The 52,820-nt window shown below is 61.0% G+C and carries 48 protein-coding genes and 1 pseudogene (1 of these 49 running past the window's edge); 16 read left to right on the forward strand and 33 right to left on the reverse strand.

Annotated elements, in window-relative coordinates; translation table 11 throughout:
- Nucleotides 1-390: the 3' portion of a glycosyltransferase family 1 protein gene (locus tag EJ576_RS25335; protein WP_028617905.1), read on the forward strand. 813 nt of this gene lie to the left of the window's left edge; only the last 390 of its 1,203 coding nucleotides appear in the window; its start codon lies beyond the left edge, outside the window; its stop codon occupies nt 388-390.
- Here the strand turns inward: EJ576_RS25335 and EJ576_RS25340 are convergent.
- From EJ576_RS25340 to rplU, 7 genes are all read right to left on the reverse strand, one after another.
- Nucleotides 359-1,462 (reverse strand): NADH:flavin oxidoreductase, encoded by a 1,104-nt coding sequence (locus EJ576_RS25340; RefSeq protein ID WP_123477922.1) that lies wholly within the window; start codon nt 1,460-1,462, stop codon nt 359-361. The genes EJ576_RS25335 and EJ576_RS25340 overlap by 32 nt on opposite strands.
- A gap of 271 nt (nt 1,463-1,733) precedes the next feature.
- Complete coding sequence (locus tag EJ576_RS25345; RefSeq protein ID WP_126571415.1) at nt 1,734-2,216, reverse strand: glutathione peroxidase; 483 nt, start codon at nt 2,214-2,216, stop codon at nt 1,734-1,736.
- Nucleotides 2,217-2,317: 101 nt separating this feature from the next.
- Entirely contained in the window at nt 2,318-2,782 is a 465-nt protein-coding gene (locus EJ576_RS25350; RefSeq protein WP_068932136.1) for a CreA family protein, read from the reverse strand.
- Nucleotides 2,783-2,797: 15 nt separating this feature from the next.
- Nucleotides 2,798-3,916 carry a glutamate 5-kinase gene (proB, locus tag EJ576_RS25355; protein WP_025999729.1) on the reverse strand — a complete coding sequence of 373 codons (1,119 nt, stop codon included), beginning with the start codon at nt 3,914-3,916 and terminating at the stop codon, nt 2,798-2,800.
- A 111-nt stretch (nt 3,917-4,027) separates the two neighbouring features.
- Nucleotides 4,028-5,251 carry an Obg family GTPase CgtA gene (gene cgtA, locus EJ576_RS25360; RefSeq protein WP_016976186.1) on the reverse strand — a complete coding sequence of 408 codons (1,224 nt, stop codon included), beginning with the start codon at nt 5,249-5,251 and terminating at the stop codon, nt 4,028-4,030.
- Nucleotides 5,252-5,443: 192 nt separating this feature from the next.
- Nucleotides 5,444-5,701 (reverse strand): 50S ribosomal protein L27, encoded by a 258-nt coding sequence (gene rpmA / locus EJ576_RS25365; protein WP_003176049.1) that lies wholly within the window; start codon nt 5,699-5,701, stop codon nt 5,444-5,446.
- A gap of 34 nt (nt 5,702-5,735) precedes the next feature.
- Nucleotides 5,736-6,050 (reverse strand): 50S ribosomal protein L21, encoded by a 315-nt coding sequence (rplU, locus tag EJ576_RS25370; protein WP_007950961.1) that lies wholly within the window; start codon nt 6,048-6,050, stop codon nt 5,736-5,738.
- A gap of 239 nt (nt 6,051-6,289) precedes the next feature.
- Here rplU and EJ576_RS25375 point away from each other — a divergent pair, with 239 nt between their 5' ends.
- From EJ576_RS25375 to EJ576_RS25385, 3 genes are all read left to right on the forward strand, one after another.
- Nucleotides 6,290-7,258, forward strand: coding sequence for a polyprenyl synthetase family protein (locus EJ576_RS25375; protein ID WP_123477920.1), 969 nt, complete (start codon nt 6,290-6,292; stop codon nt 7,256-7,258).
- A gap of 115 nt (nt 7,259-7,373) precedes the next feature.
- Nucleotides 7,374-7,715 carry a zinc ribbon domain-containing protein YjdM gene (locus tag EJ576_RS25380; RefSeq protein WP_027617845.1) on the forward strand — a complete coding sequence of 114 codons (342 nt, stop codon included), beginning with the start codon at nt 7,374-7,376 and terminating at the stop codon, nt 7,713-7,715.
- Between the two features lie 162 nt (nt 7,716-7,877).
- Nucleotides 7,878-8,135 (forward strand): hypothetical protein, encoded by a 258-nt coding sequence (locus tag EJ576_RS25385; protein WP_028617909.1) that lies wholly within the window; start codon nt 7,878-7,880, stop codon nt 8,133-8,135.
- 139 nt (nt 8,136-8,274) lie between these two features.
- Here EJ576_RS25385 and EJ576_RS25390 read toward each other — a convergent pair whose 3' ends face one another.
- A complete protein-coding gene (locus EJ576_RS25390; RefSeq protein ID WP_017477811.1) occupies nt 8,275-8,892 on the reverse strand; it encodes an FKBP-type peptidyl-prolyl cis-trans isomerase in 618 nt (205 codons plus the stop codon).
- A 384-nt stretch (nt 8,893-9,276) separates the two neighbouring features.
- On the opposite strand from EJ576_RS25390, the pseudogene EJ576_RS30335 reads away from it, so the two are divergent.
- Nucleotides 9,277-10,206 (forward strand): annotated as a pseudogene (locus EJ576_RS30335) (methyl-accepting chemotaxis protein); the annotation flags it as partial.
- Nucleotides 10,198-11,061: a methyl-accepting chemotaxis protein gene (locus tag EJ576_RS30340; protein ID WP_371923957.1), complete on the forward strand. Its 864-nt coding sequence runs from the start codon at nt 10,198-10,200 to the stop codon at nt 11,059-11,061. The pseudogene EJ576_RS30335 and the gene EJ576_RS30340, both read left to right, overlap by 9 nt.
- Before the next feature lie 196 nt (nt 11,062-11,257).
- Here the strand turns inward: EJ576_RS30340 and EJ576_RS25400 are convergent, their stop codons facing one another.
- From EJ576_RS25400 to EJ576_RS25415, 4 genes are read right to left on the reverse strand one after another with little or no spacing between them, the layout of a single operon-like run.
- A complete protein-coding gene (locus tag EJ576_RS25400) occupies nt 11,258-11,626 on the reverse strand; it encodes a glyoxalase superfamily protein (protein ID WP_126571416.1) in 369 nt (122 codons plus the stop codon).
- Nucleotides 11,627-11,655: 29 nt separating this feature from the next.
- Nucleotides 11,656-13,119 carry an amidohydrolase family protein gene (locus EJ576_RS25405; RefSeq protein ID WP_068937257.1) on the reverse strand — a complete coding sequence of 488 codons (1,464 nt, stop codon included), beginning with the start codon at nt 13,117-13,119 and terminating at the stop codon, nt 11,656-11,658.
- Between the two features lies 1 nt (nt 13,120).
- Complete coding sequence (locus EJ576_RS25410; RefSeq protein ID WP_126571417.1) at nt 13,121-13,981, reverse strand: MurR/RpiR family transcriptional regulator; 861 nt, start codon at nt 13,979-13,981, stop codon at nt 13,121-13,123.
- A 26-nt stretch (nt 13,982-14,007) separates the two neighbouring features.
- Nucleotides 14,008-15,357, reverse strand: a complete 1,350-nt coding sequence (locus EJ576_RS25415) for a gluconate:H+ symporter (RefSeq protein ID WP_178083568.1) — start codon at nt 15,355-15,357, stop codon at nt 14,008-14,010.
- 248 nt (nt 15,358-15,605) lie between these two features.
- Between EJ576_RS25415 and EJ576_RS25420 the strand changes: the two genes are divergently transcribed.
- Nucleotides 15,606-15,986 carry a lysozyme inhibitor LprI family protein gene (locus tag EJ576_RS25420; RefSeq protein WP_126571419.1) on the forward strand — a complete coding sequence of 127 codons (381 nt, stop codon included), beginning with the start codon at nt 15,606-15,608 and terminating at the stop codon, nt 15,984-15,986.
- 4 nt (nt 15,987-15,990) lie between these two features.
- On the opposite strand, the gene EJ576_RS25425 is transcribed toward EJ576_RS25420, so the two are convergent.
- From EJ576_RS25425 to EJ576_RS25445, 5 genes are all read right to left on the reverse strand, one after another.
- Nucleotides 15,991-17,436, reverse strand: coding sequence for a SulP family inorganic anion transporter (locus tag EJ576_RS25425; protein WP_126571420.1), 1,446 nt, complete (start codon nt 17,434-17,436; stop codon nt 15,991-15,993).
- A gap of 209 nt (nt 17,437-17,645) precedes the next feature.
- Nucleotides 17,646-18,539, reverse strand: coding sequence for an NAD-dependent epimerase/dehydratase family protein (locus EJ576_RS25430; RefSeq protein WP_126571421.1), 894 nt, complete (start codon nt 18,537-18,539; stop codon nt 17,646-17,648).
- 103 nt (nt 18,540-18,642) lie between these two features.
- Nucleotides 18,643-19,539, reverse strand: coding sequence for a LysR family transcriptional regulator (locus EJ576_RS25435; protein WP_123477907.1), 897 nt, complete (start codon nt 19,537-19,539; stop codon nt 18,643-18,645).
- 30 nt (nt 19,540-19,569) lie between these two features.
- Nucleotides 19,570-20,160 carry an NAD(P)H-dependent oxidoreductase gene (locus EJ576_RS25440; RefSeq protein ID WP_028617920.1) on the reverse strand — a complete coding sequence of 197 codons (591 nt, stop codon included), beginning with the start codon at nt 20,158-20,160 and terminating at the stop codon, nt 19,570-19,572.
- A gap of 120 nt (nt 20,161-20,280) precedes the next feature.
- On the reverse strand, nt 20,281-21,045 hold the full coding sequence (locus tag EJ576_RS25445) for a sulfite exporter TauE/SafE family protein (protein WP_126571422.1): 765 nt from the start codon (nt 21,043-21,045) through the stop codon (nt 20,281-20,283).
- 182 nt (nt 21,046-21,227) lie between these two features.
- Here EJ576_RS25445 and EJ576_RS25450 point away from each other — a divergent pair, with 182 nt between their 5' ends.
- Nucleotides 21,228-22,118, forward strand: a complete 891-nt coding sequence (locus tag EJ576_RS25450; protein ID WP_126571423.1) for a LysR family transcriptional regulator — start codon at nt 21,228-21,230, stop codon at nt 22,116-22,118.
- Here EJ576_RS25450 and EJ576_RS25455 read toward each other — a convergent pair.
- Nucleotides 22,064-23,470, reverse strand: coding sequence for an amino acid permease (locus EJ576_RS25455; RefSeq protein ID WP_028617923.1), 1,407 nt, complete (start codon nt 23,468-23,470; stop codon nt 22,064-22,066). The two genes, EJ576_RS25450 and EJ576_RS25455, sit on opposite strands and share 55 nt — an antisense overlap.
- A gap of 137 nt (nt 23,471-23,607) precedes the next feature.
- On the reverse strand, nt 23,608-24,858 hold the full coding sequence (gene kynU / locus EJ576_RS25460) for a kynureninase (RefSeq protein ID WP_126571424.1): 1,251 nt from the start codon (nt 24,856-24,858) through the stop codon (nt 23,608-23,610).
- A gap of 144 nt (nt 24,859-25,002) precedes the next feature.
- Here kynU and EJ576_RS25465 point away from each other — a divergent pair, with 144 nt between their 5' ends.
- The gene (locus tag EJ576_RS25465) at nt 25,003-25,476 is read left to right on the forward strand and encodes an Lrp/AsnC family transcriptional regulator (protein ID WP_016974903.1); all 474 of its coding nucleotides are present in this window, start codon (nt 25,003-25,005) and stop codon (nt 25,474-25,476) included.
- A gap of 56 nt (nt 25,477-25,532) precedes the next feature.
- On the opposite strand, the gene catA is transcribed toward EJ576_RS25465, so the two are convergent.
- Genes catA through EJ576_RS25480 form a run of 3 tightly spaced genes read right to left on the reverse strand, consistent with a single transcriptional unit; the run spans nt 25,533 to nt 27,934 of the window.
- Nucleotides 25,533-26,462, reverse strand: coding sequence for a catechol 1,2-dioxygenase (catA, locus tag EJ576_RS25470; RefSeq protein ID WP_028617925.1), 930 nt, complete (start codon nt 26,460-26,462; stop codon nt 25,533-25,535).
- A 41-nt stretch (nt 26,463-26,503) separates the two neighbouring features.
- Complete coding sequence (gene catC / locus EJ576_RS25475) at nt 26,504-26,794, reverse strand: muconolactone Delta-isomerase (RefSeq protein ID WP_016974901.1); 291 nt, start codon at nt 26,792-26,794, stop codon at nt 26,504-26,506.
- 12 nt (nt 26,795-26,806) lie between these two features.
- On the reverse strand, nt 26,807-27,934 hold the full coding sequence (locus EJ576_RS25480; RefSeq protein WP_028617926.1) for a muconate cycloisomerase family protein: 1,128 nt from the start codon (nt 27,932-27,934) through the stop codon (nt 26,807-26,809).
- 114 nt (nt 27,935-28,048) lie between these two features.
- Between EJ576_RS25480 and EJ576_RS25485 the strand changes: the two genes are divergently transcribed.
- Nucleotides 28,049-28,924: a LysR family transcriptional regulator gene (locus tag EJ576_RS25485; protein WP_092249426.1), complete on the forward strand. Its 876-nt coding sequence runs from the start codon at nt 28,049-28,051 to the stop codon at nt 28,922-28,924.
- Nucleotides 28,925-29,057: 133 nt separating this feature from the next.
- Here EJ576_RS25485 and EJ576_RS25490 read toward each other — a convergent pair whose 3' ends face one another.
- Nucleotides 29,058-30,038, reverse strand: a complete 981-nt coding sequence (locus EJ576_RS25490) for a helix-turn-helix domain-containing protein (protein ID WP_122725625.1) — start codon at nt 30,036-30,038, stop codon at nt 29,058-29,060.
- A gap of 310 nt (nt 30,039-30,348) precedes the next feature.
- Here EJ576_RS25490 and antA point away from each other — a divergent pair, with 310 nt between their 5' ends.
- From antA to EJ576_RS25510, 4 genes are all read left to right on the forward strand, one after another.
- On the forward strand, nt 30,349-31,740 hold the full coding sequence (gene antA / locus EJ576_RS25495) for an anthranilate 1,2-dioxygenase large subunit (RefSeq protein ID WP_126571425.1): 1,392 nt from the start codon (nt 30,349-30,351) through the stop codon (nt 31,738-31,740).
- Nucleotides 31,740-32,231: an anthranilate 1,2-dioxygenase small subunit gene (antB, locus tag EJ576_RS25500; protein WP_126571426.1), complete on the forward strand. Its 492-nt coding sequence runs from the start codon at nt 31,740-31,742 to the stop codon at nt 32,229-32,231. The genes antA and antB overlap by 1 nt, the downstream gene beginning before the upstream one ends.
- Before the next feature lie 137 nt (nt 32,232-32,368).
- Nucleotides 32,369-33,376 carry an anthranilate 1,2-dioxygenase electron transfer component AntC gene (gene antC, locus EJ576_RS25505; protein WP_126571427.1) on the forward strand — a complete coding sequence of 336 codons (1,008 nt, stop codon included), beginning with the start codon at nt 32,369-32,371 and terminating at the stop codon, nt 33,374-33,376.
- Between the two features lie 72 nt (nt 33,377-33,448).
- Nucleotides 33,449-34,852 (forward strand): amino acid permease, encoded by a 1,404-nt coding sequence (locus EJ576_RS25510; RefSeq protein WP_122725632.1) that lies wholly within the window; start codon nt 33,449-33,451, stop codon nt 34,850-34,852.
- A 141-nt stretch (nt 34,853-34,993) separates the two neighbouring features.
- On the opposite strand, the gene kynA is transcribed toward EJ576_RS25510, so the two are convergent.
- Nucleotides 34,994-35,851: a tryptophan 2,3-dioxygenase gene (gene kynA, locus EJ576_RS25515; protein WP_122725634.1), complete on the reverse strand. Its 858-nt coding sequence runs from the start codon at nt 35,849-35,851 to the stop codon at nt 34,994-34,996.
- Nucleotides 35,848-36,498, reverse strand: coding sequence for an arylformamidase (gene kynB / locus EJ576_RS25520; RefSeq protein WP_126571428.1), 651 nt, complete (start codon nt 36,496-36,498; stop codon nt 35,848-35,850). Before kynB ends, kynA begins: the two co-directional genes overlap by 4 nt.
- Nucleotides 36,499-36,873: 375 nt before the next feature.
- Between kynB and EJ576_RS25525 the strand changes: the two genes are divergently transcribed.
- Complete coding sequence (locus EJ576_RS25525; RefSeq protein ID WP_025858010.1) at nt 36,874-37,218, forward strand: cupin domain-containing protein; 345 nt, start codon at nt 36,874-36,876, stop codon at nt 37,216-37,218.
- 48 nt (nt 37,219-37,266) lie between these two features.
- On the opposite strand, the gene mmsB is transcribed toward EJ576_RS25525, so the two are convergent.
- Both mmsB and EJ576_RS25535 read right to left on the reverse strand, forming a co-directional pair.
- A complete protein-coding gene (gene mmsB / locus EJ576_RS25530; protein ID WP_126571429.1) occupies nt 37,267-38,154 on the reverse strand; it encodes a 3-hydroxyisobutyrate dehydrogenase in 888 nt (295 codons plus the stop codon).
- 15 nt (nt 38,155-38,169) lie between these two features.
- Nucleotides 38,170-39,687 carry a CoA-acylating methylmalonate-semialdehyde dehydrogenase gene (locus EJ576_RS25535; protein ID WP_016974890.1) on the reverse strand — a complete coding sequence of 506 codons (1,518 nt, stop codon included), beginning with the start codon at nt 39,685-39,687 and terminating at the stop codon, nt 38,170-38,172.
- Nucleotides 39,688-39,816: 129 nt separating this feature from the next.
- Between EJ576_RS25535 and EJ576_RS25540 the strand changes: the two genes are divergently transcribed.
- Nucleotides 39,817-40,764, forward strand: coding sequence for a LysR family transcriptional regulator (locus tag EJ576_RS25540; RefSeq protein ID WP_122725642.1), 948 nt, complete (start codon nt 39,817-39,819; stop codon nt 40,762-40,764).
- 180 nt (nt 40,765-40,944) lie between these two features.
- Here the strand turns inward: EJ576_RS25540 and EJ576_RS25545 are convergent, their stop codons facing one another.
- The 6 genes from EJ576_RS25545 to recC form a co-directional block, all read right to left on the reverse strand.
- On the reverse strand, nt 40,945-41,436 hold the full coding sequence (locus EJ576_RS25545) for an OmpA family protein (protein WP_177075105.1): 492 nt from the start codon (nt 41,434-41,436) through the stop codon (nt 40,945-40,947).
- Nucleotides 41,437-41,440: 4 nt separating this feature from the next.
- Nucleotides 41,441-42,703 (reverse strand): diguanylate cyclase domain-containing protein, encoded by a 1,263-nt coding sequence (locus tag EJ576_RS25550; RefSeq protein WP_122725644.1) that lies wholly within the window; start codon nt 42,701-42,703, stop codon nt 41,441-41,443.
- Complete coding sequence (locus tag EJ576_RS25555; RefSeq protein ID WP_126571430.1) at nt 42,700-43,275, reverse strand: YfiR family protein; 576 nt, start codon at nt 43,273-43,275, stop codon at nt 42,700-42,702. The genes EJ576_RS25550 and EJ576_RS25555 overlap by 4 nt, the downstream gene beginning before the upstream one ends.
- Before the next feature lie 146 nt (nt 43,276-43,421).
- A complete protein-coding gene (recD, locus tag EJ576_RS25560; RefSeq protein WP_126571431.1) occupies nt 43,422-45,488 on the reverse strand; it encodes an exodeoxyribonuclease V subunit alpha in 2,067 nt (688 codons plus the stop codon).
- Nucleotides 45,485-49,159: an exodeoxyribonuclease V subunit beta gene (recB, locus tag EJ576_RS25565; RefSeq protein ID WP_126571432.1), complete on the reverse strand. Its 3,675-nt coding sequence runs from the start codon at nt 49,157-49,159 to the stop codon at nt 45,485-45,487. Before recB ends, recD begins: the two co-directional genes overlap by 4 nt.
- Nucleotides 49,156-52,608: an exodeoxyribonuclease V subunit gamma gene (gene recC / locus EJ576_RS25570; protein ID WP_126571433.1), complete on the reverse strand. Its 3,453-nt coding sequence runs from the start codon at nt 52,606-52,608 to the stop codon at nt 49,156-49,158. The genes recB and recC overlap by 4 nt, the downstream gene beginning before the upstream one ends.
- Nucleotides 52,609-52,820: the final 212 nt, after the last annotated feature.

Below are 52,820 nucleotides of genomic sequence, written 5' to 3' on the forward strand. Positions count from 1 at the left end.
CTGGCACGGCATTACGCGTCAGGCGATGTGTTCCTGTTTCCCAGCCTGACTGAAACCTTCGGCAACGTGGTGCTGGAAGCAATGGCGTCGGGGTTGGGCGTGGTGGCCTACGACCAAGCCGCTGCGACCCAGCATATTCGCCATGGCTACAACGGTGTGTTGGCGATGCCTGGGGATGAGAATGCGTTTTGCGAGGCGGCCAACTGGCTGCTGGAGGACGCTGAAAGCCTGCGCCGTATGCGCCTGAACGCGCGCCAGCATGCGAGTCGCCAGGGTTGGCCGGCGATAATCGAGCAGTTCGAGCGCCAGCTGCGCGGGGTATGCAAGGACGGGCACCCGGTGCCCGCCCTGTTGCCACTTACACCAGGGTCGTCAACGCCTCACGACTGAATGGCAGGATGTCGCTCTCGCGGCCTTCGCGCACCTTCACCGCCCAGTCCGGGTCCACCAGCAGGGCACGGCCCACGGCTACTAGGTCGAACTCGTCGTTGTTCAGGCGCTCCAGCAACTTCTCCAGGCTCGCCGGTTGCGCGACCTTGTCGGTGTTGACCATGAACTGCAGGAACTCGCCATCCAGGCCGACGCTGCCTACAGTAATGGTCGGCTTGCCGGTGAGCTGCCGGGTCCAGCCTGCCAGGTTGAGGTCGGAACCTTCGAACTCCGGCTCCCAGAAACGACGGGTGGAGCAGTGGAAAATATCCACACCCGCTTCAGACAATGGCTTGAGAAACTCGCCCAGCGCCTCGGGGGTTTGCACCAGGCGCGCAGTGTAATCCTGCTGCTTCCACTGGGAGAACCGGAAGATGATCGGGAAGTCCGGACCGACGGCGGCGCGGGTGGCCTGAATCAGCTCAATGGCGAAACGCGAGCGGTTGGCCAGGCTGCCACCGTACTCGTCGGTACGCTGGTTGCTGCCTTCCCAGAAGAACTGGTCGACCAGATAGCCATGGGCGCCGTGGATCTCAACGCCGTCCATACCGATGCTCTGCGCATCCTTGGCGGCTTGGGCGAAGGCGTTGATCACCTCCTTGATGTCTTGATGCGTCATGCCGTGCACGACCACGTTGCCATCCTTGAGTTTTTCCATCGGGCCATAGGCCGGCACGCTGGCATCCGGCTCGGTGCCGATGCGGCGCACGCTGCCCACGTGCCACAACTGCGGGACGATTTTGCCGCCTTCGGCGTGTACCGCGTCGACCACTTTTTTCCAGCCAGCCAGCGCGGCTTCACCGTAGAAGTGCGGCACATTGGGGTAGCCATTCGAGGCTTGATGACCGACCACGGTGCCTTCGGTGATGATCAGGCCTACGCCGGCAGCGGCGCGGCGACGGTAGTACTCGATGACTTTGGAGTTGGGAACGCCACCCGGCGAGAACGAGCGGGTCATCGGTGCCATGACGACGCGGGTCGACAGTTGCAACGCACCGAGCTGGAAGGGTTTGAACAAGGCTTGGACGGGCATGGGGCACTCCACGAAAGACGGGGTTTATGACGTGGATAATATGGGGAGCGCAAGGTGCTGGGTAGCACTATTGATCTGGGTGATTAAGGGGTAAAAGTGGCACAACCGGTTGCCGCTGACCTGTAGTGAGCGGGCTTGCCCCGCGCTGGGTGGCGAAGCCGCCCCAGTAAAAACGCCGCGTTCTGTCTAGACATGCGGCGTCTGATTTTAGGGCGGCTTCGCCACCCAGCGCGGGACAAGCCCGCTCACCACAAAAGCCTTCTGGACGTCTTCAGGCCAGGGCTTTTTCGATGGCCTGGACGATCGTCGGATCATCCGGCGCAGTACGCGGGGAAAAGCGTGCGAGCACCCGCCCATCCTTGCCCAGCAGGAACTTCTCGAAATTCCAGGTGATGTCCCCAGGAAACTCGGCGCCCTCGCCCGCCAGCAGGCGGTACAGCTGATGACGATCAGGCCCATTGACCTCAAGCTTGCTGCCCAACGGGAAGGTCACCCCGTAATTCAGGCTACAGAACGCCTGGATTTCTTCCTCGTTGCCCGGTTCCTGACCGGCAAACTGATTGCACGGCAGGCCAAGTACGGTAAACCCCTGGTCCTTGTACTGCTGGTAGAGCTTCTCCAGCGCGGCGTATTGCGGGGTCAAACCACATTTGGAGGCCACGTTGACCACCAGCACCACTTGCCCCTTGAAGGGCGCCAGCGGTAGCTCTTGTCCGTCCAAAGCTTTGAGTTTCAGGTCGTGGAAAGCACTCATGACGAACTCCAGATATCCCATGTTCTTCGCATTGCGGCACGTCGAGATTACAACCCGCAAGCCAGCAATCATAGACGCCGATTGCAAAACCCGCCCGCGAGTTACTGAGCGGTCGGCCAGGGCAAAATCGGAATGGCGGTCACGGCGTTTTGCGGGCTGCCTTCGATCAGGCGGTCGCTGTACACCAGGTAAACCAGGGTGTTGCGCTTCTTATCGAGGAAGCGCACCACCTGCATGGTCTTGAACACCAGGGAGGTGCGTTCCTTGAACACTTCGTCGCCGTCCTTGAGCTCGCCCTTGAAGCGGATCGGCCCGACCTGACGGCAGGCAATCGAGGCTTCGGCGCGATCTTCGGCCAGGCCCAGGCCGCCTTTCACGCCGCCGGTCTTGGCACGCGACAGGTAGCAGGTCACGCCGTCGACCTTGGGGTCATCGAAGGCTTCAACCACGATCCGGTCGTTGGGGCCGACAAACTTGAACACTGTCGACACCTGACCGATTTCTTCAGCCGAGGCCAACAGCGGCATGACCAGCAGCAGGCCGAGCAATCCCTTCATTACGCGCATCGTGTATTCCTTTGGTTAGACCAGGATCAGGTTATCGCGGTGAACCAGCTCTGGTTCGGCCATGTAACCTAGTAGTCCGACAATCGCATCAGAGGATTGTCCAATGATTTTCTGGGCTTCAAGGGCGCTGTAGTTGGCCAGGCCACGGGCGATCTCACGACCGTCCGGCGCCACGCACACCACCATCTCGCCCCGGCGGAAGCTGCCCTGCACCAGCTTGACGCCGACCGGCAGCAGGCTCTTGTTGCCTTGGGACAACGCCGATACGGCGCCATCGTCCAACACCAGGGTGCCACGGGTTTGCAGATGACCGGCCAGCCATTGTTTGCGCGCCGCCAGCATGCCGCGTTCCGGCGACAACAGCGTACCGATGCGCTCGCCCGCCTTGAGCCGGTCCAGCACGCGCTCGATGCGCCCGCCGATGATGATGGTGTGGGCGCCGGAACGCGCCGCCAGGCGCGCCGCACGCAGCTTGGTCTGCATGCCGCCGCGGCCCAGGGCGCCGCCGACACTGCCGGCCACGGCGTCCAACGCCGGGTCATCGGCGCGAGCCTCATAAATAAGCTGGGCTTCGGGGTTGTTGCGCGGGTCGGCGTCGAACATACCGTCGCGGTCGGTGAGGATCACCAGCAGGTCAGCTTCCACCAGGTTGGCCACCAGGGCGGCCAAGGTGTCGTTGTCGCCAAAGCGGATTTCGTCAGTGACCACGGTGTCGTTTTCGTTGATCACCGGGATAACCTTGAGTTCCACCAGCGCGCGCAGGGTGCTGCGGGCGTTGAGGTAACGCTTGCGGTCGGACAGGTCGTCGTGGGTCAGCAGGATCTGCGCCGTGTGCCGGCCGTGCTCGGCAAAGCTGGATTCCCAGGCTTGCACCAGGCCCATCTGACCGATGGCGGCGGCGGCTTGCAGTTCGTGCATCGCGCTGGGTCGCGCAGTCCAGCCGAGGCGGCTCATCCCGGCGGCAACCGCTCCGGACGACACCAGCACCAACTCCACACCGGCCTCATGCAAGGCCACCATCTGCTCGACCCAGACGCTCATGGCTGCACGATCAAGCCCCTTGCCATCCGCCGTCAGCAACGCACTGCCGATCTTTACGACCCAGCGCTGCGCACCTGTCACTTTGCTCCGCATCATCTTCAACCTTAGATTGAGGGCTGCGCGACCCAGCGCGGCCCATAACGTTAAACCCGGATACTAAAACGCCGCTCTAACAGGAGCGGCGTTCAAGTTTATCGCAACGACTCAGTCGCGCACGTAAATGATTTCAGGACCGTCTTCATCATCCACGTCTTCTTCGTCCCAATCGTCGTCACCGATGTCATGGACCGACTTCACACCGCTGCGGCGCAGGGCACGCTGGTCGTCCAGCGCTTGCAACTGGGCGCGGGCTTCGTCTTCGATCTGTTGATCGAGTTCAGCCAGTTCGGCCTTGAACACCGGATCGGCCGCCAGGCGGTCGGCGCGGTCTTCGAGGTAGCGCATGATGTCGCGGGTCAGGCGCTCGGTGCCTTCTTTGGCGATGGCCGAGATCACGTAGACCGGACCTTCCCACTCCAGGCGGTCAACGATTTCCTTGACGCGCTCTTCGTGCTCTTCTTCCAGGATCTGGTCGCACTTGTTCAGCACCAACCAGCGATCACGCTCAGCCAGGGCCGGGCTGAACTTGGTCAGCTCGCTGACGATCACTTCGGCGGCGTCCGGTGCGCTGGTGTCATCCAGCGGCGCCATGTCGACGAGGTGCAACAGCAAACGGGTACGCGACAAGTGCTTGAGGAAGCGAATCCCCAAGCCAGCGCCATCGGAGGCACCTTCGATCAAGCCGGGAATGTCGGCGATCACAAAGCTTTTCCAACGGTCGACGCTGACCACACCGAGGTTTGGCACCAGGGTGGTGAACGGGTAGTCGGCGACTTTCGGCTTGGCGGCCGAAACCGAGCGAATGAAGGTACTTTTACCAGCGTTCGGCAGGCCCAGCAGGCCCACGTCAGCGAGTACTTTCATTTCCAGCTTGAGGTCACGCTGCTCGCCCGGCTTGCCTGGCGTGGTCTGGCGTGGCGCACGGTTGGTACTGGACTTGAATCGGGTGTTACCCAGACCGTGCCAGCCGCCCTGTACAACCATCAGCTTCTGGCCAGCCTTGGTCAGGTCGCCGATCACTTCTTGGGTCGCAGAATCGATAATCGTGGTACCGACCGGTACGCGCAGTACCAGGTCTTCGCCTTTTTTACCGGTGCAGTCGGTGCTGCCGCCGTTGGAGCCACGCTCGGCATCGAAGTGCCGGGTGTAACGGTAGTCGACCAGGGTGTTGAGGTTTTCGTCGGCCATCATGTAGATGGAGCCGCCGTCACCGCCGTCACCGCCGTTGGGGCCACCGTTTTCGATGAATTTTTCGCGACGGAAACTCATGCAACCGTTACCGCCGTCGCCTGCTTTTACTCGGATGGAAACTTCATCAACGAACTTCATAACAAAACGCCTCTCGTCGCATGGACGAGCTTAAGAAACCAAGACATAAGACTCTTGCAAAAATGAGCGCAGCGACCTCAATCAGCGACCGCAAACCAGCGCCTGAGCCCATTACAAACAGCTTTGCAAGAGACTCACCCCACAAACGAAAAAGCCCCGTCGCAAGACAGGGCTTTTCCAGCGATCTCGCAATTAAGCTGCGACAACGCTCACGTAACGGCGGTTGAACGCGCCTTTTACTTCAAACTTGATCACGCCTTCGATTTTCGCGAAGAGGGTGTGATCTTTACCCATGCCAACACCGTAACCGGCGTGGAATTGGGTGCCGCGCTGACGCACGATGATGTTGCCCGGAATGATTTTCTGGCCGCCATACATCTTCACGCCAAGGCGTTTGGCTTCTGAGTCGCGACCGTTACGGGTACTACCACCAGCTTTTTTGTGTGCCATGAGTCAATTCTCCTAGTGAGGAATTAGGCTGAAATTAAGCCTGAATACCGGTGATTTTGATCTCGGTGTACCACTGGCGGTGGCCCATACGCTTCATGTGGTGCTTACGACGACGGAACTTGATGATGCGGACTTTATCGTGACGACCTTGGGAGATCACTTCAGCCACAACGGTAGCGCCAGCAACAACTGGAGCGCCGATGTTCACGTCATCGCCATTGGCGACCAACAGAACGCGATCAAAAGTAACGGATTCGCCGGTAGCGACTTCCAGTTTTTCGATCTTCAGGTATTCACCTGGGGCGACTTTGTATTGCTTGCCACCAGTAACAATTACTGCGTACGACATGGTATTTCTCCGATAATCCTGCTCACCCAGCGCTTTATAAGAAGAGGTATTGGCTGGCATGGCTGCATGGGATGGACGTCCCGAATGCAATTGCGTAAGGCAGGTGCTGCCCAGGAAGTTCAGGGTGCGCGATTGTACGCAAGGCTTTGATGCGTTGCAAGTGGCCGTCTATCGCGCCTTGACACTACGGGGCGTGGGTCCTAGCATGCCGCGCAACCCTTCTGGAGCGACTGTCGCTGATGCAACCCCAAGCTTTCTACCGCGCGGTCGCGGACGATTTTAGCGCCGTCGACGGCATCATCAAGCAGCAGCTGACGTCTAAAGTGCCGCTGGTCTCCAAAATTGGTGACTATATTACGTCGGCGGGCGGTAAGCGCCTGCGTCCTTTATTAGTGCTGCTGTGCGGCAAGGCCCTGGGTCGCGAAGGCGATGACCTGCGCCTGCTGGCGGCCACTATCGAATTCCTGCACACCGCCACCCTGCTGCATGACGACGTCGTCGACATGTCCGGCATGCGCCGTGGGCGCGAGACCGCCAATGCCATGTGGGGCAACGCCCCTAGTGTGCTGGTGGGTGACTTCCTGTACTCGCGCTCGTTCGAAATGATGGTTGAACTCGGCTCGATGCCGGTGATGAAGATTCTTTCACAGGCCACCCGCATCATCGCCGAAGGCGAAGTGCTGCAACTGTCGAAGGTCCGTGACGCCAGCACCACCGAAGAAACCTACATGGAAGTGATTCGCGGCAAAACCGCGATGCTCTTCGAAGCCTCCACCCACAGCGCCGCCGCGCTGTGCGGCGCAACGTCCGAACAGGCCGAAGCCCTGCGCACCTTTGGAGACCACCTGGGCGTGGCGTTCCAACTGGTCGACGACCTGCTCGACTACAAGGGCGACGCTGAAACCCTGGGCAAGAACGTCGGTGATGACCTGGCCGAAGGCAAGCCGACCCTGCCGCTGATCTACACCATGCGCGAAGGCACGCCGGAACAGGCCGCCCTGGTGCGCAAGGCGATCCAGAAAGGCGGGATCGAAGACCTGGAGGCCATCCGTGCCGCCGTGGAAGCCTCGGGTTCGCTGGAGTACACCGCACAACTGGCACGTGACTACGTGGCCCGTGCCATCCAGTGCCTGGAAGCCCTGCCCGCCAGCGAATACCGCGACGCCCTGGTCGAGCTGAGTGAATTCGCGGTCGCGCGTACTCACTAAAGCGCGGTCTATGTGGGAGGGCCCCCTCCCACATTTAGATTTCATACAACCTGTAAGACTGCAAAACCCTATATAATGTGCGCCCTTTAGCCATCCTGACTCTCAAGGAGCCCTAGTGAGCACGTTGCCACCTTGCCCGAAATGCAATTCCGAATACACCTACGAAGACGGCGCCCAGCTGATCTGCCCGGAATGCGCCCATGAGTGGTCCGCCAATGGCGAGGCCGAAGCGGCTAGCGACGAGACCGTGAAGAAAGACTCCGTCGGCAATGTGCTGCAGGACGGCGACACCATCACCGTGATCAAGGACCTCAAGGTCAAGGGGACTTCCCTGGTGGTGAAGGTCGGCACCAAGGTCAAGAACATCCGCCTGTGCGACGGCGACCACGATATCGACTGCAAGATCGACGGTATCGGCCCGATGAAGCTCAAGTCCGAGTTCGTGCGCAAAGTCTGAATATGCTGCCCCCCATCCCGCGCCCGCCGCGGGATGGCGTTTCGCCCTCCCGTTTGATCCCGCGCAATATCCACACAGAAAAACCCAGAAACCGCCAATAGGCACTTGCTATTCTACGAATAAGAATTATTCTCATTGAAACCCATCAAGGAGATGAGACCCATGACTTATTTGATAGATGCCTGGCTGGACCGCCCACAGCCTTACCTGCGGATCCTGCATAGGGAAACCGGTGAAGTCTGTGCCGTGCTGGAAGAAGAAGCGCTGAATGAACTGCAGGACCAGGGCGACCTGGACGTCAATGGGCTGAGTTCGAGCGAACCTGGCGTGTTGAAGGAAGTGGTGCGCAATCTGTTTCTGTTTTGCTATGCCCGAGCGTTGCGCCCGGCGACAGAGCTGAATGGCAAGTTCCATCCATGAGCGAGGTTGAGTGCACCTGCTTTATGTCGGAGCTGGCTTGCCTGCGATAGCATCAACTCGGTAAGACATCAGACCAAGTCGCCGGCATCGCGGACAAGCCCGGCTCCCACATAAAGCCAGGCGCAGTAATCAGCAGGTCTTACAGAACGTCGAGCAGCTCGACGTCAAACACCAGAACGCTGTGCGGCGGGATGCTGCCAACGCCTTGAGCGCCGTAAGCCAGTTCGCTCGGCACGTACAGGCGCCATTTGCTGCCGGCATTCATCAGTTGCAGGGCTTCGGTCCAGCCGGCGATCACGCCGCCCACCGGGAATTCCGCAGGCTGGCCGCGCTCGTAGGAGCTGTCGAACACAGTCCCGTCGATCAGGGTGCCGTGGTAGTGAGTGCGCACTTGATCTTCACGGGTCGGCTTGGCGCCGTCACCGGCGGTCAGCACTTCGAATTGCAGGCCGGAAGCCAGAGTGGTGATGCCATCACGCTTGGCGTTTTCAGCCAGGAAAGCCAGGCCTTCGCCAGCAGCGGCTTCAGCTTTGGCAGCCGCTTCGGCTTGCATGATTTCGCGGATAACCTTGAAGCTGGCAGCCATTTGCTCTTGGTCAACACGGCTTGGCTTACCGGCGAAGGCGTCGGTCAGGCCGGCCAGGATTGCGTCCAGGCTCACACCCGGTGGCGGGTTGTCGCGCAGTTGGTCGCCCAACTGACGGCCGATACCGTAGCTGACGCGGGTTTCGTCGGTGGACAGATTAACTTCGGACATGAAGAGGCTCCGCTGTAGGACAACACGGTTTCCCGCGCAATCCAGAACTAAAAGGGTCCGCAGACTAGCACACAAGACCGGCCCAAGATCAGCCCCCTCCCCGGCCAGCCACTGCGGCGGCGACCCTTCGTCGCACCTTACGAATTAGCATTTCAGATTCAACACCTGCCGCCGATACAGCCCTACACAGCAGCTGGCTCCAAAACCAATAACCGTCCAGCACCCCCCATCATTCTTGCGGAGCATTCGATGAATAGCTGGTTCGGCAACATTAGCGTCAATCTCAAACTGGGCCTGGGCTTCGGCCTGGTACTGGTCCTCACCTCGATCCTGGCCCTGACCGGCTGGACCAGCCTGGGCGGCCTGATTGATCGCAGCAACTGGATGAGCGACATCACTCAGCTCAATGCGTCGTTGACCAAGCTACGTATCGTGCGCCTGCAGTACATGCTCGCCAACGGCGATGAAGCCGTGGCCCAGAACGTACAGACCAACCTGGATGCGTTCGCTGCCCAGCAACAGAAGCTGCTCGACAGCTTCAAAAGCCCGGAAAACCTCAAGCTGCTCAACGAGCAAAAGTCCATCATCACCGCTTACCAGCAGTCGCTGAACAAAATGCGTGAGGCCTACCGTAACGGCAACGCCTCGCGCCAAGTGATGGGCGACAAGGCGGATATCGCCAATGCGCAGATCAACGCATTGGAAACCAGCGTGAAGCAAATGCCCGACAGTTCGGAGCACCTGGCGCAGTTCCAGGCGGTGGCCGACGCCAAGATGCAGTTCCAGTTGGCTCGCTATGAAGTACGCGGCTACACCGGTAACGTCAGCCCGGAGACCGAAGCACGCGCGGCTGCACAGATTGAAAAAGCCATCGCCGGCGTGAAAGACCTCAGCGCCGCATTCGGCGCCAGCCAGCAAAGCGCGCTGACCGCGTTGGAAACGGCCCTGGGCGCCTATCGCAGCGCCGTTCAGAACTACAAGGCAGCCAACGCCAACATCGTCACTGCGCGCGCCGAAATGACCACCCAGGGCGCTGATATCGTCACGATCAGCGACAAACTGTATGACATCCAACTGACCCGCCGCGACGCAGAAAGCGCCCAGGCCCGCAGCCTTCAACTGATCAGCACCTTGTTGGCCCTGTTGGTTGGCGTGATCGCAGCATGGGTCATCACCCGCCAGATCACCCGCCCGATCCAGGAAACGCTGGCGGTGGTGGAGCGCATTGCCTCCGGCGACTTGAGCCACAACATCCAGGTCACTCGTCGCGATGAACTGGGCGTGCTGCAACAAGGCATCCAGCGCATGGGCACCACCTTGCGTGAGCTGATCAGCGGTATTCGTGACGGCGTGACACAGATCGCCAGCGCCGCCGAAGAACTGTCGGCCGTGACCGAGCAGACCAGCGCCGGCGTAAACAGTCAGAAGATCGAGACCGACCAGGTCGCCACCGCGATGCACGAAATGACTGCCACCGTGCAGGAAGTGGCGCGCAACGCGGAGCAAGCGTCCCAGGCCGCCGCCGATGCCGATGGCCAAGCCCGCGCAGGCGACAAGGTGGTGGCCGAGGCCATCGCCCAGATCGAGCGTCTGGCCGCTGAAGTGGCGCGTTCCACCGACGCCATGACCCACCTGCAACAAGAGAGCAACAAGATCGGCAGCGTGATGGACGTGATCAAGGCCGTCGCCGAACAGACCAACCTGCTGGCCCTCAACGCGGCGATCGAAGCCGCGCGGGCTGGTGAAGCCGGGCGTGGGTTTGCCGTGGTCGCCGACGAAGTGCGCGGCCTGGCCCAGCGCACGCAAAAATCCACCGAGGAAATCGAAGGCCTGGTCGCCGGTTTGCAGAACGGCACCCAACAAGTGGCCAACGTGATGAACAACAGCCGCAGCCTGACCGACAGCAGTGTCGAGCTGACGCGCAAGGCCGGTGTGTCACTGGAGAACATCACCCGTACGGTGTCGAATATCCAGTCGATGAACCAGCAGATTGCCGCCGCCGCCGAGCAGCAAAGCGCCGTGGCTGAAGAGATCAGCCGCAGCATTGTGAATGTGCGGGATGTGTCGGAGCAGACCGCTACGGCGAGTGACGAGACGGCCAAGTCGAGTGTTGAACTGGCGCGCTTGGGTAGCCAGTTGCAGCAGATGGTCAGCCATTTCCGGGTGTAAGAAACCAAAAAGCCGCCTTGGTACACCGAGGCGGCCCTCCCTAGGTGGGGCCTTACCTCCAGCGCACTTACCGGAACACGTGCGCCTTAGGACGCAGGTCGAATGCGCCGTTTGAGATCGCAACCCCAGCCACTAACTGGGATTGCAAAAAAAACCGCCCTACTAAGGCGGTTTTTTATTGCCTGAGATTTACCCCTCAGCCCTCGCCTTCCTCAACAAACACCACCCGATTCCCAAACGGGTCCTTGATGCTCATCTCCCGCGAGCCCCATGGTGTTTCCTCAACCCCAGGCTTGGCATACCGATAGTCCTTGCCCGCCAACTGCTGCTGATAGGCGTCCACGCCTTGCGCCTGAATTCGCACCGCCGCACCCGGCGACGCATCACCATGATGCTCAGTCAGATGCAACACACAGTCGCCCAACGACACCTGCAAATACAGCGGGAAATTGGCCTCGAAACGATGCTGCCAATCCACCTTGAATCCCAGGAAGTCGACGTAGAATTCCAACGCCTTGGCCTCGTCGAAAATCCGCAGGATGGGGATGACTTTTCCTAAGTGCATGGCGACCGCTCCGTTTAAATGAGCCCCCACTATAGAGACGAAAACCCCCGACGCAAATCCCCACTGCGTGCCAGGAAGCGACCCGGCCGCTGACCGTTCGCCTGCCCATCGCTGTAGCTCAGCACGCCGTTGACCCACACCCCGTCAATGCCTTCCGCTGCGCGCTGCGGCTCCTTGAAGTCCGCCACATCGCGCACGCGCAACGGGTCGAACAACACCAGGTCGGCCCAGTGCCCTTCGCGGATTTCACCCCGCTCCGCCAGGCCAAAACGCGCGGCTGAAAGGCCCGTCATCTTGTGCACGGCGGTATGCAATGGGAACAACCCGACATCCCGGCTGAAATGCCCCAACACCCGTGGAAACGCACCCCACAAACGCGGATGTGGGAACGGATCTTCCGGCAGCCCATCCGACCCGACCATCGACAACGGATGCGCCAGGATGCGCCGCACATCCGCCTCATCCATTCCGTAGTACACCGCGCCTGCCGGTTGTAGCCGACGGGCTGCGTCCATCAACGAAACATCCCACTCAGCGGCGATATCCTGCAAATCACGCCCGCCCATTTCCGGGTGTGGTGTCGACCAGGTGATGGTGATCCGAAAGGCGTCAGTCACCTGCTTGAGATCCAGGGTCGAAGAACTCGCCGCATAGGGGTAGCAATCACACCCCACGGGATGGGTTTTAGCCGCCAGTTCCAGCGACGCCAACAACTGCGGGCTACGCCCCCAGTTACCGGCGCCGGCACATTTGAGGTGGGAAATGATCACCGGCGCCTTGGCATGCCGGCCGATCAGGAACGCCTCGTCCATCGCCTCCAGCACCGGCTCGAATTCACTGCGCAAATGGGTGGTGTACACCGCGCCGAAAGCGGTGAGTGCTTCACTCAGTTGCAGCACTTCATCGGTCTCGGCGTTGAACGCGCTGGCGTAGGCCAAGCCTGTGGATAAACCAAGGGCACCGTCTTCGAGACTCTCTTGCAACTGCGCGCGCATGGCGGCAATTTCATCCGCTGAGGCAGTGCGGTGCAGGTCATCCATATGGTTGCTGCGCAGCGCCGTATGGCCGACCAACGCCGCGACGTTGACCGCCGGGTGAGCGTTCTCGACCGCCGTGCGATAGTCGGTGAAACGCGGATACACAAACGCCGAAGCACTGCCCAGCAGGTTCATCGGATCCGGCGGATCACTGCGCAACGTCACCGGCGACGCGCTGATGCCACAGTTGCCGACAATCACCGTGGTCACACCCTGGCTCAGTTTGGGCAGCATCTGCGGATGGCGGATCACCACGGTATCGTCGTGGGTATGCACGTCGATAAACCCCGGCGCCAGCACCCGTCCGCACGCCTCGATTTCATGCTCGGCCACAGCCGTCGACAAGTCGCCGATCGTCTCGATGCGCCCGTCGCGCAGCCCCACATCGGCGACGTAGCCTGGGGTGTTACTGCCATCAATGATCAGCGCCTGGCGGATCAACGTGTCGTACTTCATATCAGTCTCCAAGCGGCAGGCTGTCGGGGCCGCCGCGATAATCGTCCAGGGCCAGCTTGATCCGGCGCAGGCGTTCCTGGTTGTCGTCCGGCAGGGCCAATGCCAGCTCGGTGGCGAGCAAGTCGATGGCCAGCAGCATTCCGTAGCGCGCCGCGGTGGGCTTGTAGATAAAACTGGTTTCGGCCGGTTGCAGCGGCAGCAGCACGTCCGCCAACTGGGCCAGGGGCGACTCGGCCAGGGTGATGGCGACAATGCGCGCGTCGTAGTTGCGTGCCAGCGTCACCACGTCCAACAACTCGGGGGTGAGGCCGGTCAGGGAGCACACGATCAACGCATGTTCCGGTCCCAGCGTTGCCGCCGTGACGCGCATCATTACCGGGTCATGGCAGGCGGCAATCGGATAACCCAGGCGTACCAGGCGCACTTGCAACTCATCGCTGCACAGGCTCGACGGGCCGCCCATGCCGAACGCATGGATCATCCGCGCCTTGCCCAACAGGCTCACTGCATCGACGAAACCCGCCTGGTTGAACCCCGACAAGTGCTGACGCAACGTCGCCTCGATATCCCCCAGGATCTGCCGATGAAACGCCGACTGCTCCGGCAACCCCGCAGGGTCGAGGAAGCGACTGCCGACCCCGCTGGCCTGGGCCAATTGCAGACGCAAATCCCGCAGATCCCGGCAACCCACACTGCGCGCGAACCGCGACAAGGTGGCCGTACTGACCTCGGCCCGCTGGGACAACGCTTCCAGGCTGGCCGACGCGGCAAAGCCCACGTCATCGAGCATCAGCTTGGCGATACGCCCTTCACCGGCGCTGAAAGAGTCCTGGCGGGCGCGGATCTGGTAGAGGATGTCCATGGGGGCTCCGGGTTACAGAATGCGGCTCATAAAACAAGAGACAGGCCGTAGGTGAGACCGAAGGCGACTAAAGAAATCAGGGTCTCCAACACGGTCCAGGTCTTGAAGGTCTGGATCACCGTCATATTGAAGTATTCCTTGATCAGCCAGAAGCCGCCGTCGTTCACGTGGGAAAAGATCACCGAACCCGCGCCGGTGGCCAGCACCAGCAATTCAGGGTGTGGATAACCCAGGCCCATGGCAACCGGTGCTACCACGCCGGACGCGGTGGTCATGGCGACGGTGGCCGAGCCCGTGGCAATACGCATCAGCGCGGCAAACAGCCAACCCATTACCAAAGGCGACAGCTGGAAAGCATGGGCCAGGCCGAGAATTTCGTTGGTCACACCCGCATCCACCAGGATGCGATTCAAACCGCCGCCCGCGCCCACCAGCAGGGTGATACTCGCGGTCGGCGCGAGGCATTCGTTGGTGAACTTGAGGATCGACTCGCGGTTGAAGCCTTGGGCGATACCCAAGGTCCAGAAGCTCACCAAGGTCGCCACCAGCAGCGCGATCACCGAGTTGCCGATAAACAATAGGAACTGGTTGAAACCGGTACCCGGCGTGGAAATCACGTTGGCCCAACCGCCGATCATCATCAGCACCACCGGCAATAGGATGGTGCCCATGGTCAGCGTGAAACTCGGCAAGCGAGTACGCGGTTCGCGCTCGATGAATTGGCGTTCCAGCGGGTTTTCCGCCGGCAGATGAATACGCGGCACGATGAATTTGGCGTAGACGGGACCTGCGATGATTGCCGTCGGAATACCGATCAGGATGGCGTAGAGCACGGTCTGCCCCACCGACGCGTTGTACGCCAGCACTGCCATCATCGCCGCCGGGTGCGGTGGCACCAGCGCATGCACCACCGACAGGCCGGCGACCATCGGCAAACCGACCATCAGGATCGATACGCCTACACGGCGCGCCACGGTAAAGGCAATCGGCACCAGCAGCACAAAACCGACCTCGAAAAACAGCGGCAGCCCTACCAGGAAGGCGATGCACACCATGGCCCAGTGCGCATTGCGCTCGCCGAAACGGTTGATCAACGTGCGTGCCACCTGCTCGGCGCCGCCGGACTCGGCCATCATCTTGCCGAGCATGGTGCCCAGCGCCACGACCAGGGCGATATGCCCCAGGGTCTTGCCGACGCCTGCTTCGTAGGAACCCATGATGGTGTCCGCCGGCATCCCGGCCATCAGCGCCAGGCCGATGGATACCAGGGTGATGACGATAAACGGATTGAGCCGGTAACGTGCAATCAGCACGATCAAAGCAATGATGGCGATGGCAGCGTATGCCAATAGCCCGAAGCCCGGTGATGCGGCCATGCGGTACTCCTCGGAAAGGGTCACGTCGAATTGGTTGTGAAACTCATAAATCATTACCGAAGAGTATTTTCAATTTTTATGAAAGTAATTTTCGCCCACGGATAAGCGCTGTCGCGTTGGGATATGCCCAACGGTCGCCTATGAAAATTCGGGGAGTGTTCTTACATGAACATCAGAAGATGCTGGAAACTCAAACGCCGCCATCGAGTCATAGAATGCGCCTCCCCTCATGCCCAGGAAAACCGACCATGATTCGCACCTCCCTAGCCGTCAGCGCTTTGTTTCTCGCCCTGTGCGGCAGTGCCGCGGCCGCTGATAACGCGACGTTGAAAAAATGCATGGACAGCGCCAACACGACCGCGGACATGGTTAATTGCAACGCCAAGGAAGCCAAGGTCCAGGACACGCGCCTGAACAAGGCCTACAAGACCGCCCTCGCCGCCCAGGAAGGTGCGCGCAAGCAGCAACTGCAAGACGTGCAGCGCCTGTGGATAAAATACCGTGATGCCAACTGCGGCTTCGCCGGCTCCGCGACCGGCGGCACCATCGACCAGGTCAACGGCTCCGGCTGCGTGCTGGACATGACCCAGACCCGCGCCCAGGAACTCGAAGACCTGGTCGGGCCGTGATCACTTACTCATGATGGACCCGGGCGCGCTTGAGCAGTTTCTTGCAGCGCTCCGACAAATGCAGTACCCGCAGGTGCTTGCCGGCTTTGGTGTAACGCTCACGCAGGGTCATCAGCGCCGCAATCGCTGAATAGTCGACAAAGCTCAGGTGACGGCAATCCAGCGTCACCTGGGCCGGGTCGTTGGCCGGGTCGAACCTGTTGAGGAACGGCGTGGTCGAGGCAAAAAACAAGGTGCCATGCAGGCGATAGAGCTTGCTGCCATCGGCCTCCAGGTGTTCATCGGCATACAGCTCGCGCGCCTGTTGCCAGGCGAAGTTCAGCGCCGCAATCACAATCCCGCACATCACGGCCGTGGCCAGGTCGGTGAACACGGTGATCACCGTCACCGCGATAATCACCAGCACGTCATTCAACGGCACCTTGTTGATCACCCGCAAGGACGCCCAGGCGAAGGTCTGCTGTGACACCACAAACATCACGCCCACCAGCGCCGCCAGCGGGATCCGCTCGATAAACGGCGACAGGAACAGGATGAACAGCAAGATCATCACCCCGGCAAACACCCCGGAAAAACGCCCGCGCCCGCCGGAGCTGAGGTTGATCACGGTTTGCCCGATCATCGCGCAACCGCCCATGCCGCCAAACAGGCCCGAGACCATATTCGCCGCGCCCAGCGCCACGCTTTCGCGGTCGGGGTAGCCACGGGTCTCGGTGATTTCGTCGGTGAGATTCAGGGTGAGCAGGGTTTCCAGCAGGCCGACCATGGCCATCAGGAACGCGTACGGCGCGACGATGGCGAGGGTTTCCAGGGTCCAGGGGATTTGCGGCAGGGCAAAGGTGGGCAGGCCACCAGCGATATGGGCCATGTCGCCCAGGGTGCGGGTCGGCAGGCCGAGCAGGTACACCGCCAGGCCCACGCCGAGGATCGCCACCAATGCAGGCGGCACCGCGCGGGTGATGCGTGGCAGCAGGTAGACGATGACCATGGTCACCAACACCAGGCCGATCATCACGTACAGGGGCGTGCCGCTGAGCCAGTGTTCACCGCTCTTGAAGTGCTCCAACTGCGCCAGGGCAATGATGATCGCCAGGCCATTCACGAACCCTAGCATTACCGGGTGCGGCACCATGCGCACCAGCTTGCCCAGGCGCAGCAGGCCGAAGGCGACCATGATCAACCCGCCCAGCAACACCGTCGCCAGCAGGTATTCCACACCGTGTTGCACCACCAGCGCCACGATCACCACCGCCATCGAGCCGGCCGCACCGGACACCATGCCGGGTCTGCCGCCGAACAATGCCGTAAGGGTGCAGATGATAAAGGCGCCATAGAGCCCCATCAGCGGATTGAGGTGGGCCACGAGGGCAAAAGCGATGCATTCGGGCAGCAGCGCAAAAGACGTGGTGAGGCCGGCCAGGGCATCGGCGCGCAGACGGGTGAGATTCATGAGGTACCAGGGCATTGCGGGGGATAAGGCGGGGAATGGTACGGAATTGAAGGGAATGGGGCTAGTCTCGAAGACCGTATCGTCCCCTTCGCGAGCAAGCCCGCTCCCACATTTGACCGAGTTCCAGCTTTGGAATGCAGTCAGTGTGGAAGCGGCGGTGCGACGATTCGACTTGCTCGCGAAAGAAGCGCCCCGGTATCAAGCGAACATCACACCATCTCGTGGCGAATCCACTCCACCACCGACGTACGCTTCGGCACCCAGCCCAGCAACTCACGGGCATGCTTGCCACGCACCCGGCTGTTGGAGCCCAGGCCATAGTTGGCCATTTCGTAGCCCCACTCGGCTTCAGCATCGGCCAATGGCCAATCCTGGGGTTTGCCCAGATCCAGGGCTTCGGCGATGGCGGTGGTCATGTCGCTAAACGCCGCCTCGCTGCTTTCCACAAAGTAGAAGGTGCCCGGTACGTTCTTGTTCAGTGCCAGCAGGTACAGCGCCACCACGTCGTCAATGTGCACGTTGGACCAGATGTTCTGCCCACTGCCCACATGGCGCACCACCCCACTCTTGCGCGCCTGCTTGAGCAGACGCGGCAATTGCACGCTGTCGCGCTTCACGCCCAGGCTGTGACCGTAGATCAGGGTGTTGCAGATCACCGCCGAGTTCACGCCTTCGTTGGCAGCCGCCAGGATCAGGTTGTCGATGGCAACGCGAGCGGCTTTGTCGACGGTCGGCTCCGGCAAGTTATCTTCGAAGTAGATGACATCGCTGGACTTGCCGCCCGACGCATCCCCCACGATGCTTGAACCGCTGGTGTGCAGGAATGGCTTGTTCGAGCCCTTCAACGCTGCCAGCAGGGTTTCCACGGCTGCGCGATGGTCGCTGCTGGCGGCATTGATCACGGCATCGGCCTTTTGCGCTTGCTCGGTCAATACAGCGTCGTCATCCAGGGTGCCGATCACTGGGGTGATACCCAATGCGGTCATCTCGGCCGCCTGCTCGGCGCTGCGCACCAGGCCAGTCACGCTGTGGCCTGCCTTGACCAGGCCGGTTGCGATGGAACCCCCGATAAAACCTGCTGCGCCGGTTACGAATACGTTCATGGAGAGTGCTCCTGAGTGAGTAAGTGATGGGACCAGTATCAAGGGCCGATCCCTGACGAATAAGCCCTTATTGCCCAATTCACTCTTGCGCGAAGGTCACGAATCAGCAGGCATACCGCGCCAGCTTGGCCTGGATGAAGTCGAGGAAACACTGGATGCGCAACGCCAGCTGCGAGTTACGGTAGAACACCGCATGGATCGGCTGACGATAACCGCTGTTGAACGCTTCCAAGACCGGCACCAGGCGCCCGGCTTCAATGTCGTCGATGGTCATGAAGTTCGACAGGCAGCAGATGCCCTGCCCTTCAAGCGCCAAATGACGCACGGTTTCACCGCTGGACGCGGCCACGCCGGGCTGGATCAACCAGCGGTCGCCCTCCACATGGCGCAGCGGCCAGTGGTTGAGGGTCTCGGTCTGGGTGAACCCCAGCAAGGTGTGGTCCGCCAATTCGGCAACCGTGTTCGGCGTGCCGTGTTGCTTGAGGTAGTCAGGGCTGGCGAGGATATGCAGCGGCGTGCAGCCGAGCGCGCGCGCATGCAGGGTGGAGTCGGCCAACGCACCGATGCGGATGGCGATGTCAGTACTCTGCTCCAACAGGTCGATGATCAGGTCATCGCTGTTCAGCTCCAGCTGGATATCCGGGTAAAGACTGCGAAACTCCGCGATATACGGCACGATCCCATGCAGCATAAAGGGCACCGCCGCATTGATGCGCAGGCGCCCCGCCGGTTTTTTCTGGCGTGACGACAGGCGCTCTTCCAGCTCATCCATCTGCGCCAGGATCACTTTGGCCTGTTCGAAGAAGTACTTGCCCTCCTCGGTCAGGTCCATGCGTCGCGTGGTGCGGTTGATCAGCGTGGTGTCGAGCTTGGCTTCCAGGCGCGACAAGGTGCGGCTGACCGCCGAGGGCGTCTGCCCGACCTGTTCTGCGGCAGCGGAAATCGAACCGCATTCAATCACGCTGACGAAGATCTGTAGCTCATCGGATCGGGCTTTCACAGGCGCTCCTCGTTATCGGTTCACAGCAGCTTACACCGAGAAATTGAACACCTGCGCCAGATGCTGCTCATAGCGTGCTACGTCAGCCTCGATCGCCGGGCGCTTCATCACGTCCACGCACAAGAAGGTCGGCAGGCCGGTCATGCCAAGGAATTCGTTGGCCTTGTGGAACGGGAAATACACCGCGTCCACACCCTTGGCTTCGAAGAAGTCGGTCGGGTCGTCGAAGGCTTGCTGCGGCGCGTTCCAGGTCAGCGAGAGCATGTACTGCTTGCCCTGGATCAGGCCGCCGCTGCCATATTTCTGCGAGGCATCGGAGCGCGTGCGGCCGTCGCTGGCGTACAGGCTGCCGTGGCCTTCGGTGAAGACTTCGTCGATGTATTTCTTGACGATCCACGGCGCGCCCATCCACCAGCCGGGCATCTGGTAGATGATCACGTCGGCCCAGAGAAATTTTGCGACTTCTTCGGCCACGTCGTAGCCTTCGTCGATGTGAGTGACTTTGACGTCGAGGCCGGCGCGGTCCAGCACGGCCACGGCGGCATCATGCAGGGTGGTGTTGTAGCGGCCATCGGAGTGAGCGAATTTTTTGCCGCCGTTGAGCAGGAGGATTTTTTTCATGGGAGGGCATCCAGAAGGGTTAAAAATGTCTGCCGGCAGGCTATCGACATTGGCCCCTCGGAATAAGCGGCGGCACGGCAAAATACATTTGACCGCAAAGCACGAATTCACCACCCATTGTTAACCGCTGATCAGCAGATGCGCGCCCAGCAAGGCCATGCCGACGAAAAACACGCGCTTGAACAACACGGCACTGATGCGCTGACGCACCGCCTGGCCCAGCCACATGCCCAGCAGTGCCGGCACCAGCGCCAGCAGTGACGCGTTGATTTCACCCCCACCGAGGGTGCCGCGCCAGGCCAGCCCCGCCGCCAATGCCAGGGTGGAAGCCGTGAACGACAGCCCCAGCGCCTGTACCAACTGATCACGGTTCAAGCCCAGGGCCTGCAGATAGGGCACAGCTGGAATCACGAACACACCGGTCGCTGAAGTGATGACTCCCGTGATGACCCCGCACAGAGGGCCCAGCCAACGTTCAGTCTCAGGTTTTACCTTGAGCGTCGGCAGGAACAATCCGCTCAGCGCATACACCAGCAACGCACCGCCCAACGCATGGCCCACCCAGCTTCCCCCGCTCATGCCCAGCCACAGCGTGCCAAACCCGGTGCCGAGGAAGATCAGCAGCAGCATGGGCCACAGGCGTTTGAGCAACGCACTCAGATGCCCACCGAACGCCAATTGCCACAGGTTGGTGATCGTCGAAGGGATGATCAGCAACGCCGCAGCCTGCGCCGGTAACATAGCCAGGCCGAGCAAGCCCATGGAGACTGTCGGCAAGCCCAGGCCGATAACACCCTTGACGGTGCCGGCCAGCACGAAGGTGCCGATCACCAGCAGGGTCAAGGCGGGGCCGATTTGTTGGTAGAACGCGAGGAAGGTATTCATGGGGGGATTGTGCGGCTTTTCGCTGAAGGCTGAAATTCGCCATATACTGAGGCAGCCTCTTGTTTTGTGAGAGGCTGATGCCGCCTTCGCGAGCAAGCCCGCTCCCATATTTGAAATGCGTTCCAAATGTGGGAGCGGGCTTGCTCGCGAAGGGGCCAGTCCAGCCACCCGAGAACCCCGGCATGCACTTTGACCTGATCGACCTGCGGCTTTATCTGCACATCCTCGACACCGGCAACATCACCGCTGGCGCCGGGCGCAGCCATTTGTCCCTGGCCGCCGCGAGTGCGCGTATCCGGGCGATGGAGGCTTCGCTGGGTATCGATTTCCTGGAGCGTAACCGTCGAGGTGTCACCCCAACGCCCGCCGGCAAAGCCCTGGCCCGTCACGCACGCCTGTTACTGCAACAGGCCGAACACCTGCAGCAGGACCTCGCGGAATACGCCAACGGCATCAAAGGCCAGGTGCGCTTGCTGTGCAATACCACCGCCCTCAGCGAATACCTGCCGGAACTGCTGGCAGACTTTCTATGCGAGCACCCCAACCTCGACATCGACCTGCAAGAGCTGCCAAGCCTGCGTATCACCCAGGCCTTGCGCCAGGGCACGGCGGATCTTGGGATCATCTCCGACGCCGTGGACACCCACGGCCTGCAGACCCAGCCCTTCCGTGATGACCCGCTGGTGCTGATCGCGCCACTGGATCATCCGTTCACCGAGGGGAGTTTTGTCGATAGCCTGCAACACGAATTTGTCGGCCTCGCCACGCACAGCGCGTTGACGGTTTACCTCGAAGAACAGGCACTGCACGCGGGTTTCCGCCTGCAGACTCGCATCCGTGCCGAGGGCTTTGACGGGGTGATTCGCATGGTCGCCCGTGGCGCTGGCTTGGGCATCGTGCCCCAAGCCGCGCTGGAGCGCTGGCCGCAGAAGCGCACCTTCAAGGCCCACCCTCTGCAAGAAGAGTGGGCCTGTCGGAAACTGCTGTTATGCGCGCGCTCGTTCGAACAGCTGCCCGGTTATGCCAAGGCCTTGTTCGACGCCTTGGCCCTGCCCTTGCGGAAAAACCCGTAATACACCGCCGACAGAATCAACAGGAACGGCACACCAAACACCAGGGTCATCTTGAACGCCTCGGTGAAATACGTGGTGATCATCACCGCGCCCATCAGCACCAGACCCAGCGACGTGCTGTAGGGAAACAGCCGCAGTTGGAACGACAGCTTCGGCCCACCGTGACGCTTGCGGTAGCGACGGAAAAACAGGTGGGTGAGGAAGATCATGAACCAGGTGAAGATCGCGCCAAACATCGAGATCGCCATCATCAGGGTGAACGAGCTTTCCGGGTACACAACGTTGAGCAACGTCGCCAGCGCAATGCCCGAGCTGGACAACAGCAACGCGTTCAGCGGGATGCCACTCTTGCTCAACGCACCCATGGATTTGGGGGCAAAGCCGGCGCGGGACAGGCTGAACATCATGCGGGTAGTGATGTAGAGCTGGCTGTTCATCGCCGAGAGCGCCGCGATCAGGATCACGAAGTTCATCACCCCGGTGGCGCCGGGAATGCCGATGGTCTGCATCACCGTGACGAACGGGCTCTGGGTTTGTCCAGCCTGGTTCCAAGGCACGATGGCCAGCATCAGCGCCAGGGTCAGCAGGTAAAACACCACCAGCCGCACGATGGTGGCGCGGAAGGCTTTCTTCACCGCCTGTTCCGGATCAGCGGCTTCACCGGCCGCCACGGCAATCATCTCCACGCTCAGGTAGCTGAAGATCGACACGATGACCGCGATCCACATACCGCTCAGGCCATGGGGGAAAAAGCCGTCGTGGGCCGTATAGTTCTGCACCCCGTATTCCGGGTTGCCGGAGCCGAACACCACGTACACGGCGAGGATGATGAAGCCGACAATGGCGCTGATCTTGATCGTCGAAAACCAGTATTCGAAGTTGCCGAAGGTCTTCACGCTGATCGCATTGAGCAGGATCAATACGCTGGAAAACGACACGATCCACACCCATTCCGGCACGTTGGCGAACCAGTACTTCATGTACATCGCCACCGCTGTGACCTCGGCGCCCACCGCCAGCACAATCGCCGCCCAGTAGGCATAACGCACCAGGAACCCGGCCAGCGGGCTGATGTAGAACTCGGCGTACGCACCAAAGGAACCCGAGGTGGAATGGGCCACCGTCATCTCCGCCAGGCAGCCCATCAACAGCAAGGTGATCAATGCGCCAATGGCATAGCTCACCAAGACGCTGGGCCCGGCATAACCGATGGCGTAGGCGCTGCCCATGAACAGCCCAGTGCCAATGGCGCCGCCGATGGCGATCATGCTCATCTGGCCGGAAGTGAGCTGGCGCCGCAGGCCCAGTTCGCGGTGGGTGATCTCTGCAAAGCCGTTGTCTGGCGTGGTCACGTGGGGTGCCCCTTTATTATTGTGATTGTTGTTGCTGACGCTGAACCCTGTGGGAGCTGGCTTGCCTGCGATGGCGATGGTGCATTCACCACCGTCATCGCAGGCAAGCCAGCTCCCACATTTTGATCGGCGTTATGTCAGGTGACACTGTTGCGGACTTTGAATTGCGGTTGATTCCAGGTGTGGTTGTCGAGGATATCGCCGAGGATTTCCACAGCGTCAAACACCTCGGTAAAGCTGGTGTACAAAGGCGTAAAACCAAACCGCATGATGCGCGGCTCACGGTAATCACCGATCACCCCACGGGCGATCAAGGCCTGGATCACCGCGTAGCCTTCGGGGTGTTCGAAGCTCACATGACTGCCGCGCCTGGCGTGCTCACGTGGGGTGATCAACTTCAAGTCATGGGCAGCGCAACGGGCCTCGACCAACGCGATAAACAGGTCGGTCAACGCCAGGGACTTGCTGCGCAAACTCGCCATATCGGTCTGGGCAAAAATCTCCAGCCCACATTCAACCATCGCCAGCGAAGTGATCGGCTGCGTGCCACACAGGTAGCGAGCGATGCCGGCACTCGGTGCATAAGTCGACTCCATGGCGAACTGCCGGGTATGCCCGAACCAGCCTGACAACGGCTGGCGCACCACATCCACCAACGCCGGGTTGACCCACACAAACGCCTGGGAACCCGGGCCGCCGTTGAGGTACTTGTAGGTGCAGCCGATCGCATAATCGGCGCCCGCCTGATGCAGGTCGATAGGCACCGCGCCCGCCGAGTGCGCCAGGTCCCAGATGCTCAGCGCACCGCACTCATGGCTCAAGGCGGTCAGCGCCTGCATGTCGTACATGTAGCCGGTCTTGTAGTTGACGTGGGTGAGCATCACCACCGCCACGTCCTGGTCGATGGCCTGGGGCAGTTCATCCGGGCTGCTCACCAGGCGCAGGGAATAGCCCTGCTGCAGCAGTTCGGCCAGGCCCTCGGCGATGTACAGGTCGGTGGGAAAGTTGCTCGCCTCGCTGACGATGACCTTGCGATGCGGCTGGCGTTGACGCTGCACAGCCAACGCGGCGCTCAGCACCTTGAACAGGTTGATCGAGGTGGTATCGGTGATCACCACTTCGTTGTCGCGCGCGCCAATCAACGGCGCCAGGCGATTGCCCAGGCGTTGGGACAAATCCGCCCAGCCCGCGCTGTTCCAACTGCGGATCAGCCCGTTGCCCCACTCTTCGGCAATCACCGCCTGCGCCCGCGCCAACGCCGCCACCGGGCGTGCGCCGAGGGAGTTGCCGTCGAGGTAGATCACGCCCTGCGGCAAGGCGAACTGGCGGCGCAAGGGCGCCAGTGGGTCTTGGGCATCGAGGGCTTGGCAATGGCTTCGAGTGGTCATGGGCGATCCTGGTTTTTATAAGTAAGAATGGACCAAATAATGAACGAAGTTTTAGAGAATTTTCGTGCAAAGTGAGTAGCAACAGGCTAATTAAGCTGTAGGAAATTCGAATTTAACCCCCAAACACGCGGATTTATTCTAACCATGATTCTCGACGCCACCGACCTGCGCCTCCTGCATTTCCTGCAACAGGATGGCCGCATCAGCAACCAGGAACTGGCAGAAAAAGTCGCGCTGTCGCCGTCCGCCTGCCTGCGCCGTTTGCGCTTGCTGGAGAGCGAGGGAATCATCAGCGGCTATCGCGCGGTGTTGAACGCAGAGCAACTGGGGATTGAACTGGAGGCCATCGTCCACCTGTCTTTGCGCCAGGATGTGGAGGATTGGCATGAGACGTTCATCAAGAAGGTGCAGGGCTGGCCGGAAGTGGCCAGCGCCTATGTGATCACCGGCGCCAGCAACTATGTGCTGCGGGTGCAGGCACGCAACCTCAAGCACTTTTCGGACTTTATCGTGAACCACCTGAACCGCACGGCGGGGGTGATGGATATACGCTCGGAGATTGTGTTGCAGAAGATCAAGGACCGGGATGAGGTGCTTGACCTGGTCATCCGCAAATAGCGGCAACACCACAAAATTCTGTGGGAGCAAGCCCGCTCCCACATTTTTAACCGTGTTTAATCTTCCAAAGCACGCACGCGCTGCATGCGCTTTTGCTCTACCGGCGCATCCGCCACTTGCAACTCAAAGTCAAAATCAATCTGCGCAAACCGCCCTTCCACGCCAAACTCTCGCGCCAACTGCGGATCTTCACTGAAGCGAATCTCGGCGATCAACTCATCCCGCGTCGCATAGGCAAAATCATCATGCAGGTACGGGTCATCCGACAGGTTGATCTGCGTGGTCAGGTGCCGATGCCCCGGCGCCGAAATGAAGAAGTGAATATGCGCCGGCCGCTGCCCGTGGCGCCCCAGTTGATCAAGCAATTGCTGAGTCGGCCCGGTCGGCGGGCAGCCGTAGCCGGATGGCACGATACTGCGGAATCGGTAGTTGCCCTGGGCATCAGTCTCGATGCGTCGGCGCAGGTTGAATTCGGACTGTGTCGGATCGAACCACGAATACGTACCACCGGTATTGGCCTGCCACACATCCACAATCGCCCCAGCCAGCGGCTTGCCCTCGGTGTCACGCACTTGCCCGCGCATGAACAGCGGCACCGCTTCATCGTTGCCATCATCCAACCGTGCCTCGACCTTCGACAGCGGCGCACCGGCCACATACAACGGGCCTTCGATGGTGCGCGGCGTACCACCGGATTTGCCGGCCTCCTCATCGGCCGCGTCCATCAACAGGTCGAGGTAATGCTCCAGGCCAAGCCCGGCGGCGAGCAGACCGGCTTCCTGGTTCTTGCCCAAGTCGTTCAGATAGTTGACCGCCTTCCAGAATTCTTCCGGGGTCACTTCCAGGTCTTCGATGATGTTCACGGTGTCGCGCAGGATCCGGTAAATCAGCGCCTTGGTGCGCGGGTTACCGCCGTCGTTGAGGTTGCCGCTGGCTTCTTCGAGAAACTGTTGGGCATGGGCAGTCTGGGACAGTCGGATGGACATGGTGCATTCCTCATCTTGTAGTTATTAGGGTGAAAACCGGCTTAGCGGTCATCCTCATGGATCGACGACGGGTGACGGCACAGGGCATTCACTTCGATGGCCATGTAGGGAAAGAGCGGCAGTTGCATCAGCAAATCGTGCAGGTCCTGCACGCTGTCGACATCGAACACGCTGTAGTTGGCGTAGTGCCCGGCGATGCGCCACAGGTGGCGCCATTTGCCTTCCTGTTGCAGGCGCTGCGCCAAGGCTTTTTCCTCGGCCTTGAGGCCAGCGGCGCGCTCGGGGTTCATATCGAGGGGCAGGTTCACGGTCATTTTTACGTGGAACAACATGGCAGGTGCCTCTTAGTGTTTGTCACGACGGAAGAACGCCAGACGCTCTTCATCGATGGCCAGGCCCAGGCCCGGTGCGGTGGAGACATGCAGCTGGAAATCGCGGTACACCGGCGGCTCGGTGAGGATGTCTTCGGTGAGCAACAACGGGCCGAACAGTTCGGTGTCCCACGCCAGTTTGCTCAGCGTGAGAAAGGCATGGGCCGACGCCAGGGTGCCGATGCCGCCTTCCAGCATGGTGCCGCCGTACAGGCCGATGCCCGCCGCTTCGGCAATCGCCGCCGTACGCAACACCGCACGCGGGCCGCCGTTCTTGGCGATCTTGAGGGCGAACACCGAGGCCGCACCTTCGCGGGCCAGGTTGAACGCATCCTCGACACACTCGATGGATTCATCCGCCATGATCGGCGCCGGGCTCGACAGGTTGAGCCGCGCCATGCCGCCCCGGTTGTTGCGTGAGATGGGCTGCTCGATCAGGTCGATGCCGTTGTCGCCGAGCACCTTGCACGCCCGCAATGCCACCGCCTCGTCCCAGGCCTGGTTGACATCGACGCGCACACTGGCGCGGTCGCCCAGGGCTTTTTTGATCGCGATCACATGGGCCAAGTCGTGGCTGACTTCACCGGCGCCGATCTTCAATTTGAAAATGCGGTGGCGGCGCAGGTCGAGCATTTTTTCGGCTTCGGCAATGTCCTTTTCCGTGTTGCCGCTGGCCAGGGTCCAGGCCACCGGCAAGGCATCGCGCACACGGCCGCCGAGCAGTTCGCTGACCGGCAGGTTCAGGCGTTTGCCCAGGGCATCGAGCAAGGCGCTTTCGATCCCGGACTTGGCAAAGGTGTTGCCGCGAATGCTGCGCTCCAGGCGCAACATGGCCGCGTTGATATTGCTCGCGTCTTGGCCGATCAGCAGCGGCGCGAAGTGGCGGTCGATGTTGACCTTGATGCTGTCGGGGCTTTCGTTGCCGTAGCTCAGGCCGCCAATGGTGGTGGCCTCGCCAATGCCTTCGATGCCGTCGGCGCAGCGCAGGCGGATGACCACCAAGGTCTGGTTTTGCATCGTGTGCATCGCCAGCTTGTGCGGGCGGATGGTGGGGAGGTCGACGATGATCGTGTCGATCGACTCGATGGCGCAAATCGGCATGGCTATACCCGTTGGGTTCTTTATAGATTTGAGCCGATTCTGTGCCGTATCTTTCAAGGGTTCCAATATAGAATGGGTCTCGAATAATACCCTCAAGGTATGAAAGGAGCCGTCATGGAACTGCGTCACCTGCGCTATTTCCAGGTGCTGGGGGAGACACTCAACTTCACCCGCGCGGCCGAACGCCTGCACATCGCCCAGCCGCCGTTGAGCCGGCAGATCCAGCAATTGGAGGATGAACTGGGCGTCATTTTGCTTGAGCGTGGCCGACCGCTGCGGCTGACCGAGGCCGGGAGGTTTTTTTATGAACACGCCAACGTGCTGCTGGAGCAACTGAACAAGGTCTGCGACAACACGCGACGCATCGGCCAGGGCGAAAAGACTTGGCTGGGCATCGGCTTTGCACCTTCGACCCTCTACGGCGTGCTGCCGGAACTGATTCGCCGGCTGCGCACCCATGAGGCGCTGGAGCTGGAGTTGGGGTTGTCGGAAATGACCACCTTGCAGCAGGTCGAAGCGCTCAAGGCCGGGCGCATCGATGTTGGATTCGGGCGGATTCGTATCGACGACCCGGCCATTGTCCAGCGCGTCTTGGTCGAGGATCGGCTGGTCGCTGTGCTGCCTGCCGGTCACCCGTTGCTTGATGCGCCTGCCACCCTCGCCCAACTGGCCGCCGAGCCTTTTGTGCTCTACCCCGGCAACCCACGCCCCAGCTACGCCGACCATGTGATCGCACTGTTCGACGCCCATGGTTTGAGCCTCAAGGTGGCGCAGTGGACCAACGAATTGCAGACCGCCATCGGCCTGGTCGGCGCCGGCATGGGCGTGACGCTGGTGCCCGCGTCGGTGCAGGTGTTGCACCGTGCGGACATCGGCTACACGCCGGTGGTGGAGGCCACGGCGACCTCGCCAATCATTCTGAGCCGACGGGTGAATGACCAGTCGCCGGGGCTGAATCATTGCCTGCAACTGGTGGAAGAGCTCATCTGATTTATCCCAAACACTACAAAACCCCTGTGGGAGCTGGCTTGCCTGCGATAGCGGTGGGTCAGCTGGCACATCAGCTGACTGACACATCGCTATCGCAGGCAAGCCAGCTCCCACATTTGGATCTTCATTGTATTCAAAGGCTGCGCAGGCGCTTGCGCTGCAGGGTTTGGCTGGGGGACTCGTCGAACAATTTTCGATACTCCGCCGAGAACCGCCCCAGGTGGGTAAAGCCCCAGCCCAGGGCAATCTCAGAGATGGTGCGTGTAGAGCCGTGCTCAAGGATTGCCTGGCGCACCGCAGAAAGCCGATGCTTCTTCAAATAAGCCATCGGCGACAACGCAAAGTACTTGCGAAACGCATCGAACAGCTTGAACCGCGACACACCCGCAGCGGCTTCCAGGTCTTCCAGGTGCACAGCTTCGCGGGCGTTGTCGTGGATGTACTGGCGCGCACGGATCAGGTAATGCGGCAGTTTCACCCCCAGTACATCGCGCAGCTCTTCGGAGTAGTTGTTCGGCTGGGCCAGGATCAGCCCCTTGATCAGCGAGCTTTCCAGGTCGCGGGTAAAGGCAGCCTGCTCATACAACTCGCTGCCGTGCTCCAGTTCTGCAATGAAGTAGCGCGCCATGCGCCACCACGCCGCCGAAGCGCCGTCCACCGCGTCCATCCCCGACTCAAAGCGCAGCGGCGCATCAATCGGCCGTTGCAGCAAACCTTCCAGCGACTCACTCATCGCCGCCCGCGTGATCACCACCTGCAACTTGCGGCAGTCGCCGGAAATCGCCAGCACCTGGTGCTCGTTGGGCGAGATAATCACGCCCTGGTCGCGGTTGGAGTTCAGGCGCTCACCGTTCTTGCTCAACTCCTGCTCGCCCACCAACGGGAGGCTCAGGCTGTAGCTGCTGAAGTGCTCGGCGTCTTCGATGTCGATGGTCACGTCGGTGCCGTATTCGATCACACCCAAGGTGGTGGCGCGGGACTTGAACATATTGGCACTGTGGTGGAAACGCAGGCGCTCGGGCGTGGCGGTGGCCAGGCGATGGGGCCCGCAGATGCCGGACATCCAGCTGCGTGCGCCTTCCAGGTCGAAGCGTTGAATCGTTTGGCTGCTCATCAGGGTGCACCCACGGCGGTTAGGCTGTTGCGCGCTCTGACGGCGCGTCGTTGTTGTTCGACAGCAAATAATGCGCCACGCCGACGCAATGGCCAGCGGGTGGATAGCAATGGTCGACTAAGTGGATAGGACGCCGACTTTTACGGCCATTGCCCTGCCAAACAGTAGCGCATCCCGTCACCGCTGCGCACCGGGTTGGGTATTTGCTGCCCAATTATCCGGCGCAGGTTCCCCCACTAAGCGGATAGCCCGCGCCCTGCCCCGCTGCCTCTAATAAACCACCGATTAGCCCTATCAAAAGGTGCCTCCCATGAGTGGTGCAAGAAGCGTCGAGCAGTGGAAAACATTTATCGAAGGTTGTCTGGATTTTCGCCCGGCGGATGAAGTGTTCCGCATCGCCCGTGACATGTTCACCGAGCCGGAGCTGTTCGATCTGGAGATGGAACTGATCTTCGAAAAAAACTGGATCTACGCCTGCCACGAAAGCGAACTGGCGAACAACCATGACTTCGTGACGATGCGCGCCGGGCGCCAGCCGATGATCATCACCCGCGACGGCGAGGGCCAACTCAACGCGCTGATCAACGCCTGCCAGCATCGCGGCACCACTTTGACGCGGGTCGGCAAGGGCAACCAGTCCACCTTCACTTGCCCGTTCCATGCCTGGTGCTACAAGAGCGATGGCCGGCTGGTGAAGGTCAAGGCGCCGGGGGAATACCCGGAGGGTTTCGACAAGGCGACGCGCGGGCTGAAGAAGGCACGCATCGAGAGCTACAAAGGCTTTGTGTTCATCAGCCTGGATGTGGCGGGCACCGACAGCCTGGAAGACTTCCTGGGCGACGCCAAAGTGTTCTTCGACATGATGGTCGCCCAGTCCGCTACCGGTGAGTTGGAGGTATTGCCAGGCAAATCCGCCTACACCTACGACGGCAATTGGAAGCTGCAAAACGAGAATGGCCTGGACGGTTATCACGTCAGCACCGTGCACTACAACTACGTGGCCACGGTGCAGCATCGCCAGCAAGTGAACACCGAAAACGGCACCGGCGCAGGTAGCACCCTGGACTACAGCAAGCTTGGCGCGGGTGACGCCAACACCGACGACGGCTGGTTTGCCTTCAACAATGGTCACAGTGTGTTGTTCAGCGACATGCCCAACCCCAGCGTGCGCTCCGGCTACGCCACCATCATGCCGCGCCTGGTGGAAGAACACGGCCAGCCAAAGGCCGAGTGGATGATGCACCGCCTGCGCAACCTGAATATCTACCCGAGCCTGTTCTTCCTCGACCAGATCAGCTCGCAGCTGCGCATCATCCGCCCGGTGGCGTGGAACAAAACCGAGATCATCAGCCAGTGCCTGGGGGTGAAGGGCGAATCCGACGCGGATCGCGAAAACCGTATTCGCCAGTTCGAGGACTTTTTCAACGTGTCCGGCATGGGCACGCCGGATGACCTGGTGGAATTCCGCGAGGCCCAGCGCGGTTTCCAGGGCCGTCTGGAACGCTGGAGCGACATCTCACGCGGCAGCCATCGCTGGGAAACCGGCCCCACGCCGAACAGCGAAGCCATCGGCATCCAACCAGCCATGACCGGCACCGAATTCACCCATGAAGGCCTTTACGTGAACCAGCACCGCAACTGGCAGCAATTCCTGCTCAAGGGCTTGGACAACCAAGCGCTGACACTGCGGGAGGTGAAGTGATGAATGCGCAACTGCAGTACCAGATCGAGCAGTTCTTCTACCGTAAATCCGAGCTGTGCGACGCCCAGGACTGGGACGCCTATGTGCAGCTGTTCGACCCGCAGAGTGAGTTCCACCTGCCGCAATGGGACTCGGAACACGTCTACACCCGTGATCCCAAGCGCGAGATGTCGTTGATTTATTACGCCAACCGCTCGGGCCTGGAAGACCGTGTGTTCCGTTTGCGCACCGGCAAAGCCGCGTCGGCCACACCGATGCCGCGCACCTTGCACCTGATCAATAACGTGCGCATTGCCGAGCAGGCGGATGGAACGCTGGAGGTGAAATTGAACTGGCACACGTTGTTCTATCGATTGGCTACGTCGGAGCAGTTCTACGGACAGGCTACCTACAGCCTCAAGCCCCATGACGAGAGTTGGTTGATCACCCGCAAGCACGCGTTGCTGCTCAACGACACCATCAACTCGGTGCTGGATTTCTATCACCTTTGACAGCCGACAGTGGCTTGTAGTGAGCGGGCTTGCCCCGCGCTGGGCTGCGCAGCGGCCCCAAAAGCTTGGGAGCGCTGCGCACTCCAGCGCGGGGCAAGCCCGCTCACTACAGTTATTGAATCCATGGAGAATGGTGGATGAATCACAAAGTGGCTTTCAGTTTTGCCGACGGCAAGACTCTGTTCTTCCCGGTGGGTGCGAATGAAATCCTGCTGGATGCGGCACTGCGTAACGGCATCAAGATCCCACTGGATTGCCGTGAAGGTGTGTGCGGCACCTGCCAGGGTCGTTGCGAGTCCGGCGATTACAGCCAGGACTATGTAGACGAAGAAGCCCTGTCCAGCCTCGACCTGCAACAGCGCAAGATGCTCAGTTGCCAGACACGGGTAAAGTCCGACGCGACGTTCTATTTCGACTTTGATTCGAGCCTGTGCAACGCGCCGGGGCCGGTTCAGGTCAAGGGTACCGTGAGCTCGGTGGAACAGGTGTCGGCCAGCACGGCGATCCTGCAGGTAGAGTTGGATCAGGCGCTGGACTTCCTGCCGGGCCAATATGCGCGCCTAGCGGTGCCTGGCACGGACAGTTGGCGGTCGTACTCCTTCGCCAACCTGCCGGGCAATCACCTGCAATTTTTGGTGCGCCTGTTGCCCGATGGGGTGATGAGCAACTACCTGCGCGAGCGCTGCCAAGTGGGCGATGAGCTGTTGATGGAAGCGCCCCTCGGCGCCTTCTACCTGCGCCACGTCACCAAGCCATTGGTACTGGTGGCGGGTGGCACCGGGTTGTCGGCCCTGCTGGGCATGCTCGATGAACTGGCCACCAATGGTTGCGACCAACCGGTGCATCTGTATTACGGCGTGCGCGGTGCCGAGGACTTGTGCGAAGCGGCGCGTATCCAGGGTTATGCTGCAAAAATCGCAGGCTTTCGCTATACCGAAGTCCTCAGCGCCCCCTCCGACGATTGGCCCGGCAAGCGCGGCTACCTCACCGAGCATTTTGACCTGGCCGAATTGCGGGACAGTTCGGCGGATATGTACCTGTGCGGCCCCCCTCCAATGGTCGAATCCATCCAGCAATGGCTGGCGGATCAGGCACTTGATGGCGTTCAGCTGTATTACGAAAAGTTTACGCAGAGTAATATCTGACCCCTCAGCACTTCTGAGGGGCTGATGCGGCGTGCACTCAACCCTGAGAAAAACAAGTAGAAGGGAATGTTAATGGCGGATGACATGGTTAACCCGGTGGGCCTCAAGCGTGGCCTGAAGAACCGGCACATTCAGCTGATCGCCTTGGGAGGGGCGATTGGCACGGGGTTGTTCCTCGGCTCGGCCGGGGTGCTCAAGTCGGCGGGGCCGTCGATGATCCTGGGTTACGCGATTGCGGGTTTCATCGCGTTCCTGATCATGCGCCAGCTCGGCGAGATGATCGTCGAAGAGCCGGTGGCCGGCTCCTTCAGCCACTTCGCCCACAAATACTGGGGCGGCTACGCTGGCTTCCTGGCGGGCTGGAACTACTGGGTGCTCTACGTGCTGGTGGGCATGGCCGAACTGACGGCGGTGGGTAAGTACATCCAGTTCTGGTGGCCGGAGATCCCGACCTGGGTCAGTGCACTGGTGTTCTTTGTCGCGGTGAACCTGATCAACACCCTGAACGTGAAGTTCTTTGGTGAAGCCGAGTTCTGGTTCGCGATCATCAAGGTGGTGGCGATTGTCGGCATGATCGTGCTCGGCTGCTACCTTCTGTTCAGCGGTACCGGCGGCCCGCAAGCCACGGTCAGCAACCTGTGGAGCCACGGCGGGTTCTTCCCGAATGGCGGCATGGGGCTGTTGATGTCCATGGCGTTCATCATGTTCTCGTTCGGTGGCCTGGAGCTGGTCGGCATCACTGCCGCCGAAGCCAGCGAGCCGCGCAAAGTGATCCCGAAAGCGATCAACCAGGTGGTCTACCGGATCCTGATTTTCTACGTGGGTGCCCTGACCGTGCTGCTGTCGCTGTACCCGTGGGACCAACTGCTGCAAACCCTCGGCGCCTCGGGCGATGCCTACAGTGGTAGCCCGTTCGTGCAGATCTTCTCGCTGATCGGCAACGACACCGCCGCACACATCCTCAACTTCGTGGTGCTGACCGCGGCGCTGTCGGTGTACAACAGCGGCGTGTACTGCAACAGCCGCATGCTGTTCGGCCTGGCCGAGCAAGGTGATGCACCGAAATCGCTGATGAAGCTGAACAAACAAGGTGTGCCGATCCGCGCCCTGGCGATTTCAGCGTTGGTGACGATGCTGTGTGTAGTGGTCAACTATGTGGCACCGCAGAGTGCACTGGAGCTGCTGTTCGCGCTGGTGGTTGCCTCGTTGATGATCAACTGGGCGCTGATCAGCATCACCCACATCAAGTTCCGCAAAGCCATGGGCGAACAAGGCCTGACGCCGTCGTTCAAGACCTTCTGGTTCCCGTTCAGCAACTACCTGTGCCTGGCGTTCATGGTGATGATCATCAGCGTGATGCTGGCGATTCCAGGCATCAGCGAGTCGGTGTATGCGATGCCGGTGTGGGTGGGGATTATCTACATTGCCTACCGGTTGCGGGTTCGCAAGAGTAACGCGGCAGCTACCGCACAGTAATACCTGTGGGAGCCGGGCTTGCCCGCGATGCAGGCGACTCGGTTTCCAGTGAGACCGAGGTGATGCCATCGCAGGCAAGCCAGCTCCCACAGTTTTGAATGTATTAAAACTGAAAAGCCCCGGTAATCCGGGGCTTTTTGTTTAGAGCGTGGAGCGCACTCGCCACAACTCGGGGAACAACACTGTGTCGAGCATCTTGCGCAAATACCCCACACCTTCCGTGCCGCCCGTGCCGGGCTGGAAGCCGATGATCCGCTCTACCGTCGTCACATGGCGGAAGCGCCATTGGCGGAACGAGTCCTCCAGGTCGATAAACTTCTCGGCCAACTGATACAAATCCCAATACCGGCTTGGATCGCGATACACCTCGCGCCACGCCGCCTCCACCGATTCATCGTGAACCGTCGCCGCCGTCGGGTCGCGCTCGGCACGTTTCGGGTCAATCGCCAGGCCGGCCTTGATCATCAGGTTGATCGCTTCGTCGTACAGCGACGGCGTGGCAATCGCCACTTTCAACTCGTTCAACAGCTCTGGCCGATGGGCGTGAGGCCGCAACAGCGCCGCGCTTTTGTTGCCGAGGATAAATTCGATCTCGCGGTACTGGAACGACTGGAAACCCGACGACTGCCCCAGGAACGGGCGAATCGACTTGTACTCCGACGGCGTCATCGTCGCCAGCACTGCCCAGGCATGCACCAGTTGATCGAAGATCCGCGACACCCGCGCCAGCATCTTGAAGGCTGGCGGCAACTCGCCCAGGCGCACGTGTTCGCGGGCGGCCTTGAGTTCGTGGAGCATCAGTTTCATCCACAGCTCGGACGTCTGGTGTTGGATGATGAAGAGCATTTCGTTGTGGTCCGGCGACAGCGGGTGCTGGGCGCTGAGGACTTTGCCCAGGTCCAGGTAATCGCCGTAGCTCATGGACTCGGAAAAATTCAGTTCGGCGTTATGCCATTCTTCAGGCGGCTGGTAGTCAGCAGAGAAAGGACATTGGCTCATCGCGTGGGCTCCTTGAGCGGACGGAGAATGGCGCGGACGGGGCTCGCGTCGAGGTTGGCGAAACGCAGCGGCAGTGCGATCAGTTCATAGTCGCCCTCGGGTACATCATCGAGCACGATGCCTTCGAGAATCGCCATGCCACGGCGCGCCACGGCGTTGTGGGAATCCATGGTCTTGGACTGTTGCGGGTCCAGGGATGGCGTATCGATGCCGATCAAGCGCACACCCAGGCTGGCAAGCAGCTCGATGGTTTGCGGAGCGATGGCGGTGAAATTCGAATCCCATTCAGTCAGCGGCGCTTGTGCATAAGTGCGCAGCAACACGCGCTCGGGCAAGTTATCCACACGGCCTTGCAACTGATGCGGCTGCACCAGCGCGCCGCTGTCCAGGCAATGCAGCACCCGGCATGGGCCCATGTACACATCAAGCGACACTTCGCCAATCGGCGCACCGTCCGCGCTGTAATGCAGCGGCGCGTCCACATGGGCGCCGGTGTGCGGAGACAAGGTGATACGCCCGACATTCACCGGACACTCCGGGCCAAACTGCCACACGCGCTCTTCCTGGAACGGCGTATCTCCCGGCCAGGTCGGGGTCGCCGTACTCAAGGGCGGGCTGATATCCCACCACGTTTTTATTGGGTTCATTTGAAGGCTCTCGGCGGTTACTGGGGTGAATGATACGAGGGCCGGCTGCGAATTTTCTTGCGAATTCTGGCGTGAAGCGGGAAATCTTTCGCACTTACTGCGAAGAACGGACGAGAAATCGCACAAATATATCGTCCGGATGCGTCACCGTGCCCTGTGGGAGCCGGGCTTGCCCGCGATGACGGTGGCACTGCTTGCATCTTCATAGCCTGACACTCCGCTATCGCGGGCAAGCCCGGCTCCCACAAGGGTTCGCGGTAATTTCCGGATCATCACACCGCTGCGCTTCTGGGCATCCCGATGTCGAGTTCAGACCACTGACGCAACGCCCTAGGCCTTAGGGTGGACCTTTCCATTCCCTGCCCTGGAGACATCATGTCCAAGCCCATCACCGTACTGCGCGACACCCACCCCCTGCCGGTCCTGGACGCGTGCAAATGGGAAAAACTCGAAGGCGACCCGCACACTGTCAACCTCAACGCCTACACCAGCGAAGACGGCAGCAAGATCATGGGCACCTGGATCTGCACCCCGGGCAAGTGGTACGTGGACTACGTGAAGTGGGAATACTGCCACTTCCAGGAAGGCTACTGCATCATCACGCCCGAAGGGTTGGCGCCGATTCACTTGCGGGCTGGGGATATCTTCGTGGTGGAACCGGGGATGAAGGGGACGTGGGAAGTTGTGGAGACAGTGCGTAAGTATTTTGTGTTTGCTTGAGCCGCAAAAACCCGGGAGCCCACTATTAGCAGGCTCCCGGAAACGCCCCTATTTGGGCTTGCGATAGCTATTGATAATCGCCGAGAAGTCCTTGCCCCCTTCCCCACGCTGGCTCATCGATTGATACAACTGCTGGGCCACAGCGCCCAGAATCACGGGTTGCTTGGCCTGACGCGCCGCTTCGGTGGCCAGGCCCAAATCCTTGAGCATCAGGTCGGCACCGAACCCACCGGTGTAACCCCGCGACGACGGCGCGGTTTCGATCACCCCCGGCCATGGGTTGTAGGTATCGGAACTCCAGCAACGTCCGGTGGAGCTGTTGATGATGCCGGCCAGCACCTGGGTGTCGATGCCCAGCGCATCGCCCAAGGCCATGGCCTCACTGACGCCGACCATGCTGATCCCCAACAACAAGTTGTTGCAGATCTTCGCGATTTGCCCCGTGCCCACATCACCGCAGTGCACGATGTTGCGGCCCATCTGCGCCAGCACCGGTTGTAGGGTGGCGAACAGTTCCGGGGTAGCGCCGACCATGAAGGTCAGCGTCCCGGCTGCGGCGCCGCCCGTGCCTCCGGAGACGGGGGCGTCGGCTACGGCCACACCTTGTTTGGCCGCCACAGCCGCTACGTCGCGGATGGTCTGCGGGTCGATGGTGCTGCAATCCACCGCCGGTACGCCTTTACCGATGCCGGCAAGTACACCGTCTTCATTCAGCCAGACGCTGCGCACATGGGCGGCGGCGGGCAGCATCGTGATCACCAGTTCAGCGCCGGTGGCCGCATCACGCGGCGAATCGCTGATGGTGCCACCCAGCTCGGCCAGTTCCTTGAGCACCGTCTGGCTCAGGTCGAACAGGTTCAGCGCATGGCCGGCCTTGATCAGGTTGCGGGCCATGGGTGCGCCCATGTTGCCCAAGCCGATAAATGCAATCTTCATGGTCGTCTCCCGGAATCAGCGCAGGTTGATGGTGGTGTTGACGCCATCGTTGACCGTGTCGTCATCGAACCAGCGGCTGGTGACGGTCTTGGTCTGGGTGTAGAACTGCACCACTTGCTTGCCATACGGGCCCAGGTCGCCGAGCTTGGAGCCACGCGAACCGGTGAAGCTGAAGAAAGGGACGGGCACCGGGATCGGGATGTTGATGCCGACCTGGCCTACGTCGATTTCGCTCTGGAACTTGCGCGCCGCCGCGCCGCTCTGGGTGAACAGGCCGGTACCGTTGCCGAACGGGTTGGCGTTGACCAGGGCGATGGCCTCGTCGAGGGTCGCGACCTCTAGCACCACCAGCACCGGGCCGAAGATTTCCTGGGTGTAGATCTGCATATCGGTGGTCACGCCCGAGAACAGGGTCGGGCCGACAAAATTGCCTTGCTCGAAGCCCGGCACCTTGATGTCGCGGCCGTCCAGCTCCAGCTTGGCGCCTTCTTTCACGCCGCTCTCGATGAGTTCCAGGATACGTGCCTTGGCGCGCTTGGAAATCACCGGGCCGACATCAGTGCCCGCTTCACTGCCCGCGTTGACCTTGAGCTTTTGCGCCAGCGCTTTCAGGTCCGGCAGCCATTGCTTGGACGCGCCCACCAGCACCACCACCGAGGTGGCCATGCAACGCTGGCCTGCCGCACCGAAACCGGCGCCGACCAGGGCATTGAGGGTGTGTTCGCGGTTGGCGTCCGGCAGCACCACGGCGTGGTTCTTGGCGCCCATCATCGACTGCACACGCTTGCCGTGTTTGCCGGCCAAGTCGTAGACGTGAGTGCCCACGGCGGTCGAGCCCACGAAGGACACGGCCTTGATGTCTTTGTGGGTGCACAGCGCATCCACCACATCCTTGCCGCCGTGCACCACGTTGAGCACGCCAGCCGGCACGCCAGCTTCCAGCGCCAGCTCCACCAGCAGCATCGTCGACAGTGGGTCCTGCTCGGACGGTTTGAGAACGAAGGTGTTACCGCAGGCGATGGCCATCGGGAACATCCACAGCGGGATCATCGCCGGGAAGTTGAACGGAGTAATGCCGGCGCACACGCCAATGGGTTGGCGAAGGGTGTAGGTGTCGACGCCACCAGCGACGTTTTCGGCAAACTCGCCCATCTGCAGGGTGCCGATGGAGCAGGCGTGCTCCACCACTTCCAGGCCACGGAAAATATCGCCCTCGGCATCGGCAATGGTCTTGCCCTGCTCGTTGCTGAGCACCACGGCAATGCGCTTGGAATGTTCGCGGATCAAGGCTTGCAGCTTGAGCATGATGCGCATGCGCGCGCCGATCGGCGTCAGCTTCCAGGTCTGGAAGGCGCGGTGGGCAGCGTCGATGGCAGCGTTGACTTCATCGGCAGTAGCGAACGGGACTTTGGCCAGCACCTCTTGGGTGGCCGGGTTGACGATGTCTTGCCACTCGGTGGTCTTGGACTCGACCCACTCGCCGTTGATCAGCAACTTGACCTGTTGCACGGAAATATCGGCAGATGCGTTCATGTGGTCTCCAATCTTATATTTATGCAGAGACAAGGCGCGTAACCGCCTTGGGAAATGAGGCGTTCGGACTGTTTTTGGAGTATAGATGTGCAAATCTCTAATAAGAACGCACATAAAAGCCGGACCAATATGCAAAAAAACATCACGTCGCTGGGCTCCCTGAACTGGGATGACCTGAAGTTTTTCCTCGAAGTGGCCCGCACCCGCAAGGCCAGCGTGGCCGCCAAGCGCCTGGCGGTGGACTACACCACCGTGTCGCGGCGCATCAGTTCACTGGAAGTGTCCCTCGGCACCCTGCTGTTCGAAAAATCCCGGACCAACGGTTTCGTGCTCACCACCGAGGGCCAGCGTTTACTGGGTTATGCCGAGTCCATCGAAAGCACCCTGCACATGGCCTGCGAGCAAGTCTCTGGCTCCGGCGTGGCGCTGTCGGGCCATGTGCGCATGGGCTGCACCGAAGGGTTCGGGAGCTTCTTCGTCACCCCGCAGTTGAGCCACTTCGTCGACACCTACCCGGCGATCTCGGTAGACATCCTGCCCTTGCCCCACTTCATCAGCCTGTCCAAGCGCGAAGCCGACATCGTCATCGCCCTGGAACGCCCGGAACACGGGCCGTATGTGTGCTGCAAACTGTGCGACTACAAATTGCAGCTGTACGCGACCCAGGAATACCTCGACCAGCACCCACCGATCCGCAAACCGGCGGATTTGGCCGAGCATCCGTTTATCAGCTATGTGGATGACTTGGCGTTTAGCTCGGAGTTGCTGTATCTGGCAAACGTGGTGCCCGGCGCCAGCGCCAGCCTGCGCAGCACCAGCGTGATCGCGCAGTACGTGGCGGCGCAGCAAGGGCGGTCGATGGCGATATTGCCGTGTTTTTTGGCGGCGCAGGATCCACGGTTGTTGCCGGTGTTGGGGGAGCAGATTTCCATCACTCGCCAGTTCTGGATGTATTGCCGGGAGGATTTGAGGAAGTTGAAGCGGATTACGTTGCTATGGGATTACATCCGCGAAGTGACGGAGCAGAATCAGGGATTGTTGATGGGGGAGACAAGGGATATGTGGTTTGCGGAATAATTAGAAAGAGATGAGCAAACCAGACGATGACGCCAGGTACCTAAGCGAACACGGTCTCAAACACACCACAAATCACCTGTAGGAGCCCGCTTGCCGGCGGTAGCATCCTCAAGACCGCCATCGCCGGCAAGCCAGCTCCTACAGTTGATTGGGTTTCACATTGAGATTGGCGGGACGGGTTCAGTCCGCAATCACCACAATCGACACCCGCCGATTCTCCGTGCGCCCTGCCACCGTGGTGTTCGGCGCCACCGGCTCGCTGCTACCCAGCCCGCGCAGTTGAATGTTTTCTTCCTTCATGCCCACACCGGTCAACACCGCTGCCACGCTTTTTGCGCGGCGCAGGGACAGTTGCTGGTTGTAGGTTTCCTTGCCCGACGCATCGGTGTGGCCGTCGACGCGCACGCGTTCGATGCCGACGCCCAGCAGGGCTTTGCCGATGCGTTGGACGATGTCGGTGCTGGGTTGGTTGAGGGTTTCGACATCGCTGCCGAACAGCACTTTGCCGGACAGGCCGAATGCCCAACCGTCGTCGGTCAGCTCAAAACCTTGTTGCTTGAGAACGGCCACTTGCGCCGGGGTCAGGCCTTTGGGGGGCGGCGTCTGGCAGCCGCCGAGGGCGAGCAGTGCTACCAGCAGGGTGATAAACATGAAACGTGCGGTCGTGAACAAGGGGTCAACTCCTGTGTTGAACGTTGACGACGGGGTTATCCGACTCCGCCGTTTGCTGGCCGCCCGAGGACAAACGCTTGGCCTGGTACATCGCTGCGTCGGCGGCGTTGAGCAAGGTGCCAGGGGTGGCGCCATGATCGGGGTAGATCGCAATGCCGATACTGAGGGAGGTCAATACCTGGGTGTTGCCGGGCACGGGGATGGGCAGGTCCATGCTGGCGATGATCTTTTCGGCAATACGCTCGGCGTCTTGCGCCTTGTGCAAAGGTGCCAGCAGGATGGCGAACTCATCGCCGCCCAGGCGCGCCACCAGGTCGTCTTCACGCAATTGTGCACGCACGCGCTCGGCGACGGCGACGAGGACGGCGTCGCCGGCGGCGTGGCCAAAGCTGTCGTTGATCTCTTTGAAACGGTCACTGTCGAGGTATAGCACCGCCACCTGTTCTTTGGCCTTGGCCGCGCTGCGCAGGGCGCGAATCAAACGGCCTTCGAAGAACGCACGATTGGGCAGGCCGGTCAGGCTGTCGTGGTTGGCCTGGTGGGCGAGGGATTCGTTCTCGCTTTGCAGGTGGCTTTGCCAGGCTTCCATTTCGCCGAGCAAGGCATTGAAGTCACTGCCCAGGCTGTCGAGTTCGGCGATACGCGCCGGCGGCACGCGGCGGTCGAAGTCGCGCTCGCTGCGGGCGGCGTGGGCCACGGCGGCAAGGCTTTGCAGCGGGCCGGTAATGCCGCGCAACAGGCGTCGCGCCAAGTGTAGGGCAATCCACGCGCTAAGCGCGGTGCAGATGAGGATCCCGGCCAGGCCGCTGAGCAGGAAGCGCAGCAGGCTACCGCCGTGGCCGGTGAGATGAATGCTGCCGATGGCTTTGCCTTGATGCAGGATCGGCTGGCTGATGGGTTGTTCGAGCAGGGTATGCGCCAACTCCAACTCGACCCGCGAGAGCATGCTGGTTTCCGGGCGTATCCACTTCGCCAACAGCTTGCCATTGGCATCGAATACTTCGGCCTCAGCCACTTCTTCGGTGGAGGCGATCAGGCTGAGGGCTTCAGTGGCCGCCGCGCTGTCGTTGAACACCACCGCCGCTTCCACCGTGTAGTTGATAGAACGTGCGATCAGGTGCAGGTTGTGCTCGGCATAAACCCGCAGCGCCAGTACGCCGAGCAGGGTCAGTGAGACGCTCGCCAGCGCCACCGCCACCAGCGCCAGGATCATGTGCCCCCGGCCGATGACGGAACGCAGGGTCGGCCGCGCTTTGACGGCTTTCATGACGCCGGCGCTCGGCGACGGGACAACTGCAGCACGCTGGGATGAATGCGCACGCCGCTGCGGGCGACGGAGTCGAGGTTGACCTCAAACGACACCTGCTCATCGCTCACGCGCAGGCAGAACAGACTGCCCACGGTGCATTGGTCGCCGCCTTCGCTGATGCTCAGCACCGGATGACCGATCAACGACGTGAACAGCTGGCTGCGCTCATCAGCACTGAGCTTGCCGATGTACACCGCGTCGCACGCATTGACGATATCGGGATGGCTGGCCAGCAAACGCTGCACCACCACTGGGCGACCGGTGGCCTGGGTGGTGCCTTTGATCAGGTCGTCGGTGTATTGAGTCGGGCCGACGATGCACAGGCGCAATTGCGCAGGTTCTACCGGCCAGCGCGCATAACTGAGGATACCGAGTACCACTTGGGTGACGGCCTGCGCGCGATGGGCGGCAAGGCTCGCAGGGTCGGGCGCCTGGGCGAAGGTGTGTGGCGCGAACACGCACAGGAGCGCCACCAGCAGCATGCGTCTCCAGCTCAAACTGCGCTCTGTGGGCGAGACAGCCACGTTCATGCAGCGATTCTCTCAGGTGTTTTTTAGATGATGCCGCAACGATAGCACAGCGGCGGAAAACCCCGCGAAGAGTGGGTCTTCGCAGGGGGCGCTATTTTTCCAGAAAAATCAGGCGACTGAACCAGAAATCTGACATGACCTAGCAGTCAGTTATTTTCGGATTCGTGACCCAACTCCAGCATCAACCCACTCAAGCGCTTGACCTTGCGCCTCACGGCTTCTTCAAACACGCCGCCTCGGGGCTCGATCAGGCTGAACCAGCGCTTGGCCCTTGTGATGCCGGTGTAGATCAGCTCTTTGGTCAGCACCGGGTTCAACGCATCCGGCAGGATCAGCGCGGTATGGGTGAACTCCGAGCCCTGGGATTTGTGCACGGTCATGGCGTACACGGTTTCTACATCGTTCAGACGGCTGGGCAGCACAAATCGCACACCGCCCTGACCGTCATTGCGTGGGAAGGCCACGCGCAGCATCTGGGGGCCGCCGTCGCTTTCGGGCAATTTCAGCGCGATGCCGATGTCACCGTTCATCAGGCCCAGACCGTAATCGTTACGGGTCATCAGCACCGGGCGGCCTTCGTACCATTGCTCGTCGCCTTCGATCAACCGCACCTTGCGCAGGGCGGCGGTGATGCGCAGGTTCAGACCTTCCACGCCCCAGGGACCTTTGCGTACCGCGCAGAGCAGTTGGAAAGCGTCGAAGGCCTGCAGCAGTTGTTGCGCCCAGTGGGTCCAGACTTGGCTTTCACGGGGCGTATCCGGCGACGGACGGGCGCTTTGCAACAGGTTGAGGTAATAGCGATAGCCCTCGGCACCGTCACCCTGCCCGTCCAGCACCAAGCGTTCCAGGGCGTGATCGTGTTCGCCCTTGAGGCTGACGCAAAACAGATCAGCGTGACTCCGCGCGGCTAGCAGTTTGCGGGCTTCCTCTGCGTTTTGCTGGTTGACCCAACGCGCCAGTTGGCCGATGCCGCTGCCTTCGCCGAAACGTCGCGAGTAACGCAGCATCACTACCTGCTGGGCCAAGGGGTGGCTGGCGTCGAGGTCTTCCTGCAGGCCGCTGGCGCTGAGGTCTTCACCGCTGACGGCTTGCAGCCATTGGCGGGTCTCGGCGCTGTAGAAACCGGCTTCGGCGTCGCGACACAAGTCACCGAGGACGGCGCCCGCCTCCACCGATGCGAGTTGGTCCTTGTCGCCCAGCAGTACCAGGCGCGCATGGGGCGGCAAGGCGTCGAGCAGATTAGCCATCATTTCCAGGTCGATCATCGAGGCTTCGTCCACCACCAGCACATCCAGGGGCAGCGGATTGCCGAGGTGATGACGAAAATGCCGCGTGCCTGGGCGACTGCCCAGCAAGCGATGAACGGTGGTGACCTGGGTCGGGATTTTTTCCTTCACGCTGTCCGGCACTTTCAGTGACAGCACTTGTTGGCTGATGGACTCGGTGAGGCGTGCGGCGGCCTTACCGGTGGGGGCGGCCAGGCGAATGCGCAATGGACTGCCGGACTCCACAGCCGGCGCCTGCAACAGCGCGAGCAAGCGCACCACGGTGGTGGTTTTGCCAGTGCCAGGGCCGCCGGTGACGATGCTGAATGCGCCGCGTGTAGCCAGGGCGCAGGCGAGCTTTTGCCAGTCGATCACGCCGTCAGGCGGCGGTTGATCGAACAGGCTGTTGAGGCGCTGCGGCAAATCGACGGCCACGTTTTCCTGGCTGGCAAGACGCAGGCGCAAGGCGCTGTCGATGCGCCGTTCGTAAGTCCAATAGCGGCGCAGGTACAGGCGCTTGCCGGACAGGACCAAAGGCCGACTCTGCGCGGATTCGCTGCCATCGACCGCCAGCGCGACCAGATGACTGGCGGCCAGTGCATGGCACCAGTGGGCGCCGTCCAGGCCTTCCAGTAACTGCGACGGCAGCAACATGGCGCCGGTTTGCAGGTCGCCTTCAGGCGGCAACGACAGCGCAAAGTCCGGCGCCTTGAGGGTTTCGAACAGGTCGAGGCAGACGTGACCATGGCCCAGTTGATGGCTGGTCAGCGCGGCAGCCAGCAGCACCAGCGGGTCGGCCTGTGGATCGAGTTCGTGCAGGAAGCCGACGAAGGCTTTGTCCAAGGCACGCAACCAGCCACGGTCGACCCAACGCTCCAGCAATTGCACCAGGTCGGCGGCGCGGCTGAGGGGCGTCAGCTCCTCCAGCGGTAACGGCGACAGGCTCATAACAACACTCCTTGTTCCCAGGCGGGCTCAACCTTGGGCGGGATGGGCTTGCCCTGGAACAGCAGGTCCAGGCCTTCGATCAGTTCCCGCGGCGGTCGGGTGAAATACGCACCCTGGCTCGCGGACTGCGTGCCCCGTAGGAAAATGTACAGCGCACCGCCGACATGGCGGTCGTAGTCGTAGTCCGGCAGGCGCGCCTTGAGTTGGCGGTGCAGGGCCAGCAGGTAAAGCACGTATTGCAGGTCGTACCGATGATCGAGGATCGACTGTTCCATGGCATCCAAGGTGTAGGCCGAATCGTCGGGGCCAAGCCAGTTGGATTTGTAGTCGGCAACGTAATAGCGGCCGTCATGTTCGAAGGTCAAATCGATGAAGCCCTTGAACATGCCGTTGAGCAGCACAGGCTCGGCGGCGACACGGGAAACGCCGTTGTGGGTGTATTGGCACACCAGCTTGTCGAGGGCGAGTACGTCGACCTTGTGGCTGGCAAACCAGAACTCCATCTCGATCTGGTACTGCTGCAAAGCGCTGAGGGAGACGTGGCCGTTGTCCACAGGCAGTGGCGTTTGCAGCAGGTGGCCGAGCCAACTGCTGAGGGTGATGATCCAACCTTCCCAGTTGCGCCGGTTGCAGCGGGCGCCCACGGCCTTTTCGATGGCCTCGGGCGTAACGCTGAAACCCTCCTCCCCAGCCCATTCCAGCAGGCCGTGCAGGAAAGTCCCTGGGTTAGGGCCACGAGGGAAACGATGAATATCGCCGCCGGATGCCGCCACTTCGCGGGGTGCGTCGGGGTCGAGGCGTTCGTCATCGAACAGCTTCTGGGCCTGCGGGCTTTCCGGTGCTTCGAGCGTGGCGGCGCTCATGCTGTCGCCAATGCGCAAGGCGCTGTAGGAGGCTATCCACCAGTTTTCTGCAGCCTTGCGCTTGGGCAGCAAGGGCGCTCGCAGTGTGGCTTCGTTGCGCGGTGGGTGGAAAAGGATGTCTTGCGCTTCGGGCACCTGGGCGTAGTTGATTGCGGTGCAACCTTCTTGAAGGTCCAGGAGCCAGCGCGCCAAGCCGGCGGACTCACCCAACGAGGCGCCTGCACCGAGCAAATAGCCCAGCGCCGACAGGTGCAGCACGGAGCTGTTGCTGTTGCCGCGTTTGAGGTCGGCGATTCCGAGCCAGCACGCATGCTTGGCACGGGTCAGGGCTACGTAGAACAGGCGCAGGTCTTCGGCCAGGCGCTCATTGTCGGCTTGGGCGATCAGCTCAGGCGTAGGGCGCAGGCTGACTTGGGATTTGCCGTTTTCATCGTGGTAGTGCAGCGGTAAGCGGCTGCCATCCACGGGTTTGGCTGAGCAGATGAAGGGCAGGAAAACCAGGTCGTATTCCAGCCCTTTGGATTTGTGGATAGTCACGACCTTGACCAGTTGCTCATCACTTTCCAGGCGCAGGATTTGTTCTTCACCCGCCTGCCCCGAGAGCGCCAGATGCTCGGCCAGATGGCGGATCAGCGCCTGTTCGCCATCCAGTTCAGAGGCAGCCTGTTGCAGCAGTTCGCTGAGGTGCAGCAGGTTAGTCAGCACACGCTCACCGTCACTGCGCGCGATCAGGGTTTGCGGCAGTTTGAAGTCGTGTAGCAGACGACGCAGCATCGGCAACACGCCTTGGGTACGCCAGATCGCGCGGTAGCCACGGAACTGCATGACTCGGCTTTCCCACGCCAGTTCATCCTGGTTCAGACGCTCCAGTTCCGGCAGTGACAGGTTCAGGGTGATGCAGGCCAGTGCGGCGCGCAGCGGGCGCTCGACATCCGGCTCGGCGCAAGCCTTGAGCCAGGCCAGCAGGTCGTGGGCTTCCTGGGCGGCGAAGACCGAGTCCTTGTCGGACAGATAGACGCTGCGCACGCCACGGCCGGCCAACTCGGCGCGCACGGCCTGGGCCTCTTTGCCGTCGCGCACGAGGATGGCGATGTCTGACGGGCGCACGCCTTTGAAGCTGCCGTCCGGTTGTGGGAAGCCTGCGCTGCCTTGCTGCCCGCCGTTGAGCAATTCAACGATGTGCGTGGCACAGGCCGCCGCAAGCTGCTGACGATACAGCACATTGGAAACCGGTTGGTCAGTAGGCAAGTGCCAGAGGTTCATGGCTGGCAGCGTTTGGCCATTTACCTGCAATTGTTCTTTACGTCCCTGGGACAGTACCGAGTGGAACGGCACCGGGTTTTCACCATTGGCCTCGCGGAACAGGAACGCGCCGCGACCGGTTTCCGCACGCTGGAACACGTGGTTCACCGCCTCGACCATCGCGTGGCTGGAGCGGAAGTTGGTGCCCAAGGTGTGGTGACGACCGGTGGTGGACTGACGGGCGCGCAGGTAAGTGTAGATATCGGCGCCACGGAAGGCGTAGATCGCTTGCTTGGGGTCGCCGATCAGGAACAGGCCACTGTCGAGGTGGTTTTCTTCGATGCGATAGATGCTGTCGAAGATGGCGTATTGCACCGGGTCGGTGTCCTGGAACTCGTCGATCAAGGCCACCGGAAATTGCTCGCGAATCACGCTGGCCAGGCGTTCGCCGCCGTCAGCCTGCAGCGCGGCGTTGAGGCGGATGAGCATGTCGTCGAAGCCCATTTCGGCGCGACGGCGTTTTTCTTCTTCAAAGCGTTTGCCGACCCAGCCGGCCGCGTGTTGCAACACGGCGGCGTCGGGGGTTGGCAGCGCATCAAGCGCCGCCTTGAGGCCGGCCATGGCGTCGATACCGGGATGCTGCGGTGGCTCACCTTTCCAGGCTTCGGCCATGCCGTCGGGTGTCAGGCGCGTGAAGCCGGTACCGATGTCGAGTTGTTCGAGGGTTTCGTCAGCAGCCCAGGCGCTGATCTTTTCGAACCAGGGCTCGAAGTAGCGCGCCTGCATCTTGCGCCCGTCGACGGCTTTGGCGGCTACGGCTTGCAGGCAGATGTCGCGCAGCTCGGCGGCCCATTGTTGCCAAGGCGTCTTGAGGGTTGTCAGCGCTTCTCGGCGCTCTTGCAAGCAGGCCGTGATCAGTTCAGCGGGCTCGCGGGTTTCATCCGTCGGCCGTTCGCTGCCGAACAAAGCGCGCACTCGCGGCATCAACGCGGCGGGGCCACCCCAGTTGTTGCGCACCCAATTGAGCGCATCGTCGTGCATCGGGTAGCAGAACAGTCGCCAGTAATCGCGCAATACTTCGCCGAGCAAGTCGCTGTGATCGGTTTCCAGGGTCTGTGTGAACAGGCTGCCACTGTCGAAGGCATGTTCGCGCAGCATGCGCTGGCACCAACTGTGGATGGTCGAGACGGCGGCTTCATCCATCCATTGGGCGGCGATGTCCAGGCGATTGGCGCAGGCGGGCCATTGTTCGGCTAGGTAATCGGCGCGCAGATCGGCGATCAGGGCGTCTGGCTGTTCAATCTCTTCACGAAAAAACCGCGCGGCTTCGGCCAGGCGGATGCGGATGCGTTCGCGCAGTTCTTTGGTGGCGGCATCGGTGAAAGTCACTACCAGGATTTGCGGTGGCAGCAGTTCGCGGCCAAAGCCTGATTCATCGCCTCCATGGCCGAGGACCAGGCGCAGGTAGAGGGCGGAGATGGTGAAGGTCTTGCCGGTGCCAGCGCTGGCTTCAATCAGCTGGCTGCCTTTGAGCGGGAAGGCCAGGGCCAAGGGTTTGCTGGTCATGCGCCGGCCTCCTCGCCAGTGAGTGATCGCCATGGGGCGTTGAGCAGCGGGCGATACAGGGTTTCGCACCAACCTTCGAATTCTTCGCTGGCAATCAGCGTGGCGTAGTCGGGGAATTGCCGGGTAAGCGCCGGGGTTTCGCGGCGCTCACCATCGGTGGTCAGGCCATCGCCTTCGTAAGCTTTGCTGGCGGCCGCCTGGGCCTTGGCAGGATCGGTTTGGCTAAGCCAAGCGAAAGCGGTTTTGACGGCGACGGGCAGCGGTTGGCTCATCCCGGTATGCCAGGCCAGCAATAGGTTACCGAGGAGTTCCTGGGCATTGGTTTTATCCAGCGGCGGCAGCAACAGGGTGTCATCGCTGGCCACCAAGCCGGTGCTCAATGGCAGACCGCAGGCGCAGGCAACCACATGATTGACCCAGGGGCGAATCAGGCGATGCCACTTGCGGGTCTTGATCGAGCCTATGCTGTTGGGGATGGTGGTGACGCTGAGCAACCCGCCATCGCTGCGTCGATGCAGACCACTGATCCAGCCTTCCAACTGAACGCCACTATGCTCAAAAATGACCGGTTCGGCACCGGTGTGCGGGGTGGGCCAGAGGGCGAGTAATTGCTGATAGCGTCGCAACAGATCGGGTAACGGTTCGACGAGTTCGTTGCGTAGGCATTCGCCGAAACCGACCATCGGCAACAGGCCACTCCCTTGCAGGCGCAGGGCCTGGGCGTTCAGAGCCTGGTCGAGATGATCGGGCTGGGTGAGTGCGGCGCTCAGTAGGCTGTCGCTCAAGCTGTAGCGTTGCAGGGCATCGAGGACGAAGGGTTCTTCGTCGGCCAGTGGCACTTCGGCGGCTTCGAAGAACACTTTCAGGCGTTGGCTGAAGAAATGTTTGACCGGATTGCGCAGGAAGTCTTGAAGCTGACCGAGGCTCAGGGGTTCGTCCTGTTGATGCGAGCTGAGGTCCTCTTCTTTTGGCATGGCATCCAGCGTTTCGTGCAGTAATTGCCACTCACGGGCGTAGCTGAACAGCGCGTCGCCCTCATGGAAGTAGCGGGCGCTGAAAGGTTGCAGTGGGTGCTCTTGCGTCATGGCTTCGATAAGCGATGCGTCGCTGTTGGCGTGGTGCCAGCCGCTGGCGAGATGGTCGCGTAGTTGGCCTATCAATACCGAGGCCGGGCGGTCGCTGTTGTCGCGGATACTACGACCTACCCAACTGATGTACAGCTGGTCGCGGGCTGAAAGCAGCGCTTCGAGCAGCAGGTAGCGGTCGTCTTCGCGGCGCGAACGGTCGCCGGGGCGGTAGTCGCTGCCCATCAGGTCGAAGTCCAGCGGGGGTTGGGCGCGCGGGTAATCGCCATCGTTCATGCCGAGCAGGCAAACGAGCTTGAATGGGATCGCTCGCATAGGCATCAAAGTACAGAAATTGACAGCCCCGGCGAGGAAACGTTGGGACAGGCGACCTTGGTCCAGACCCGCGAGCCAGGCTTCGCGGACTACGGTGAGAGGTAACTCGTCCTGCAGGCCTACAGATTCGCAGGTTTCCAGCCAGGTTTCCCTGAGTTGTTCAAGTTGGCCCAGCAGGTAGTCATCGTGTTCGCTGCTGGGCAGGAAGAATAGTTGCATCAGGCGTTGCAGACGACCGCCCCACTCCGTAGGAGAAGCCGGTAGCGACAATGCTTGATGCGCGTCGTTGAGTGCGTCCAGCAAAGCGACCAGAGGACCAATGAGCGCTGCGTCGAGGCCACCGATTTCATCGTAGGGCTCGATACCCTCACACGCTGCGCCGGTGCCTACGGCGTAACCGAGCAACATGCGCCGCAGGCCGAAACGCCAGCTGTTTTGTTCCAACTCCTTTGGCAGGCCCAGGCCGGCACGTTGTTCGGCGTTGAGACCCCAGCGGATGCCGGCACCTTCTATCCAGCGATGCAGCGTAGGCAGGTCGCGCTCCTTGATGGCGAAGCGTTCGCGCAGGGCCGGAACGTCGAGCAGGTCGAGGATCTCGCTGACGGGGAAGCGGCTGTCGGGCAGTTTCAGCAGGTGTTCGACGGCGATAAGCAGCGGGTCGCGGCCGCGTTGGCCTTGGTCGGTCAGGGTGAACGGGATGAAGCGTGGGTCATTGCGTTCGAGTTGGCCAAACACGGCGCGAATGTGCGGCGCGTAGCTGTCGACATCCGGAACCATGACGATGACATCTCGCGGACGCAGCGAGGGGTCGGCACTGAAGCGTTGGAGCAGTTGGTCGTGGAGGATTTCCACTTCGCGCTGGGCGCTGTGGGCAATGTGGAAGCGGATTGAGGTATCGCGATCCAGATCAACGGCAGGCCATAGCTCGCGGGTTTCATTGAGTGGACGCAGTTCCAGGATGTCGTCCTGGAGCTGATTGAGCAGTGTGGTGGGCTCACTGTCGCTGAACAGGTCAATGCGACCATCGCGGAATGCGGCGCGATAGCTGTTGGGGTCGTCGTAGCTGTCCAGCAGGCTGATGTAGTCACGGCCTTGCTTGCCCCAGGCGGCCAGTAGCGGGTGGGCGTGCTGGTGCAGGGTTTGTGGGTCGATGGTGACCGGCATGCCGGCTTTACGCGCTTGGCGTTTATATTCGTTACGCAGCAGGTCTTTGTCGGCGACGATGTCAGACCAATGGTGACGGCAGGGGTTGTGCACGCAGAGCAGGACTTGGCTGAATCGCGCGAGGCCTGCGAGCGCTTCCAATGCCTGAGCAGGCAATGAGGAGATGCCAAAAACGATGACTCGGGATGGCAGGCCCTCGGGTGCTGTTTCCATTGTATTGATGCGCTCGATAAAGCGTTGGTGAACGCCGGCGCGGCTTTCGGCCATGCCTTCTTCACCGACATCCAGCAACAGTGCACGCCATAGTTCGGCTTGCCAGCAGTTGGCTGGGTTGAGCGGTTTTGATTCGCCTCGACCGTTGCGCAGTTGGTGGCGGCCGGCAGCCCAGTCTTCGAGCCAATCGGCGCGGTAGACCTGATATTGGTCGAACAGGTCAGCCAGACGCTCGGCGAGTTGGTAGCGTTTGCGCAAATCGGTGTCGTGGGTGAGAAAACGCTGCAGCGGTTCGAAGTGCGGTTGATCGATAAGCTCCGGCAGCAGGCGCATAAGGCGCCAGGTCAGCGGGGCTTTGTCGAGCAGGGACTTGGGCGGAATTTCATCTTTGCCCAAGACCATACGATAGAGCTGCCACATAAAGCTGCCAGGCAGTTGAACATCGATTGCTGCGGCTATTCCGCAGCCGCCCATGTCATCTTCTTCCGGATCTTCAGCCAGGGCCAGCTTGAGCCATTGGGCGATGCCGTTGCTTTGTACCAGGGCAATTTCGTTTTCCAGGGGCGCCAGGGGATAGCGGCGCATCCAACTGACCACCAGGCTGCGCAGTTCGTCCAAGCGGTTGCCGTGAACCACCATGAATCCAGGGCTGAGGGACGTCGCATCCGGCATAACGGCTTCCTTGGGAAAAGCAAAAATCGAGGGTGCGACTTTAGCACTGTGGGCAGTTGTTGGAGGAATTGGGATGTTAGCTGTCTTTTCGACCGCCCAAAACAAAACCCCATTTGCTTTCGCAAATGGGGTTTCGGAATTTAATCTTGACGATGACCTACTCTCACATGGGGAAACCCCACACTACCATCGGCGATGCATCGTTTCACTAC

This window comes from Pseudomonas sp. C 49-2 (assembly GCF_003970195.1).
In the GTDB taxonomy this organism is placed as follows: domain Bacteria; phylum Pseudomonadota; class Gammaproteobacteria; order Pseudomonadales; family Pseudomonadaceae; genus Aquipseudomonas; species Aquipseudomonas canadensis.

What these genes read in the sequence shown, in the direction of transcription:
- proB (WP_025999729.1), bottom strand. Translation starts at nt 3,916, where the DNA reads ATGCGGAGCAAAGTGACAGGTGCGCAGCGCTGGGTCGTAAAGATCGGC.
- mmsB (WP_126571429.1), bottom strand. Translation starts at nt 38,154, where the DNA reads ATGAAGATTGCATTTATCGGCTTGGGCAACATGGGCGCACCCATGGCC.
- EJ576_RS25550 (WP_122725644.1), bottom strand. Translation starts at nt 42,703, where the DNA reads ATGAAAGCCGTCAAAGCGCGGCCGACCCTGCGTTCCGTCATCGGCCGG.
- EJ576_RS25540 (WP_122725642.1), top strand. Translation starts at nt 39,817, where the DNA reads ATGCAAAAAAACATCACGTCGCTGGGCTCCCTGAACTGGGATGACCTG.
- EJ576_RS25420 (WP_126571419.1), top strand. Translation starts at nt 15,606, where the DNA reads ATGATTCGCACCTCCCTAGCCGTCAGCGCTTTGTTTCTCGCCCTGTGC.
- EJ576_RS25340 (WP_123477922.1), bottom strand. Translation starts at nt 1,462, where the DNA reads ATGCCCGTCCAAGCCTTGTTCAAACCCTTCCAGCTCGGTGCGTTGCAA.
- EJ576_RS25450 (WP_126571423.1), top strand. Translation starts at nt 21,228, where the DNA reads ATGCACTTTGACCTGATCGACCTGCGGCTTTATCTGCACATCCTCGAC.
- rplU (WP_007950961.1), bottom strand. Translation starts at nt 6,050, where the DNA reads ATGTCGTACGCAGTAATTGTTACTGGTGGCAAGCAATACAAAGTCGCC.
- recB (WP_126571432.1), bottom strand. Translation starts at nt 49,159, where the DNA reads ATGACCAGCAAACCCTTGGCCCTGGCCTTCCCGCTCAAAGGCAGCCAG.
- recC (WP_126571433.1), bottom strand. Translation starts at nt 52,608, where the DNA reads ATGCCGGATGCGACGTCCCTCAGCCCTGGATTCATGGTGGTTCACGGC.
- EJ576_RS25430 (WP_126571421.1), bottom strand. Translation starts at nt 18,539, where the DNA reads ATGAACGTATTCGTAACCGGCGCAGCAGGTTTTATCGGGGGTTCCATC.
- EJ576_RS25510 (WP_122725632.1), top strand. Translation starts at nt 33,449, where the DNA reads ATGGCGGATGACATGGTTAACCCGGTGGGCCTCAAGCGTGGCCTGAAG.
- EJ576_RS25485 (WP_092249426.1), top strand. Translation starts at nt 28,049, where the DNA reads ATGGAACTGCGTCACCTGCGCTATTTCCAGGTGCTGGGGGAGACACTC.
- EJ576_RS25345 (WP_126571415.1), bottom strand. Translation starts at nt 2,216, where the DNA reads ATGAGTGCTTTCCACGACCTGAAACTCAAAGCTTTGGACGGACAAGAG.
- EJ576_RS25555 (WP_126571430.1), bottom strand. Translation starts at nt 43,275, where the DNA reads ATGAACGTGGCTGTCTCGCCCACAGAGCGCAGTTTGAGCTGGAGACGC.
- EJ576_RS25410 (WP_126571417.1), bottom strand. Translation starts at nt 13,981, where the DNA reads ATGGACATCCTCTACCAGATCCGCGCCCGCCAGGACTCTTTCAGCGCC.
- EJ576_RS25405 (WP_068937257.1), bottom strand. Translation starts at nt 13,119, where the DNA reads ATGAAGTACGACACGTTGATCCGCCAGGCGCTGATCATTGATGGCAGT.
- kynA (WP_122725634.1), bottom strand. Translation starts at nt 35,851, where the DNA reads ATGAGCCAATGTCCTTTCTCTGCTGACTACCAGCCGCCTGAAGAATGG.
- catA (WP_028617925.1), bottom strand. Translation starts at nt 26,462, where the DNA reads ATGTCCATCCGACTGTCCCAGACTGCCCATGCCCAACAGTTTCTCGAA.
- EJ576_RS30340 (WP_371923957.1), top strand. Translation starts at nt 10,198, where the DNA reads ATGGGCACCACCTTGCGTGAGCTGATCAGCGGTATTCGTGACGGCGTG.
- antA (WP_126571425.1), top strand. Translation starts at nt 30,349, where the DNA reads ATGAGTGGTGCAAGAAGCGTCGAGCAGTGGAAAACATTTATCGAAGGT.
- EJ576_RS25350 (WP_068932136.1), bottom strand. Translation starts at nt 2,782, where the DNA reads ATGCGCGTAATGAAGGGATTGCTCGGCCTGCTGCTGGTCATGCCGCTG.
- EJ576_RS25480 (WP_028617926.1), bottom strand. Translation starts at nt 27,934, where the DNA reads ATGCCGATTTGCGCCATCGAGTCGATCGACACGATCATCGTCGACCTC.
- EJ576_RS25400 (WP_126571416.1), bottom strand. Translation starts at nt 11,626, where the DNA reads ATGCACTTAGGAAAAGTCATCCCCATCCTGCGGATTTTCGACGAGGCC.
- kynB (WP_126571428.1), bottom strand. Translation starts at nt 36,498, where the DNA reads ATGAACCCAATAAAAACGTGGTGGGATATCAGCCCGCCCTTGAGTACG.
- antB (WP_126571426.1), top strand. Translation starts at nt 31,740, where the DNA reads ATGAATGCGCAACTGCAGTACCAGATCGAGCAGTTCTTCTACCGTAAA.
- EJ576_RS25535 (WP_016974890.1), bottom strand. Translation starts at nt 39,687, where the DNA reads ATGAACGCATCTGCCGATATTTCCGTGCAACAGGTCAAGTTGCTGATC.
- EJ576_RS25425 (WP_126571420.1), bottom strand. Translation starts at nt 17,436, where the DNA reads ATGAATCTCACCCGTCTGCGCGCCGATGCCCTGGCCGGCCTCACCACG.
- recD (WP_126571431.1), bottom strand. Translation starts at nt 45,488, where the DNA reads ATGAGCCTGTCGCCGTTACCGCTGGAGGAGCTGACGCCCCTCAGCCGC.
- kynU (WP_126571424.1), bottom strand. Translation starts at nt 24,858, where the DNA reads ATGACCACTCGAAGCCATTGCCAAGCCCTCGATGCCCAAGACCCACTG.
- EJ576_RS25375 (WP_123477920.1), top strand. Translation starts at nt 6,290, where the DNA reads ATGCAACCCCAAGCTTTCTACCGCGCGGTCGCGGACGATTTTAGCGCC.
- EJ576_RS25440 (WP_028617920.1), bottom strand. Translation starts at nt 20,160, where the DNA reads ATGAAAAAAATCCTCCTGCTCAACGGCGGCAAAAAATTCGCTCACTCC.
- EJ576_RS25490 (WP_122725625.1), bottom strand. Translation starts at nt 30,038, where the DNA reads ATGAGCAGCCAAACGATTCAACGCTTCGACCTGGAAGGCGCACGCAGC.
- EJ576_RS25390 (WP_017477811.1), bottom strand. Translation starts at nt 8,892, where the DNA reads ATGTCCGAAGTTAATCTGTCCACCGACGAAACCCGCGTCAGCTACGGT.
- cgtA (WP_016976186.1), bottom strand. Translation starts at nt 5,251, where the DNA reads ATGAAGTTCGTTGATGAAGTTTCCATCCGAGTAAAAGCAGGCGACGGC.
- EJ576_RS25525 (WP_025858010.1), top strand. Translation starts at nt 36,874, where the DNA reads ATGTCCAAGCCCATCACCGTACTGCGCGACACCCACCCCCTGCCGGTC.
- catC (WP_016974901.1), bottom strand. Translation starts at nt 26,794, where the DNA reads ATGTTGTTCCACGTAAAAATGACCGTGAACCTGCCCCTCGATATGAAC.
- EJ576_RS25445 (WP_126571422.1), bottom strand. Translation starts at nt 21,045, where the DNA reads ATGAATACCTTCCTCGCGTTCTACCAACAAATCGGCCCCGCCTTGACC.
- EJ576_RS25415 (WP_178083568.1), bottom strand. Translation starts at nt 15,357, where the DNA reads ATGGCCGCATCACCGGGCTTCGGGCTATTGGCATACGCTGCCATCGCC.
- EJ576_RS25385 (WP_028617909.1), top strand. Translation starts at nt 7,878, where the DNA reads ATGACTTATTTGATAGATGCCTGGCTGGACCGCCCACAGCCTTACCTG.
- rpmA (WP_003176049.1), bottom strand. Translation starts at nt 5,701, where the DNA reads ATGGCACACAAAAAAGCTGGTGGTAGTACCCGTAACGGTCGCGACTCA.
- EJ576_RS25465 (WP_016974903.1), top strand. Translation starts at nt 25,003, where the DNA reads ATGATTCTCGACGCCACCGACCTGCGCCTCCTGCATTTCCTGCAACAG.
- antC (WP_126571427.1), top strand. Translation starts at nt 32,369, where the DNA reads ATGAATCACAAAGTGGCTTTCAGTTTTGCCGACGGCAAGACTCTGTTC.